We start from the raw sequence: 57211 nt of genomic DNA, 5'->3' as shown, positions 1-57211 counted from the left end.
CAGGTCGGACTTGAGGAACCGTGTGTTGCGCACCTCCAGCCGGGCCTCGTTCTCGGCTGCCAGCGTCAGCGCCTCGTCGCTGAGGTCGACGCCGTCGACATGCCAATCGGGGTTGTGGTGGGCCATCGCGATCGCGATGCAGCCCGAGCCGGTGCACAGATCCAGCGCGCGGCGCACCTCGCGGCCGCCCAGCCACGGCTCGAAGCCGGACAGGATCAGCTCGGCGATCGGCGAACGCGGCACCAGCGCACGGCGGTCGGACTTGAAGCTCAGCCCGGCGAACCACGCCTCGCCGGTCAGGTAGGCCGCCGGGACCCGCTCCTCGATACGACGCAGGAACAGGCCCAGCACGTCTTCCTTCTCGGCCAGCGTGACCCGCGACTGCCCGTAGACCGGGCTCAGGTCGTGCGGCAGGTGCAGCGCGTGGAGGGTCAGTTGGGTGGCCTCGTCGATCGCGTTGTCGTAGCTGTGGCCGAAGGTCAGCCCGGCGGCGTTGAAGCGGCTGGCGCCGTAGCGGATCAGGTCGACGATCGTCTGCAGTTCTTCGGTCATGGCGCGCGCGGCTCGGGGGACGGCTTGATGGCCGGCGATTATAGGTCAGCGGCCGCCGCGCTCCCGCGTGCCGCCAGGCGCGCACGTGCGGCGAGCTATGATGCCCGGTCCCTCGACTCGGTGGCCCCAGACGGATGTTCAACCGCACCACCCTCGTGATCCTGTGCATCGCGCTCGCTGGCGGGCTCGGCCTGCTCGCAGCGCAGCGCTACTTCACCGGCGGCGCCGACGCCGATCGCCCACCGCTGCAGGTCGTGCAGCTCTACCCCCAGCCGCGTGCACTGCCGGAGATCGAACTGCAGCAGGCCGATGGCACCCCGCTGTCGACCCGCGCCCTGGCCGGGCACTGGACCTTGGTGTTCATCGGGTTCACCCAATGCCCCGACGTGTGCCCGATGACGCTGACCCAGTTGGCGCAGGCCCAGCGGCGCTGGGAAGCGCTGCCGGAGGCGACCCGGCCGCGGGTGCTGTTCGTGTCGGTGGACCCCGAGCGCGACACGCCGCAGCGGCTCGGCGACTACGCGCATGCCTTCCACCGCGACACGCTCGCCGCGACCGCCGACCTGCCGACGCTCGAGCGCTTCACGCGCGCGCTGTCGATGGTGTTCGCCAAGGTGCCATTGCGCGGCGACGCGCCGGCCGGCGCCTACACGATCGACCACAGCGCCTCGATGGCGGTGCTCGACGCCCAGGGCCGCATGGCCGGCGTGGTCTCGGGCAGCGTGCTCAACGGCGAGGCGCCACGGCCCGACGCCATCGCCGACGACCTGTTGCGCCTGACCGCGGACACCCGCCCATGAGCCTGACCACCACGCTGACCTATGCGCTGCCGCACCGCCTGCTGTCGTCGATGGCGCGCCGACTGGCCTACTCGACCCATCCGGGCACGCGACGCTGGCTGATCGACACGGTCGTGCGCCGCTTCGGCGTCGACCTGTCGGAGGCGGCCAATCCCGATCCGGCGTCCTACGCCAGCTTCAATGCGTTCTTCACCCGCGCGTTGCGCGAAGGCGCGCGCACTGCCGATCCGGACCCACGCGCGCTGCTGATGCCGGCCGATGGCCACATCAGCCAGTGTGGCGCGATCGACGGCGACCGCATCTTCCAGGCCAAGGGCCAGTCGTTCACGGTCGCCGAACTGCTCGGCGATGCCGACGACGCGGCGCCCTATCTCGAAGGTCGCTACGCCACCGTGTACCTGTCGCCGCGCGACTACCACCGCGTGCACATGGCCTGGACCGGCACACTGCGCGAGACCGTCCACGTTCCGGGCCGGTTGTTCAGCGTCGGCACCGACGCGGTCGCCAACGTGCCGCGGTTGTTCGCGCGCAACGAGCGGCTGGTGTGCCACTTCGACACCGACTTCGGGCCGATGGTCCAGGTGATGGTCGGCGCGCTGCTGGTCTCGGGCGTGGAGACGGTCTGGGCCGGCGAGGAGATTCCCGCCTACGGCGACCGCATCCAGCGCAAGGACTACCGCGGGCGCGGCATCGTGCTCGAGCGTTTCGCCGAGATGGCCCGCTTCAACTACGGCTCGACGGTGATCGTGTTGTTGCCGCCTGGCGTGGCCGAACTGGCACCGGCGCTGCACGCCGAGTCGCCGGTGCGCCTGGGCGAACGGCTGGCCACGCGCCTGGGCGCGTGACCGTGACCGCGCCCGGCCCGCACGCGCGCGCCCGGGCGCCGCACGCAAGGTTCAGCGCGCGCAGCCCTGCAGCGTCAGCGTCTGTCCCGGCTTGAGTGCGTACGCAGGCGCGCGCAGGCCGTTGGCGCGCGCGAGCGTCGAGATATTGCAGCCGTAACGCTGGGCGATCTTGCCCAGGGTGTCGCCGCGAGCGACGCGGTGGCTGCGCGCGGGCGCCGGAGCAGCCTGCGGCGGACGCGGGACGGCGGGCGCGGCCGGCAGGGCCGCCGGGGCGTCGGCGCTGACGTCGGGCAGCACCTCGATCGCGCCGGTCCGCACGATCGCCGCGCGCGGGTCGCTGTTCACCAGTTCGGCCGCCAGATCGGCGCGTGCACCGCGCACGCACCACTGGCGATACAGCCCGGCCATGCGCACGGTGCCGTTGAGCACGGTGCCGACCGGCAGCAGGCTCTCGGCCTCGTAGCTGGGATTGAGATTACGCAGCGCGCGCATGTAACCGTCGCGGGTGTTGCCGTTGCCCAGACAGATCGTCAGCTCGTAGATCGACGCCGGCCGCTCGAGACGGAACGTCGCCGGCCGCGCATCGACCTTGGGGAAGCTCAGCCCATACTCCTGCGGGTGCAGGTACAGCCACGCCGCGGCGATCACCATCGGCACATAATCGCGGGTCTCGGGCGGGAACTGGTTGTAGACATCCGGGTCCCAGAAGCGCCGACCGGCGGCCTCGCGGTAGACGCGCAGCGCGCGCCCCTCGCCGCCGTTGTAGGCGGCCAGCCAGTACTCGATCTCGTTGCCGTGCTGGGCGAACCGCTCATTGAGATAGACCGCCGCCGCATCGGCCGCCTGACGCGGGTCGTAGCGCGTGTCGAAGCCACTGCCGTCGGGACCCAGGCCGAACCGGCGCCCGGTCGCCGGCATGAACTGCAAAGGCCCGGCGGCGCCGGCGCGCGAACGCGCGTGCACCCGGCCATTGGATTCCTTGGCCATGATGCCGAACAGCAGCGCCTCGGGCAGCCCGCTGCGCTTGAAGGCCGGGGACATCAGATGCCGCATGTACTGGTAGTTCTCGTGACTGGTGATCAGCGACACGCGCATGTCGGTGAGCCAGCGGCGGATGCCGGCCTGGACGGCGGGGTTGAGCTCGACCATGCGCTTGAACCGCTCGTCCTCGCTCAGCAGCGCCGACGCGCTGGCGCCCGCCGGCACATCGGCGGTCGGCAGCGCGACGTCCAGCGCATCGGACGGGGCGTCGTCCTCGCCCTGCCCGGCCTGCGCGTCGGCGTCGGCCTTGAGCAGGCGCTTGTAGCTGGTCAACAGCTGCGGAACGCTGCAGCCGCGCTGCTTCTCGCAGGCCACCATCACGTCTTCCATATCCTCGAGCGCCGCGTTGCTCGCCTCGACCCCGGCCGGGTCGTCGTTGGCGATGCGCACCAGGGCTTCGCGGTAGCGCCCCTCGGCATCGAGCATGCGTTGATTCAGCGCCTCGGCGGCCTCGCGGTCGCGGCGCGACTGCGCCTTTGCATCGGTCGCATGGCAGGACAGCACCAACGCCAGCGCCAGCGCGCCCAGGTGCGCGAACGGGCGCGGGAAAGAGAACCGGGAATCGGGCATGCGGGGCTTCGCTCTGAGGGGCCGGCAGGGTAGCCCCCGCCGTCGCGCCGGGGCAAGGCGATCGACAACCGCCGGGACTCAGCCGCCCGGTTGCCCGGTCCGGGCCCGCGAGCGGGCCCAGTCGCGCGTCTGCGCCGGGTCATGGCGCGCGAAGCCGGCCACCTCGATCGCCGCATCGAGGTCGGCGGCCGGCGTGGCGTCGAGATGGTGAGCCAGAAACGCGTGCGTCACCGCGGCGATGCCGCGCGCGGTCGCCGCGGCATCCGCATCGCCGAAATGCGCCTCGTGCGCCGGCCCCGTCATCAGCAGCGGCAAGTCGCTGAAGGCCATGTGCCGGGTCCCGGGCACGCGCAGCCGGATCACGTCAGGCGCCAGCCCAACCTGGGTCCAGCGCTCGTAGGCGTAGTCGTTGTGGTGGAATGCGGGGTCGGCCGGCGTGCCGTCGTAGAGCGGAAACCGCACCCAGTCGCTGGCCAGCGCCAGCAGCGGCCGACCGAGGTCGGCATCGTAGAGCCCCGGGTCGAAGTTCAACCCGTCCAGGCTCACCGCCGCGCGGCAGCTCGGCAGGCGCTGGCAGGCGGTCGCCGCGGTCGACCCGCCGAAGGACATGCCGGCGATCGCCAGCCGCTGCGGGTCGGTCGTGGCAAGCACCGGCGCGAACGCCGGTGGCACGTGCCCGGCCTGCAGCGCGTGCACCGCGAACAGCACATCCTCGCGCCAGGTGGCCTGGCTGGCGCCCAGCCGGCTGCCGGCCAGCGCCTGGGCGTAGCCGCCGATCAGCGTGATGCGCGTGGCGTGATCGTCGGCGGCATGGAAACGTCGGCGCCATTCCAACAGGGCCGGCGCCTCGGCGGTCATGTCGGTGGGCACCACCCGACCATCGGCCAGCGCGAGATCCACCGCGTCACCGGGATGCCCCAGCGCCACCACGACGTAGCCGTGGCTGGCCAGCGACTGGGCCAACGCGGTGTTCTGCGCCGGATACAGGAAGAAGCCGTGGCTCAGGACCACCAGCGAGAAGCCGCCGTCGGGGCGCGGGGCCACCCCCGTTCCGGCGCCTGCGGCGGTGCAAACGGCGATAGCGTGGGTGTCGTCGACGGCGTAGCCCAGATTGCGTGCCAGCGCCGGCAACAGCCGCACCGCCTCGTCCTGCGGCAGATACGGGCGCGGCGGCGCGGCCTGCGCGGCGGGGTACCAGACGACGACAGGCAAGGTCCGCACCGCGTCGGGGGCCTCGCCTGCCACCCCGCGCCGCGTCGTGTCAGCCAGTTCGAAGCGCTGCTGGCCCACGGGTAGCGGTCCGTCCGGCGCGGGCAGCGCGCAGGCCCAGACCAGCGCGGGCAGCGCCGCAACGATCAGGCAGACCAGACGCGACGGGAGTCGAGAGGGCATGGCGACATTCCTTGAGAACACCCGCCCATTGTGCGCGCGCCGTGGACCGCAACGGCCGCCCGGCACCGGCGGCGGCCACGTCCTAGAATCACCACTTCCTCCAAGCGCTCTGAATCCATGGATCCGATCCTCATCGGCAAGGCCATCACCACGCCCGACGGCGGCCCCGTCCACCTGCTGCCCGCGCTGGGCAACCGTCACGGCCTGGTCGCCGGCGCGACCGGTACCGGCAAGACGGTCACGCTGACCACATTGGCCGAGGGCTTCTCGCGCCTGGGCGTGCCGGTGTTCATGGCCGACGTGAAGGGCGACGTGGCAGGCCTGGCGATGCCGGGCGAGATCGGCGAGGCGCTGCGCGAGCGCGCCGCGCGCATCGGCGTGCCCGACTATGCCGGCGAGGCCAGCCCGGTGGTGTTCTGGGACCTGTTCGGGGTGTCGGGCCACCCGGTGCGCACGACGGTCAGCGAGATGGGACCGACGCTGCTGGCGCGCATCCTCGAGCTCAACGATACCCAGGCCGGCGTGCTCGACATCGTGTTCAAGCTCGCCGATGACCGAGGCCTGCTGCTGCTCGACCTCGACGATCTGCGCGCGCTGCTGGGTCTGGTCGCCGAGGAGCGCAAGGCGGTGTCGTCCGAGTACGGACTGGTCTCGGCACCGTCGGTCGCGGCGATCCAGCGCGCGGTGCTGCGGCTGGAACAGGACGGCGGCGCGCCGTTCTTCGGTGAGCCGGCGCTGGCGCTCGACGACCTGATGCGCACGCGCACCGACGGCCGCGGCGTGATCGGCATCCTGGCCGCCGATCGGCTGATCCTCAAGCCCCGGTTGTACGCCACCTTCCTGCTGTGGCTGCTGTCGCAATTGTTCGAGACGCTGCCCGAGGTCGGCGACCTGGACAAGCCGCGGCTGGTATTCGTCTTCGACGAGGCGCACCTGCTGTTCGGCGACGCGCCGGCCGCGCTGCAACAGCGGATCGAACAGGTGGTGCGGCTGGTGCGCTCCAAGGGCGTGGGCGTCTACTTCTGTTCGCAGTTCCCCGACGACGTGCCGCAGGCCGTGCTCGGCCAACTCGGCAACCGCGTGCAGCACGCGCTGCGTGCGTACACGCCGCGCGACCAGAAGGCCGTGCGTACCGCCGCGCAGACCTTCGTGCCCAACCCGGCACTCGATGTCGCCGCCGCGATCTCCACGCTCAAGACCGGCGAGGCGTTGGTCTCGATGCTGCAGGCCGGCGGCGCACCGGCGCCGGTCGAGCGCACGCTGATCGCGCCGCCGCGCTGTCGGATGGGCGCGATCACCGAGGCCGAACGTGCGCGCGTGCGCGCCGGCAGTCCGGTCGGCGCCAAGTACGACACGCCGGTCAATCGCGAATCGGCCGCCGAACGACTGGCGCAGCGTGCGCAGGCCGCGACCACCGCCGGCGACGCGCCACCGGCGAAGTCCCGCGACGCCGACGAGGCCGAGGGCGGCCTGGAACAGAAGCTCAACGAGTTCCTGTTCGGCACCAAACGGCGCCAGGGCGCGGTGCAGGCCGCCGGCAAGCAGGCGGTGCGCTCGATCACCAACCGGATCGTGCGCAACCTGCTGGGCGGGATCGGGCGCCGATGAGCCGCTGGCGCCCGCCACCGGAAAAAAGCACCGCGCTGATCACCCCGAGCGGCCACGCAAGACTCAAGGCCGAGCTCGACGATCTGTGGCGGGTGCGCAGGCCCGAGGTCGTGCGCGCACTGTCGGCGGCGGCGGCCGAAGGCGATCGCTCGGAGAATGCCGAGTACACCTATCGCAAGAAGCAGTTGGGCGAAATCGACCGCCGCGTGCGCTACCTCGGCAAGCGGCTCGAAGCGCTGCGGGTGGTCGACACCGTGCCGGCCGATCCCGAGGCGGTGTTCTTCGGCGCCTGGATCGAACTCGAAGACCTCGACAGCGGACAATGCAACCGCTACCGCATCGTCGGTCCCGACGAGACCGACGCGCGCGAAGGCTGGATCAGCATCGATTCGCCGCTGGCGCGCGCATTGCTCAAGAAGCGCATCGACGACGAGGTCGCGGTCGAACTGCCGGGCGGCCCGCGCACGTTCGCGATCGTCTCGGTCGACTACGCCGCCGACTGAGATGGGCCGCAATCGCCGACACGTTGGCCGGGCGATCGCGGCTGCGAACAGAGGGATCCCCGCGCGCGGGACCTGCGCCGGCCTCATCTTGCTGGCGACCGCGCTCGCCGCCTGCAGCCCCGGCGCCGCCCCCACATTGCCGGCGGCCGCAACCGCCCCGACGCCTGCTGATACAACGCTCGACGCCCATGCGGCGCTCGCCATGCGGCTGCGGCCATTCCTGATCGAACGTGGCACGGGTCCATCGGGGCGCAACGCGCGCGCGGCCGATGACGAGCGGTTCCGGCTCGGCGCGTTCTGGAAGGCCCGGACCGACACCCACCACTTCGACGCCGCGTTCCGCGCGCGGGCGCAGGCCGCGCTGTCGGTGCACGAGGATGGCACGGCGGACGCGGCGCTGCGGCGGTTGCTTGCGACCGTCGAGGCGCGCTTGCCGGCCTGGCAGGCCCTGGTCGACTACAACGCCTCAGGGCAGATGCGCGACGATGGCGGCGACGGCGGACGGGCCTTGCTGCCCGACGCGATCGAGGCGGCGGCCTGGGCTTATGTCGAAACGGTCACTCAGACCGAGCCCGCACCGTAGATCCGCCGAGGGCACGCGCGCCGGACCTGCACCCGGCCGGGCGCTCAGTCGATGCGCTGCAGCTCGTGGATCTGCGTGTCCGAGAACGCGCTGAAGTACCCGGTCGTCGAGGTGAACTTCTGCTCCGGGAACACGGTGCCCGGTGCGACGCGGCACATCAGGAACGCGCTCGATGACGCGCACTGCAGCCCGGCCTCGGGCGGAACACCGGGAAACAGCTCGGCCTGCTCGCGCGCGCTGAGCGGCAGCATGGCCAGCCCCTCGCCCCGGAACATCGCCAGCCAGCCGCGGCCCTCGGCCCGCAATGTCAGCTGCGCGTCGGCCGGCACCGTCGCCGGATCCTCGTCCACCGGCCGGTAGGTCCCGCTCAGCCCGTCTGCTGCGGCTGCGACGCCGGCCACGAGCGCCAGCACCAGCCCCATCGCCATCTCCCTCGACCATCGCCTCATGCGTCCGTCTCCACGACTTCGCCGTAGAGATCATGCTCGTCGCTGCCCATGATCGCCACCTCGACGAAATCGCCAGGGCGCAGACCGGCCTCGCGGCCGTCCTGGATCTGCACCACGCCGTCGATCTCGGGCGCATCGCCCATCGTCCGCGCGATCGCCAGGTCGCCGTCGACGACGTCGACCAGGCAGGACTGCACAGTGCCGACCTTGGCCTCCAGGCGCGCTGCGGAAATCTCCGCCTGCTTGTCCATGAACCGCGCCAGCCGCTCCTGCTTCACCGCTTCTGGCACCGCATCGGGCAAGAGGTTCGCGGTTGCGCCCTCGACCGGCGAATAGGCGAACGCGCCGACGCGGTCGAGCTGGGCCTCGTCGAGGAAGTCCAGCAATTGCTGGAAATCGTCCTCGGTCTCGCCGGGGAAGCCGACGATGAAGGTGCTGCGGATCGTCAGGTCCGGGCAGATCTCGCGCCACCGCGCGATGCGCTCGCGGGTGCGGTCGATCGCGCCGGGCCGCTTCATCAGCTTGAGGATGCGCGGGCTCGCATGCTGCAGCGGCACGTCGAGATACGGCAGCAGCTTGCGGCTGCCGTCGGCATGGCGCTCGGTCATCAGCGGGATGATGTCGTCGACATGCGGGTACGGATACACATAGTGCAGCCGCGTCCACACGCCCAGTTCCGACAGTCCCTCGCACAGGGCCTTCATCCGCGTCTGGTACGCGCGATCGCGCCATGTCCGCTCGGCGTAGCGCACGTCCACGCCGTAGGCCGAGGTGTCCTGGGAAATCACCAGCAGTTCGCGCACGCCGCCGCGCACCAGCCGCTCGGCCTCGCGCAGTACGTCGTCGACCGGGCGCGACACCAGGTCGCCACGCATCGACGGAATGATGCAGAAGCTGCAGCGGTGGTTGCAGCCCTCGGAGATCTTCAGATACGCATAGTGCCGCGGTGTCAGCTTGACCCCAGTGTCGGGCACCAAGTCGATGAACGGATCGTGCCGCGGCGGCAAGGCCGCATGCACCGCGCCCATCACCGAGCCGTAGTCCTGCGGCCCGCTGATCGACAGCACGCCCGGATGCGCGCCGCGGATCATCTCCTCGCGCTTGCCCAGGCACCCGGTCACGATCACCTTGCCGTTCTCGGCCATCGCCTCGCCGATCGCGTCGAGCGATTCGGCGACCGCCGAATCGATGAACCCGCAGGTGTTGACGACCACCACGTCGGCATCGTCGTAGGTCTGCACGATGTCGTAGCCCTCGACCCGCAACTGGGTGAGGATGCGTTCGGAATCGACGAGGGCCTTCGGACAGCCGAGACTGACGAAACCGACCTTGGGACTGGCTGCGGACATGGGAACCGTGGCGGGTGCAGGAGGGAGGAGCCCACGCGCGCCGCCAGGCGACCGGATTGGGCCGGTCCGCGGCTGCGGGCACGAGGGGCCGCGCAGTATAGCGGCGGCGGCCGAGGCGGTCCTGCGGCCGCCGGCCTGGGGTAGACTCGGACCGTTCACGTGAACAGGACGCTGCCATGGGCCGGGACATCGTCGTCGCCACCGCGTCGGGGGCGGTCAACGCCTGGCGGGCCGACCCGCCCCATGGCGCCGCCGCGAAGGGCGCGATCGTGGTGCTGCAGGAGATCTTTGGCGTCAACGCCCACATCCGCAGCGTCGCCGACGGCTACGCCGCCGCTGGCTACGTCGCGATCGCCCCGGCCCTGTTCGACCCGGTCGCGCGTCATGTCGAACTGACCTACGAGGCCGCCGACTTCGAGCGCGGCCGCGCCCTCGCCGCAGAACTGGGTTTCGAGCGCGCGGTCGGCATCGTTCGCGCCACCCGCGACCTGTTGCGCAGTGAAGGCCATCGCCAGATCGCGGTGGTCGGGTTCTGCTGGGGCGGCAGCCTCGCCTTCCTCGCCAACACCCGTCTGGGCCTGCCCGCGGTCAGCTACTACGGCGCGCGTACCGTGCCGTTCCTGGATGAGCCTTTGCTGGCGCCGATGCTGTTCCACTTCGGCGTCGACGACGCCAGCATTCCCGAAGCCGACATCGCCGCCCACCGCGCGCGGCAGCCGGACGCCGAGATCCACGTCCACCCGGGCGGCCACGCCTTCAACCGCGACGTCGACCCCGCCCACTACCACCCCGACAGCGCCGCCGAGGCCCGCCGGCAGACGATGAAGTTCATCGCCGCGGCGCTGCTGCGCTGACCGGATGCCGACCATGCCGCACGCCACCACCCCTGCCCACTACGCCCTGCACCCGCAATTGGCCGACGACACCCACCCTGTCGTCACGCTCGCGCTGAGCGAGGTGCGGTTGATGGATGATGCCAACTATCCGTGGCTGATCCTGGTCCCCCGTCTGCCCGACGCCCGCGAACTGATCGACCTGAGCCGCGAACAACGCAGCCGGCTGACCGAGGAGATCGACATCGTGGCCCGCGCGATCCGCGACGCGTTCCGGCCGTTCAAGCTCAACATCGCGGCGCTGGGCAACCAGGTGCCACAACTGCACGTGCACGTGATCGGACGCAACCAGGGTGATCCGGCATGGCCGGCCCCGGTCTGGGGCCGCGTCGCGGCCCGCCCCTACTCGCCCGAACTGTTGGTCGAGCGCATCACCCGCCTGCAGGCCGTATTGCCCGACTGATCGCGCGTCAACGCACGCGGACCACGCGCGTGCCGGCCACGAAATCGTGCCCGCAGCGGCGGTCATTGCGGAAGATCATGCAAACGCTGCCCAGGACCGCGAGCGCCCCCAGGCACGGGATCCCGCCCACCGCCTGCAACGGCAGATAGCGCGCGAACAGCGCACGCACCACCGTCACCGGCCGGCCATCGAGCGTCACGATGCGGATCCCCAGCCACCGCTTGCCCCAGGTCTGGCCACCGACATGCAGCGGCCAGGCATGGATCGCCGCGAACACCAGCAGGCCGATCCCCATCCACAGCAGTTGCAGGCCGAACCCGACCTGCTCGCCGCGCTGGGCCGCCGCCATCACCGCAGACCAATAGCCGCCAAGCCACATCACCGGCGTCATGACCGCCAGACCGATCAGCCCATCGACGACCACCGCGCCCAGCCGGGTGCCGCGCTCGGCCAGCACCTGACCTGCATCGGCCTGCAACTCGGCCACCGGGGCCTGGTAGGGATTGGACTCTTGCATCGCACGTCCTTGTTGGAGAGGAAAAGACAGACCGCTCAGGTGCGCGGCAGCGTCACCCCGGTCTGACCCTGATACTTGCCACCGCGATCCTTGTACGACGTCTCGCAGACGTCGTCCGCATCGGACTGGAAGAACAGCATCTGCGCGACGCCCTCGTTGGCATAGATGCGGGCCGGCAGCGGCGTGGTATTGCTGAACTCCAGCGTCACGTGGCCTTCCCACTCCGGCTCGAGCGGCGTCACGTTGACGATGATGCCGCAGCGCGCATAGGTGCTCTTGCCCAGGCACACCACCAGTACATCGCGCGGAATGCGGAAGTACTCGACCGTACGCGCCAGCGCGAACGAATTGGGCGGAATGATGCACTCGTCGCCGACCACGTCGACGAAGCTCTTGGGGTCGAACCGCTTGGGATCGACGATCGTCGAGTTGATGTTGGTGAACACCTTGAACTCGCGCGAGCAGCGCACGTCGTAGCCGTAGCTCGAGGTGCCATAGCTGACGATGCGCTGGCCGTCGACGTGCTTGACCTGCCCGGCCTCGAACGGCTCGATCATGCCCCCCGGCTGCTCGGACATGCGGCGGATCCAGCGGTCGCTCTTGATGCTCATAGGGTGTTCCCGGGGGCAAATGCGGCAGTGAATACGCATTGTAGGGCCGGCACCGGCCCGCCGCACCCCGCCGCGATCACACCAGAGACGCGGAGATCGACATCGGCGCGCGCGGGCGCTTCTCGAGTTCGGCGACCATGGCCCGTGCGACCGCACGGTAGGCCGCAGCCGCCGCCGAGTCGGGGGCGGAGGCGACGATCGGCGCACCGGCATCGCCCTGCTCGCGGATCCCGATCTCCAGTGGCAGCGCGCCGAGCAGCGGCACGCCATAGCGCTCAGCCATGCGCTCGCCGCCGCCCGAACCGAACAGATGCTCGACGTGCCCGCAGTTCGAGCACACGTGCTGGGCCATGTTCTCGACCAGACCGAGCACCGCAACCTCCACCTTTTCGAACATCTTCAGCGCCTTGCGCGCATCGAGCGTCGCGACTTCCTGCGGCGTGGTCACGATGACCGCACCGGCGACCGGGATCTTCTGCGCCAGGGTGAGCTGGATGTCGCCGGTGCCGGGCGGCAGATCGACCAACAGGTAGTCCAGGCCGTCCTCGCCGCCCCAGCGTGTGTCGTTGAGCAGCTGCTGCAGGGCCGACGTCGCCATCGGTCCACGCCAGATCATCGGCGTGTCCTGGTCGACCAGCAGGCCGATCGACATCGCCTCGATGCCGTGGGCCTGCAGCGGCAGGATCGACTTGCCGTCGGGGCTGTCCGGCTTGACCGACAGCCCCAGCATCGTCGGGATGCTGGGCCCGTAGACGTCGGCATCCAGTACTCCGACCCGGGCGCCATCGGCCGCCAGCGCAAGCGCCAGGTTCACCGACGTCGTCGACTTGCCGACACCGCCCTTGCCCGAGCCGACGGCGATGATGTTGCGGATGCGGGGGTGCGGATGGAGGGCGCCCTGGACGGCGCGTGCTGCCTTGGGGAGTTGCATGGGCTGACGAATGCTCGAGCTGGGGCCGCCATTGTCCCATGCCACGCGACGACGCCTGACGACCAAGATGTCGCACCTGCCGCTCGAACGCCGCGGACGCACGACGAGAACACGCGCGCGGCCAACAGATCGGCTATAACGTCGCCAACTGCGTCGGCATCGCGCCGACACCGAGGGAGGGAGCGCAATGAAGATGAACAAGAAGGCCATACTGCTCGCACTCGCGGCACTGCCGCTGGTCGTCGTATCGTTCTCGGCCTCGGCACAGTCGCCGGCCGGCCGCTGGAAAACCATCGATGACGAGACCGGCCGGGTGAAGTCGATCGTCGAGATCAGCCAGGCCGCGAACGGCACGCTGAGCGGCAAGGTCCTGGAGGTGCTGCATTCCGATCGAGGGCCGAACCCGACCTGCGACAAGTGCGGCGGCGAACGTCGCAACCAGCCGATCGCCGGCATGACCATCCTGTGGGATCTCAAGCCGGACGGAAACGAGTGGTCGGGTGGCACGATCCTCGACCCCGCCAATGGCAAGACTTATCGGTCGAAGGCCAAGCTGATCGATGCGAACCGCCTCGGTGTGTCGGGGTGTATTGCCTTCATCTGCCGCGAACAGGTCTGGCAGCGGGAATAAGCTGCGACGCAAGGCGTCCGTCATCACTGCATCAAGAGCCCGGCCTTGGCCGGGCTCTTTTTATGACAAGGACCGGGCGCCGGAACGGCATGCGATAATCCGGTCCCGTTCCTGCCGTCGCCATCGCCATGTCGCGCAAGCTGCTCGTCACCGCCGCCCTGCCCTACGCCAACGGCCCGCTGCACCTGGGCCACCTGGTCGGGTACATCCAGGCCGACACCTGGGTCCGGGCCCAGCGTATGGCCGGCGATGTGGCTCATTTCGTCTGCGCCGACGACACCCACGGCACGCCGATCATGCTGGCGGCCGAAAAGGCGGGAACGACGCCCGAGGCGTTCATCGCCGAGATCCACGCCGGTCACGTGCGCGATTTCGCCGCGTTCGGCGTCGCATTCGACCATTACGATTCGACCCACTCGGCGGCCAACCGCGCCATGGTGGAGACGATCTACGCGCGTCTGGAGCACGGCGGACACATTGCACGTCGCGCCGTTGCACAACTCTACGATCCGGTGCGCGGCATGTTCCTGCCCGACCGCTACGTCAAGGGCACCTGCCCGAAGTGCGGCACGCCCGACCAGTACGGCGACAACTGCGAGCACTGCGGCGCGACCTATGCGCCCAGCGACCTGATCGAACCGAAGTCGGTGGTCAGCGGTGCGACGCCCGAGGTGCGCGAGTCCGAGCATTTCTTCTTCGAACTCGGTCATTTCCAGGACGTCCTGCGCGACTGGCTCGCCGGCGATGTCGCGGTGCCCGGCGTCAAGGCCAAGCTCGCGGAATGGCTCGACGGCGACGGCGGCCTGCGTGCCTGGGACATCTCGCGCGACGCGCCCTACTTCGGCTTCGAGATCCCCGGCCACCCGGGCAAGTTCTTCTACGTCTGGCTCGACGCGCCGATCGGCTACCTGAGCAGCTTCAAGACGCTGTGCGTGCGCGAAGGCATCGATTTCGACGCCTGGTTGTCGCCCGATGGCGATGTCGAGTTGCACCATTTCCTGGGCAAGGACATCGTCAACTTCCACGGCCTGTTCTGGCCGGCGATGCTGCACGGCGCAGGCCTGCGCGCGCCGACGCGGCTGCACGTCAACGGCTATCTGATGGTCGACGGCGCGAAGATGTCCAAGTCGCGCGGCACGTTCGTCATGGCGCGCACGTATCTCGACCAGGGCCTGGACCCCGAGGCGCTGCGCTACTACTTCGCGGCGAAGTCGTCGGGCGGCGTCGACGATCTCGACCTCAACCTCGACGACTTCGTTGCACGCGTCAATGCCGACCTGGTCGGCAAGTTCGTCAACCTGGCCAGCCGCTGTGCCGGTTTCATCCACAAGCGCTTCGACGCGCGCCTGGCCGACGCACTGCCCGACCCGGCGCAGTACGCGCGTTTCGTCGCGGCGCTGTCCGGCGTGCGCGAGGCCTATGCGCGCAACGACCCGGCCAGCGCGATCCGCCAGGTGATGGCGCTTGCCGATGAGGCCAACCGCTACATCGACGATCGCAAGCCCTGGGTGATCGCCAAACAGGCCGGCGCGGACGCCGAACTGCAGGCCGTCTGCACCCAGGGCCTGAACCTGTTCCGCATCCTCGCCGGCGCCCTGCAACCGATCCTGCCGCGCACCAGCACACAGGCCGCGGCGTTCCTCGCCGCGCCCGTCACTCATTGGCACGATCTCGACCAACCGCTGACCGGCCGAACGATCCAGGCCTATGCCCCGCTGTTCACCCGTATCGACCCGACCCTGCTCACCGCCATGACCGAAGCCTCCAAGGACACGCTCGCCGCCGTTGCCCCCGCCGCCCCGACGAAGACCGAGGCGAAAGCGCCCGCAACATCCGCACCCGCGGCCGCCGATACCGCCTACATCGGCATCGACGATTTCGCCAAGCTCGACCTGCGGATCGGCAAGGTCCTGGTCTGCGAGGCCGTCGAGGGCTCGGACAAGCTGCTGCGCTTCGAGCTCGACGCGGGCGAACTGGGCAAGCGCCAGATCTTCTCCGGGATCCGCGCCAGCTACGGCGCGCCCGAAGCGCTGGTCGGCCGCAACGTGGTGTTCATCGCCAATCTCGCGCCGCGCAAGATGCGTTTCGGCCTGAGCGAAGGCATGATCCTGTCGGCCGGATTCGACAGCGGCGCACTCGCGCTGCTCTCGGCCGATGACGGTGCGCAGCCCGGCATGCCGGTGCGCTGATCGTGCGATCGGGCGGCGCATAGCGCCGCCCAGGCGAGATCCGCGTTACTTGCGGCCGCTGCGCCAGATCGACAGCAGGATCCACACACCGCTCAGGCCCGCGCCGACGAAACCGAGCACGCCCAGCGCCATCAGCCAGCGGTGCGTCGCGCCGCCGCTGACGCTGTTCATGACGATCGACGAGCCGATGATCAGTGCGGCGGTGACGACGCCGACCGTGAGCCGGTTGGCCGCAGCGTTGACCTGATCGCCGAACGACTTGAGCGAGGTCACCTCGATCTGCGCGCGCAGGCGGCCACGACGCGCGGTCTGCAGCAGACGGCGCAGATCGCGCGGCAGATCGGCCAGAAGATCGATCGTGCTCGACAGCGTACGTTGCCCGCGCCGCGCCAGCGCGCGTGGCGAGTAGCGCTGCAGCATCACCCGCTCTAGCCACGGCTGCGCGGTGCTGGTCATGTCGAACCCGGGATCGAGCTGGCAGCCCAGGCCTTCCAGCGTCAGAAAGGCCTTGATCAGCAGCGCGAGGTCCGGCGGCAGCATCAGGCCGTGCCGACGCAGCAGCCCAGTGATGTCGGCGAGCATCGCGCCCATCCGCAGATCGCGCAGCGGCAGACCGCGATACTGATCGACAAAGCCGTCGATCTCGCTCTGCAATCGGCCCTCGTCGACCTCGACATCGCTCGTCGTCCAGTCCAGCAGCACGTCGCACACGCTCTGCGGTTGCTGGGACACCAGCCCGTGGAGCAACCGCGCGACCTGGTAGCGCAGTTCCGGCGGCACGCGGCCGACCATGCCGAAGTCGATCAGAGCGATGCGGCCGTCGGGCAGGAAGAACAGGTTGCCCGGATGCGGGTCGGCGTGGAACAGGCCGTCCTCGAACACCATCTTCATGACGATCGCGCTACCCGCGAGCGCGAGCGCGTGGCGGTCGAGGCCCGCGGCCTCGATGCCAGCCAGGTCGCCGCCGGCAATGCCGACCACCCGATCCTGTACGTTGAGCCGTTCGCAGGTCCATTGCCAGTGCACCCGGGGCACGAGCACGGCCGGATCGTCGGCGAAGTTCGCCGCGATGCGCTCGGCGTTCCGGCACTCGGCAGCGAAGTCGAGCTCGCGCCGCAGCGACGCATCGAACTGGCGCACGACCTCCACCGGCCGGTAGCGACGCAGGTCCGGCGCCTGCGACTCGACGATCTCGGCCAAGCGCGCGAGCAGGCGCAGGTCGGCTTCGACGATCTCACGGATCCCGGGGCGCCGCACCTTCAGCACCACCGGCGTGCCGTCGTGCAACCACGCCAAATGCGCCTGCGCGAGCGAGGCGGCGGCGATCGGCTCGGGCTCGAACCTTGCGAACGCAGTGTCCGGCGCCTCGCCGAGGTCTTCGACCAACTGGGCGTGGATCGCCGCGTACGGCACCGGCGGCACGCGGCTCTGCAGCCGGCCGAGTTCTTCGATCCAGTCCGGCGGCAGCAGGTCGACGCGCGTGGCGAGGATCTGCCCGAGCTTGACGAACGTCGGGCCCAGGTCCTGCAGCGCATGGCGCACGCGCTCGGGTTGGGTCATGCGCGCGGTGTCAGCCGCGTGGAGATGCAGCAAGCGACCAGCACGTTCGAGCGCCCCGGCCATGCCGATGCGCTGCACGACGTCGCCGAAGCCGTAACGCACCAGGACTGATGCGATCTCCTGGATGCGGCCCAGATCCCGGACCGTGGCGAGCGTCTCCCACATCAGTCCACGTCCAGGGTCGCCTCGAGTCCGCGTAACGCCGCCGCGACCGTCTGCCGCCGCACCGCTTCGCGGTCGCCGTCGAAGTGATGGATCTGCGCGCGCGCATAGTCGCCGCGCCGCTTCCACGCGATCCACACCGTGCCGACAGGCTTGTCGTCGCTGCCGCCGCCGGGCCCGGCGATGCCGGTCACCGCGACCGCGATGCTGGCTCCGGAGTTGACCAGCGCGCCGGACACCATCTCGATTGCGGTCTCACGGCTGACCGCGCCATGCGTCTCCAGCGTCTGCAGGCTGACGCCCAGCAGCGCCTGCTTCGCTTCGTAGCTGTACGCCGCCAAGCCGCAATCGAACCAGTCCGAGCAGCCGGCGATGTCGGTCATCGCCTTGGCGATCCAGCCGCCGGTGCAGCTTTCGGCGGTCACCAGGCGATGGTGGCGGTCGCGCAGCAGGCTACCCAGCCGGGCGGCCATCGCCTGCAAGGTCGCGTCATCGGGAGTTGCGCTCATCGTCCTGCGTGCCTGTTCAAAGGCCTGTTTTACCGCATTCGCACGCGCGCGTCGCGCATTCAGGGAATTGACCCGTCGCCGCCATCGCGCGATCATGCCGCGCCGCCAGCATCAGGGCCGTTCCAGGTTTCCTCGCCAGCACATGGGCATCCCCGCCCGTCTCTTCGCTGACAGGAACCTTGCATGCACCGCCTCGCCCTGGCCGTTTCGATCGGCCTGCTCGCCATGTCCGCCCATGCCGCCGGACAGTCCCCCGCCACCGCCACCGCCACCGCCACCGCCCCCGCTCCGTCCGATCACCGCGCCACCGCGCCGATCGCGACAGGCGAAGACGTGCCATCCGCGACCTCGCTGCGCTTCGGCCCGCTGCGCGTGCCCGGCCAGCGGATGCTTCGCTATCAGGAAGGCATGACCCTGGACGAGGCCGATATCCAGCAACAGCCAAAGGGAAATGGCGACATCGGCACACTGCTACGGATCAACCCGGCCGTGCAGTTCGACGATGCGCGCATTGGTTCGTCGCGACAGATGGGCGAGATCCGGCCGGCCGACATCAGCATCCATGGCGGTCTGTTCCACCAGAACCTGCTGCTGGTCGACGGCGTCTCGTTCAACAACGACCTCGACCCGGGGGGCGGCTCTCCATCGAACCCTCACCTCGTTGACAGTGTGCCCAGCCCCGCCCAGGGCATCGCGTTGGACACCGACCTGCTCGAACGCCTGACGGTCTACGACAGCAACGTTCCGGCCGCCTTCGGCGGCTTCACTGGCGGCGTGGTCGACGCCAAAACGCGGCGTGCCAACTCGGCGTTCGGTGGCAAGACCTGGTTCCGTATGTCGCGCTCGGTGTGGAACGAGCTCATCGTCCCGGAGGGCAACGAGCAGGCCTTCGTCGAATCGGACACGTGGACCAACCAGCCGGTATACGACAAGTACAAGCTGGGCGCGATGCTCGAGGGGCGTACGACACGGGGCATCGGCCTGATCGGCACCGTCAGCCGTACGCGTTCGGATATTCCCCTGCGCGCCTACAGCAACGGCGAGATGAGCTCGAGCGATGCCAACGTCAAGGAACAGCGGCGAGAAAATACCAGTGTGAGCCTGCGCGCCAATTACGCACCGACCGATCGACTGGAGATCGGCGCAGGCATCACCTATGCCCCGAGCAACGACCTCTACTTCACCAAGAACGCGAAGGACTCCTGGTTCGAACTCCAGCAGGGCGGGCCGGTCGCCAATCTCACTGGGTCGTGGCGTGGCGATGCCTGGACCTTCGATGGCCGCCTCGGCTACAGCGACATCGACAGTTCGCGTCGCGTCGACGCGGCGATCGATTACTGGAAGACCTGGGCGCGTTCGGAAGACAAGAACTGGACTCCCGAAGGGAACACAAACGCCATTGAGGGCAACTGGGGCAATATCGATCAGAGCACGCGCAACATCACGGCGTCGTTCGGCGCACAACGCGCGCCCCTCCGGTGGGGGCGAACCGAACACCGCCTACAGGCCGGTGTCGACCTTCGCGACCGCCATGCGCAGTATCACCGCCTCAACGATCATCACAGCTACATCAGTCCGAGACCCACGACCTCCTGCACCGGTCCGGATGGCACAGAGGACACCGTGTCGTGCTCACTGGCACCGGTCTATCGTACGCAGACAAATCGCGTGATTGCCGGCCAGGGCCAGTTCCAGAGTACGCACAACCTCTATCGGGCCGGTCGCTTCGATGTGCGGGTACGCGAGTTCAGCGCCTATGTGCAGGACGATATCCAACTCGGCCGCGTGAGCCTGCGGCCAGGCCTGCGCTTCGACATGGACGACCTGATGGACCGCAACACCCTGGCGCCGCGCCTGGCGGCGAGCTGGGATGTGTTCGGCAGCGGAGACACCCTGGTCACAAGTGGCGTCAATCGCTACTACGGCCGCAGCCTGTTTGGCATGAAGCTGCGTGAAGGACGCGAAAATCTGCAGACCGAGTACGCGCGCACGACGGTTGCCGATGGCTGGCGGACGAAAAAGGCCTTCACTGCGAACAATCGCTTCGAGACGCTCCACGTGCCCTACAGCGACGAGGTCAATCTCGGTGTCCGCCAACGCTTGCAAGGTTACGTCGCCGACCTCAAGTACGTCAGGCGCCAGGGGCGGGACGAGATCATGCGCGAGCGCGTCGCGTCAGACGACGACACCGGATTCTTCTCGTCCTATGTCTACCGCTACGTCAACACCGGCCGCAGCGACAGCGAAACCGTCACGCTGGCGGTCGAGATGCCGACCTGGCACTGGCGCGATACGCACACCACGGCGCGCCTGGCCGCCGACCATACCGATATTCGCCGCAACTACGCCAACTACGACGTCAGCTTCAAAGACGGGACCTATAACCGCCGGGTCCGCTACAACGGCACGCTGATGCATGCCTATGAACTGCCCCAGGACGGCTTCAACCGGCCGTGGACCGCACGTCTGTCCACACAGACCCGCTTCGAGGCGCTGCGTCTGTCGTGGAGCAACTTCCTGCGCTATCGCGCCGGCCACCTGAACTTCGTCACCGTGGGCGAGGACGTGCTGGAGGAGAACGGGCAGACAGTCTCGGTCGACGTCATCGAGGAACGACACAACCCGAGCACCTGGACCTTGGACTCGACGCTCGAGTACACCCAGCCCCTGCGAGACGGGCAGGAAGCCTATATCCGGGTGGAAGCACAGAACGTCTTCAATCAGCGCAATCGCATGACCAGTGTGACCACCACGATCAATACCCTGTACGAACCGGGACGCACCTATTGGCTCGAAGCCGGGTACCGCTTCTGAACCTGACCATGCGACCGTGCCCCCGCCCGCATCGTCATCGCACGCTGCCGGCATTGCTTTGTTTCCTGGTCTTTGCGACGTGGACGGACGCGGCGTCGCCGACGATGCCTTCGGCGGCGGCAAGCGCCCCTGACGCCTGCGCAAACCGCCAGCGGACGGGCGGGCCGCCTGTCGACTTCGCCTGCCTGCGCCGTGTCTACACGCAACCTCGCGAACGCTGGCCGGCGCCGCACGTCGATCCGGGCGTGGCCTGGCAAGAACTTGCACCCCTGCCACGCACGCCCCCGACACCGGCCAACAACCCGCCCACGCCCGAGCGCATCGCGCTCGGCAAGCGTCTGTTCGAGGACCCGCGGCTGTCGCGCTCGGGCCAGATCGCCTGCGCGAACTGCCATGACCCCCAGTTGGGCTGGGCCGACGGGCGCAGTGTATCGTTCGGGCACGACCGCCAGGCCGGGCGCCGCAATGCCATCTCGGTGGCGACCAGCGCCTGGATGCGTACGCTGTTCTGGGACGGCCGGGCGGCCTCGCTCGAAGACCAGGCGCTGCACCCGCTGGTCGACGGGCGCGAGATGGCGAACCGGTCGCTGGCCCCGGCCATCCGGCGCGTGCGGCGCGATCCGGCCTACCGCGCTGCCTTCGCGGACGCCTACGGCAGCGATCGCATCGACGCGCAGTTGATCGCCAGATCCCTGGCGACCTTCCAGCGCAGCCTCGCACCGCGTACCGGGCGGCTGGATCGGTTCCTCGCCGGCCGTAACGACCAGCTCGACGATCGCCAGCTGTGGGGCCTGCACCTGTTCCGCACGAAGGCGCGCTGCATGAACTGCCACAGCGGCCCCGAGATGACTGACCACGCGTTCCACAATCTCGGGCTGCACTTCCACGGCCGCCGCAGGCAGGACCTGGGCCGCTACGAAGTTACCGGCGATCCGGCGGACGCGGGGAAGTTCCGCACGCCGTCGCTGCGCGGCGTCGCCCGGACCGCGCCGTACATGCACAACGGTCTGTTCCCCCATCTGCTCGGCGTGGTGCGCGCGTACGACGCCGGCATGCCGGCGCCGCGGCCAACGGCCGCCCAGCGCGACGATCCGACGTTTCCGCGTCCCGATCCGCTGCTGCGACCCCTCGGGTTGCAGCGCGAAGAGATCGAGGCGATCGTCGATTTCCTCGAGCAGCTCTAGCGGCCGGCGGCGGGGAGCCGGGCGTTGAGGCAAAATGGCCGGCCGGCTGGCCCTCCCGAGACGCAATGACCGCCCCCCAGCACACGCCCCTGATGCAGCAGTTCTTCGCCGCCAAGGCGGAGCACCCGGACGTGCTGTTGTTCTTCCGCATGGGCGATTTCTACGAGCTGTTCTACGACGACGCCCGCAAGGCGGCGCGGCTGCTCGACATCACGCTGACCCAGCGCGGCAATTCGGCCGGCGCGCCGATCCCGATGGCCGGGGTGCCGCACCACTCGGCCGAAGGCTATCTGGCGCGGCTGGTCGCGCTCGGCGAGTCGGTGGCGATCTGCGAGCAGATCGGCGACCCGGCCGCGAGCAAGGGGCTGGTCGAACGCAAGGTGGTGCGCATCGTGACGCCGGGCACGGTGACCGACGAGGCGCTGCTGCAGGAGCGTCGCGACACGCTGCTGATGGCGGTCGCGCGCAATCGCGCCGGCCATTACGGGCTGGCCTGGGCGGATCTGGCCGGCGGGCGCTTCCTGGTCTGCGAATGCGCCAACGAGGACACGCTGGAGGCCGAGCTGGCGCGGCTCGACCCGGCCGAGCTGCTGGTGCCCGACGAAGACGGCTGGCCTGCGTTCCTGGCCGAGCGCAGCGGCATGCGCCGGCGGCCGCCGTGGCTGTTCGACGCCGATTCGGGCCGCCGCCAGTTGCTGCAGTTCTTCGGCCTGCACGACCTCACCGGCTTCGGCATCGACGACCGGCCGCTGGCGATCGCCGCAGCCGGCGCGTTGCTGGGCTACGTCGAGGAGACCCAGAAGCAGCGGCTGCCGCACCTGACCTCGATCGCGGTGGAAAGCGGCGACGGCGCGATCGCGATGAACGCCGCCACGCGGCGGCACCTCGAACTCGACACCCGCGTCGACGGCGACACCCGTAACACCCTGCTCGGCGTGCTCGACAGCACGGTCACGCCAATGGGCGGGCGCCTGCTGCGCCGCTGGCTGCACCGGCCGCTGCGCGATCGCGGTGTGCTCGGCGAGCGCCTGCACGCGGTCGAGGCGCTGATCGAAGACGGCGCCGATATCGCGCTGCGCGAGCGCTTCCGTGCGCTCGGCGATCTGGAACGCGTGCTCACACGCATCGCGCTGCGCTCGGCGCGGCCGCGCGACCTGTCCACGCTGCGCGACGGCCTGGCGCTGCTGCCCGACCTGCGCACGACCCTGCAGGCGATCGACTCGCCGCGCCTGCGCGCCTTGCACGACGCCCTCGGCGAGCACGGCGAGCAGGCCCACCTGCTGGCCACGGCCCTGGTCGAGCAGCCGCCGGTGCTCGCGCGCGACGGTGGCGTGTTCGCCGACGACTACGATGCCGAACTGGCCGAGCTGCGCCGGTTGAGTACCAACGCCGACCAGTTCCTCGTCGATCTGGAAGCGCGCGAGCGCGAGGCCAGCGGCATCGCCACGCTCAAAGTCGGCTACAACCGGGTGCACGGTTACTTCATCGAGATCGGCAAAGCGCACTCGGCCAAAGCGCCGGCGCACTACACACGGCGGCAGACGCTGACCAATGCCGAGCGCTACATCACCGAGGAACTCAAGCAGTTCGAGGACAAGGTGCTGTCGGCACGCGAGCGTGCGCTGGCCCGCGAACGCCTGCTCTACGAGCAATTGCTCGACGCGCTCAACGCCAGCCTCGACACGCTCAAGCAATGCGCGGGCGCGCTCAGCGAACTCGACGTGCTCGCCTGTTTCGCCGAACGCGCGCAGGCGCTGGACTGGTCGCGCCCGCAGCTCGACGCGCATCCGGGCGTGCGCATCGAGCGCGGCCGCCATCCGGTGGTCGAGGCGGTGCGGCGCGCCCCCTTCGAGCCCAACGACCTGGTGCTCGGCGACGGCCCCGAGTTCGGCGACCGCCGCATGCTGGTCATCACCGGCCCGAACATGGGCGGCAAGAGCACCTACATGCGCCAGAACGCGCTGATCGTGCTGCTCGCGCACATCGGCAGCTTCGTGCCGGCAGCCCGCGCGACGATCGGCCCGATCGACCGCATCCTCACCCGCATCGGCGCTGGCGACGATCTCGCCAAGGGCCAGTCGACCTTCATGGTCGAGATGGCCGAGACCAGCTACATCCTCCACCACGCCACCGACGCGTCGCTGGTGCTGATGGACGAGATCGGCCGCGGCACCTCGACCTACGACGGACTCGCGCTGGCCGACGCCTGCGCGCGCCACCTCGCCGGCCGCAACCGCAGCTACACGCTGTTCGCAACGCACTACTTCGAACTCACCGCGCTGGCGCAACCCGGCAGCGGCATCGCCAACGTGCACCTGGACGCGGTCGAACATCGCGACCAGCAGGGCAACGAGACGCTGGTGTTCATGCACGCCGTCAAGGACGGGCCGGCCGACCGCAGCTTCGGTCTGCAGGTCGCAGCACTGGCCGGCCTGCCCAAACAGGTCGTGCGCGACGCCCGGGCGCGGCTGGCCGAGCTCGAACAGCGGCGCCACGATGCGCCTGCACCGCCGATGTCGGCCGATGCACTCGGCGCGCCGCAGCAGATCGGTCTGTTCGCGCCGCCGTCGGCCGCGGTCGAGGCGCTGGCCGGGATCGATCCCGACGCGCTGACGCCGCGCGAAGCCCTTGAGGCGTTGTACCGGCTCAAGACCTTGTTGTAAGCGGCAGCCTCCCGCGCGATCGATCGGGATCGCTGTCGCGCGTCATCGGCGCGGCATGCCGCGTCCCGGTCCCGCTGTCGCATGTGCCCCCGGCGCTCGTCGGACGCGGCGACTTCCCGCTGCGTTCGGGTCGCGATGGCCGCGGTGCCCAGCGGGCGCTCAAGCGGATGCCGTGCCTTGACGCGCCTACCCGCGTGCAACCGTCCGCGGCGAGATTGCCGTCACGCGAGGGGCCGGGGACCCTATTCGATAGCTTCAACCTATCGAACTCAGGAAAACAATCGATTTCAACTTCCTGATCGACGCGTCTAATCTGCGGGCTCTCCCATACAGATCGGCCCGCCCACCATGCACCTTGCGCCCTCGCCCGTTACCGGTGCCACCGCGTCGCCAGCGCCGCACGCCGGCGACTGAGTTCCCGCCCCGGCTTGCCTGCCTGGCGCCGCCCGACCCTTTCCGAACTTCCGCGCGCGCGTCCCGCAATCGCGCCGCGCGCCACCGACCGACAAGGTAGCCCCATGTCCACCGAAGCCAAATGCCCCTTCCATCACGACGCCGCGGTCCAGGGCACGAGCAACCGAGACTGGTGGCCGAACCAGTTGCGGGTCGATCTGCTCAGCCAGCATTCGTCGAAGTCCGATCCCATGGACGCGGATTTCGATTACGCCGCCGAGTTCGAGACGCTCGACTACCACGGCCTCAAGCGCGACCTGCGTGCGCTGATGACCGACTCCCAGGACTGGTGGCCGGCCGACTTCGGCCACTACGGCCCCTTGTTCATCCGCATGGCCTGGCATGCGGCCGGCACCTACCGCACCGGCGATGGCCGCGGCGGCGGCGGCCGGGGCCAGCAGCGCTTCGCCCCGCTCAACAGCTGGCCCGACAACGTCAATCTCGACAAGGCCCGGCGACTGCTGTGGCCGATCAAGCGCAAGTACGGCCGACGGATCTCCTGGGCGGACCTGCTGATCCTGACCGGCAACGTGGCGCTGGAAACGATGGGCTTTCGCACCTTCGGCTTCGCGGCCGGGCGCGAGGACACCTGGGAGCCCGACCAGGACGTGTACTGGGGCCGTGAGACGACCTGGCTCGCCGGCGACGTGCGCTATGCACACGGCTCGGAGGGTGTCGAGAAACCCGGCGACGCGGCGGTGCTGGTGTCCGACGACGATGCCGACGGCGATGTCCACACGCGCCGGCTCGAACGTCCGCTGGCCGCGGTGCAGATGGGGCTGATCTACGTGAACCCGGAAGGCCCCGACGGCAACCCCGACCCATTGCTCGCCGCGCACGACATCCGCGATACCTTCGGCCGCATGGCGATGGACGACGAGGAAACGGTCGCGCTGATTGCCGGCGGCCACACTTTCGGCAAGACCCACGGTGCCGGTCCAGCCGAGCATGTCGGTGCAGAAACCGAAGCCGCCGACCTGGAGGAACAGGGGCTGGGCTGGCGCAGCAGCTTCGGCTCGGGCAAGGGCGGCGACACGATCACCAGCGGCCTGGAAGTGACCTGGACCACGACACCGGCGCTGTGGAGCAACAACTTCTTCGAGAATCTGTTCGGCTTCGAGTGGGAACTGGAGAAGTCCCCCGCCGGTGCGCACCAGTGGGTCGCCCGCGAGGCCGGCGACATCGTGCCCGACGCGCATGACCCGGCCAAGAAGCATCGGCCGCGAATGCTGACCACCGACCTGGCCCTGCGCTTCGACCCTGCGTACGGCAAGATCTCGCGGCGCTTTCTCGAGAACCCACAGGCCTTCGCCGATGCCTTCGCCCGCGCTTGGTTCAAGCTGACCCACCGCGACATGGGCCCACGTGCGCGCTACCTCGGCCCCGAAGTCCCGAAGGAGGCGTTGATCTGGCAGGACCCGGTGCCCGAGGCCGAGCACCCGTTGATCGACGAGGCCGACGTGGCAACGCTCAAGGCACAGGTGCTGGCATCGGGCCTGACGGTGCCCGAGCTGGTCGGCACAGCGTGGGCGTCGGCGTCGACCTTCCGCGGCAGCGACAAGCGCGGCGGCGCCAACGGTGCACGCATCCGCCTGGCGCCGCAGAAAGACTGGGCGGTCAACCGCCCCGAGCGACTGGCCCGCGTACTCGACGTACTGCAGCGCATCCAGCGCGCGTTCAACCTCGGCGCGCCGGGCGGCAAGCAGGTGTCGCTGGCCGACCTGATCGTGCTTGCGGGCAATGCCGGCATCGAGCAGGCGGCGAAGGCGGCCGGCCGCGAGATTGCCGTGCCGTTTTCGCCCGGCCGCACCGATGCGAGCCAGGCGCAGACCGATGTCGCATCGTTCGCGGTCCTCGAACCCGTCGCCGACGGCTTCCGCAACTACCTGGCCGGGCCCTCGGCGATTCCCGCCGAAGCGCTGCTGATCGACCGGGCGCAGCTGCTGACACTGACCGCCCCCGAACTGACCGTGCTCGTCGGCGGCCTGCGCGTGCTCGACATCGGCGTCGACGACGCCCGGCATGGCGTGTTCACGGACCGACCGGGCGTGCTGAGCAACGACTTCTTCGTCCACTTGCTCGACATGGACACCGCCTGGTCGCCCCGCTCCAAGGCGCGCGACGTGTTCGAGGGTCGCGATCGTCTAAGCGGTGCAGTGAAGTGGACCGGCACCCGCGTCGACTTGGTGTTCGGATCCAACGCCGTGCTGCGTGCGCTCGCCGAGGTCTATGCCAGCGACGACGCCCAGGACAAGTTCGTCGACGACTTCGTCGCGGCGTGGGCGAAGGTGATGCAGCTCGACCGGTTCGACCTGCGCTGATCTGCTTCGGCGCAGGCAACGCGGACGGCCGCACAATGCGGCCGTCCGCGGCCCGGCGTCAGCTCGCTGCCGGCACCTGCGCCGCCAGGGCATCGTCACGCTTCGCAGCCGCCTGGGCCGCCGGACGTGCGGCGTGGACGCGCGCGAACTCGACGAAGGCCGGCCGCGATGGCAGCGCGCCGATCTGCATGTAGTAGCCCATCATCGCGGCCATGTACAGATCCGCCGCACTGAACCGCTCGCCGGCCGGGAACGTCCTGCCGGTCACCGCCTGCTCCAAGGTCCGCATCACGTCGTCCGGATTCCCGTAGCCGGCCGCGCGCGCCGATGCGAGTGCGCCGGTTTCCTGCGCGGTGAGCAGCGATTCGAGCGGCCCGGCGAGGAAGAACAGCCAGCGGTAGTAGCTCCCCCGCTCGGGCGAACCGGGCGGTGGCGCCAGTTGCGTATCGGGGACGAGTTCGGCGAGATAGGCACACACCGCCGCGTTCTCGGTCACGACCGTCTCGCCATGGCGAATCGCCGGCACCTTGCCCATCGGGTTGATCGCCAGGTAGGCCGGCGACTTCATGCTGGTGTCGTACTCCAGCAGCACCTCTTCATAGGGCAGCCCCGTTTCCTCCAGCATCCAGCGGGCCACGCGGCCCCGGGACATCGGATGGGTGTAGAAGGTCAGTGTGTCGGTCATCGGGCCTGCTCGGTCTGGAAGGAACCGCCAGTCTCCGCGGCCCCGCTGTCAGCGGCTGTCAGCAGTGTCGCCGCCGGCCGGCGCCGTGTGCTGCACGGCACGCCGCTGGGCATGCCATCTGCGCAGCAGCTCGTGGCGGCGCACGGCGTAACGAACGCCGGTGTCCTCCAACGACACGACCCGGTCGGCGCGGAAGTGGCGGAAATCGCCGCGCGCCTCGCACCAGGCGGCGAGCAGGCGGGTCTCGGACAGGAAGGCCATCGCGAACGGCCAGATCGTGCGCACGCTGCCACGCCCGGCGACATCGGCGTAGTGCATGCGCAATGCGCGCTCGCCGCGGATCGCGCGCCGCAGGATCGGCAGCCAGGATTCGGGCTGCGATGGCGCCCAGTGCGGCGCGAACAGGCCGCTGGTTTCCACCTGCAAGCGCAACGCTTCAGGCAACACGCCGACCAGGCGATCGAGTGCACGCGTGGCTGCGTCCGCCAACTCCGGATCGGCGTGGCTGCCGACCCAGCGCGCACCCAGCACCAGCGCTTCGAGCTCCTCGTCGGAGAACATCATCGCGGGCAGCAGGAATCCGGGGCGCAGCTGATAGCCCACGCCGGGATCGCCATGGATCTCGGCGCCCTGCCCGCGCAAGGCCTCGATGTCGCGATACAGGGTGCGCAGGCTGATGCCCAACGCGTCGGCCAGTTCGCGTCCGGGGACCGGCAGGAGCCGACGGCGCAGGTCATCGAGCAGACGCAGCAGCCGTGTCGCGCGTTCGGACATGATTCCCGCCTCCAACCCGTGCCGATGCTACAGCGCGTCGATATCGCCCAGGGCCCGGATCAATCGCCGGGCGCGCTTGTCGGGCTTGTGCTCCGGCGCGCGATAGCCGGCGCGCTGTGCGCGCTGCTCGGCGACACGCGCCAGGCGTGCAGCGCGCGAGTCCTCCGATTCGGTGTACAGGCCCTGCGCCACGCTGGCCGGTCCGCGCGTGTCCGACAGGCCAGACACGACGACCTCGAACACTTCCTCGCCCCGGACCACACGCAGCGCATCGCCGATGCGGACCGCACGCGCGGGCTTGGCCCGCTGGCCACCGACATCGACCTTGCCGGTCTCGATCGCCTGCTTGGCCAATGCGCGCGTCTTGAAGAAACGCGCCGCCCACAGCCAGAGATCCAGACGGACGCTGTCGACGGCATGGGAGCCCGGGGCTTCGTTCATCGGTCCGATATCGGTGCGTCGCCCGCCAAATCAAGCCGCGATGCTCGGTCGACGGGCGGCATGTCGGAGATCCAGGTCCGAGGCCACAAACGCAGACGGCCGCCTTGCGGCGGCCGTCGTGCGACATCGAAACCGGGCCGGAGTTACTCGGCAGCCGGCGCCGGTGCAGCGGCAGCAGCGGCCTTGTCGGCGCGGGCCTTCTCGTTCTTGGCCTTCGCCGATGCCGACAGGTCTTCCTTGATGCGCGCCTTCTTGCCTTCCAGGCCGCGCAGGTAGTACAGCTTGCCGGCGCGGACCTTGCCGCGGCGCTTGACCTCGACCGACTCGATCTGCGCGCTGTGGCTCTGGAACACGCGCTCGACGCCGTAGCCGTGCGAGATCTTGCGCACGGTGAACGCGGAGTTCAGACCGGCGTTCTTCTTGCCGATGACCACGCCTTCGTAGGCCTGCACGCGCTCGCGGTTGCCTTCCTTGACCTTGACGTTGACGACGACGGTGTCGCCGGGGCCGAAGTCGGGAAGCTCGCGCGCGGTCTGGGCGCTTTCGAATTCCTGCAGCAGGGTGTTCAGAGAGGGCTTGGTGGTCATGGTCTTGGCCTGTTGGAGTCGTTGTAGGCGTGGTGCACGTGGACGCACGCTCTGGCATGGCGGGCACGATGGCCCGTTGTTTCGGTTAGCCGCGCATTATAAGCCCAGGCGCTCGGCGAATGCCACTGCCGTCGCCGCAGCGCTCAGGCGTCCGGATCCCGCTCCCGCTCGGCCCGCCAAGCCGCGAGCAGCCGTCGGTCGGCCTTGTCCAGCGCGGACTCGTCGAGCAGGTCCGGGCGCCGCTCGGCGGTGCGCCCCAGCGACTGCTGCCGACGCCAGGCGGCGATCTGGGCATGATTGCCCGACAGCAGCACGTCGGGCACCCGACCCAGCGCATGGTCGACCGGCCGGGTGTAGTGCGGGCAGTCGAGCAAGCCGTCGCCCTCGAAGCTGTCCTGCACCGCCGAATCGGCATCGTTCAACGCGCCGTCCTGCAACCGGGCCACCGCATCGACGACGACCGCCGCGGCCAGTTCCCCGCCCGAGAGCACGTAGTCGCCGATCGACAGCTCCTCGTCCACCTCGGCCTCGAGCAGCCGCTCATCGACCCCCTCGTAACGGCCGCACAGCAGGATCAGCCGCGGCAACGCCGCCAGTTCGCGCACCTTGGCCTGGGTCAACGGCCGCCCCTGCGGACTCATGTAGATCGTCCGCGCCGACGCCGGGTCGGCCGCACGCGCGGCAGCGAGCGCGGCCCGCAACGGCTCGATCAGCATCACCATGCCCGGACCACCACCGAACGGCCGGTCGTCGACCCGCCGGTAATTGCCCTGCGCGTAATCGCGCGGGTTCCAGCCCTGCAGCGTGACCAGCCCGCGCTCACGCGCACGTCCGACCACGCCGACTGCGGCCGCCTGGTCGATGAACTCGGGAAACAGGCTGACGACATCGATGCGGATGCCGCCGTGCGCGGCGGCTCGGGAGGCGGGATGCGTTTGCGCTTCGGACGACATGACGTTCCCTCCCGATCACGAACGACGAGACGGCTGCGACTGCCGATCCTGGGTGTGGCGCGGCTTCGCAGGCCACGACCTGGATCGTCCGCTCACCAATCGCGTCGCGCGGCGTTCAAAAATCCGCGTCCCAATCGACCGTCACCAGGCCGGCGTCGAAGTCGATCGAGACGACATAGTCGGGCACGACGAACGGGATCATGCGCTCGCGTTCGCCCTGGGCGACCAGCACATCGTTGGCACCGGTCGAAAACAGATGGGACACCGTTCCCAGGTCCACCCCCTCGAGATTGCGCACGCGCAGGCCCTCGAGGTCGACCCAGTAGTACTCGCCCGGCGCAGGCGGCGGCAGCGCCTCGCGCGGCACCCAGACTTCCAGCCCGCGCGCCGCCTCGGCGGCATCGCGGTCGGCGATGTCGGGCAGCGTGGCGACCACGCCCTTGGGCGTCTCGCGACCGCGCGCGCCCGACAGCGTGCGCTCCCCGCCGCGGCCGTCGCGCAGCACCCAGGGCTGGTAGCGGAAGATCGCGCTGCGCGGCTCGGTGAACGATTCGAGTTTCACCTCGCCACGCACGCCGAACGCGCCATGGACCTTGCCCAGCTGGATCATCCGCTGGGGAGGCTGGCGCGTCGGATCGTTCATCTCGGCATGGCCGCGCCCGTAGGCGCGGCCCATGGATCAGGCAGCGGCGACCGCAGCCTTGCCCGCTTCCTTGTACAGGGCGCGGACCTTGTCGCTCATCTGGGCGCCGTTCTTGACCCAGTGGTCGACGCGCTCGGTGTCGAGGACGACACGCTGCTCACCACCGGTCGCGACCGGGTTGTAGTAACCCACGCGCTCGATGTTGCGGCCGTCGCGCGCGCTGCGCGAGTCGGTCACGATGATGTGGTAGAACGGACGCTTCTTGGCGCCGCCGCGCGTCAGACGGATCTTGACCATTGCTTTGCTTCCTGTGTTGCCCAGTCGCCAGGGTGGCGAGGTAAGCCGGCGATTATAGCGGAAGCGGCCGCCGCCGGCGCAAGCACCGGTCAACGCGCGCCGCCCAGCGGCATCCAGGGCTGCGCGGCGAGCAGCGCGCGCAGGCGTCCGAGCATCGCCGCGTCGGCATCGAAGCGCCAGCCGTCGATCGACGCCACCGCACGCACCCCACCGCTGTTGCAGGCGAACGCGGCATCGAAGCCCGCGCAATCGTCCAGGCCGACACAGGCGTGGCGCTGCGCGATGCCCGCAGCCTCGAGCGCGCGCTGCAGCAGACCCTCGCTGGTGCCCCGCAACGCCGGCGCGACCGGCCAGACCACCGCATCGCCGGCGACGAAGCCGACGTTCCACAGTGCCCCCTCGCCGATGGTGCCGTCGGCATCGACCAGCAGCGCATCGTCGTAGCCGGCCAGCGCCGCCTGCCGGCGTGCATGCAGCAGCGGCAACGTGGCGGCGTGCTTGAGATGGGCCAGCGCACGCACATGGACGTGCGAGGCCAGCCGTAGCGGCGCGGCCGGCGGCGCGCGCGGCGGCGACAACGCGACCAGCAGCACCGTCGGCACCGCCTCGCCGCGCTCGACGGCCGGCATATCGCGCGAGAACGCCGCGATACGCAAGGTCGCATCGTCGACGCCAGCGGCCGCGACGGCCGAGGTCATCGCGTCCAACAGGGCGTCCCGGGCCAGCGGGCTGCCGAACAGTTCGAGGTTGGCCCCTTGCAACCGCTCCAGGTGCAGATCCAGACCCTGCACCGCGCGTCCGCGCACCTGCAGGGTCGAGAAATGCCCGTAGTTGACCAGGGCGGCGGCGAGGTCCGCCGCCTCGGCCGGCCGGCCGTCGATCCAGTGACTGACCGCGAGCGCAGCGCGCGTCACAGCAGCCCCCGGGCCTCGTCCCACCAGGCGCGCACGAGCTCGCCGGCCGGCCGCGCCTGCGCCAGCCAGGCCGATTGCCCTGCCCAGGCCTGCATCGCGTCGAGCCGGCCATCGCGGACCGCGGCCGCGCGCATCGGCGCGGTGAGCCCGCGCTGGACCGGGTACGGCCGGGGCGGTGGCGCATCGTCGGCAACCGCCGCGCGCACGTAGCCGGTCGCCAGCGCACGGCCGAGCCGGCCGCTGAACGCCCGGGTCGGCCAGCAGGCCTCCGGCTCGGCCGTGGCCAGCGCGTCCGCCCAGGCCGGTGCGATGGCCGCCTCGGGCGTGCGCAACAGGCCGGTGCCGATCTGCACCGCGCTCGCGCCGAGTAACAATGCGGCGGCGACACCGCGCCCATCGGCGATGCCGCCAGCGGCGATGACCGGCACCTCGAGGGCATCGGCCAGCCGCGGCAACAACGAGAACAACCCGACGATGCGGTGCTCGGCTTCGGCGGCCTCGAACGCACCGCGGTGCCCGCCGGCCTCGGCGCCCTGCGCGACCACCGCATCGGCGCCCGCGGCCTGCGCCTGCCGCGCCTCGTCGAGCGTGGTGACGGTCGCGAACCAGGCGATCCCGGCCGCCTTCAGACGTTCGACCTGCGCCGGAGAAAACACCCCCATGATGCTCGAGGCGACCGCCGGTCGCGCGGCCAGCAAGGCGTCGAACTGGGCATCGAAGTCGGCCGGCGAGGCGTCGCCGGCGGAGGCCGGCACCGCCGGCCCCCAGCGTTCGAGAAACGCCCGGGTCGCCGCTTCGGCGCCCGCGTCGCGCGCTGGCGGCGGGTCGGGAATCCACAGATTGACCTGCGCCGGGCCCGTGGTGCGATCGCGAAATGCGCGCATCCACGTGTCGATGTCGGCGGGCTGCGACAGCACCGCGCCCATCGCGCCCAGGCCACCGGCGTCGGCCACCGCCGCCGCCAACGCCGGCGGACAGGCGCCGGCCATCGGCCCCATCAGGACCGGAATCCGCAGGCCGAAGCGCGCGCAGAACGCATCGGCCCGCTGGCGCGCAGGGTGCGCGCCAGCGCTCACCGGAACGGCATGCGGCCCATGCCGCCCATCATGCCCTGCAGCCCGCGCATCATGCCTTTCATGCCGCCGCGGGCCATCTTGCCCATCATCTTTTCCATCTGCATGTACTGCTTCATCAGCTTGTTGACGTCGGCCGGGGTCGTGCCCGAACCGGCCGCGATACGCGCGCGGCGCGAGCCGTTGAGCAGAGCCGGATTGCGCCGCTCCTTCTTGGTCATCGAATCGATGATCGCGATCATCCGCGGCACTTCCTTGTTCTGCTGGACCTGCTGCTTGAGGTGCTCGGGCACCTGGCCCAGGCCCGGCAGCTTCTCCATCAGGCTGCCGATGCCGCCCATGTTCTGCATCTGCTCGAGCTGGTCCTTCATGTCGTTGAGGTCGAACTTCTTGCCCTTGGCGACCTTCTGCGCCAGCTTGGCCGCCTTGTCCTTGTCGACCTGGTGCTCGACCTGCTCGACCAGCGACAGCACGTCGCCCATGTCGAGAATGCGGCTGGCGACGCGCTCGGGATGGAAGACATCGAGGCCATCGACCTTCTCGCCGGTGCCGACGAACTTGATCGGCTTGCCAGTGATGTAGCGCACCGACAGCGCCGCGCCGCCGCGGGCATCGCCGTCGGTCTTGGTCAGCACCACGCCGGTCAACGGCAGCGCCTCGCCGAAGGCCTTGGCGGTGTTGGCCGCATCCTGACCGGTCATCGAGTCGACGACGAACAGCGTCTCGACCGGATTGACCGCGGCATGCAGCGCCTTGATCTCGGCCATCATGGCCTCGTCGATCGCCAGGCGGCCGGCGGTGTCGACCAGCAGCACGTCGATGAACGACTTGCGCGCATCGGCGATCGCCGCGCGCACGATGTCGACCGGCTGCTGCGAGGCCTCGGACGGGAAGAAGCGCACATCGACCTGTTCGGCCAGCGTGCGCAGCTGCTCGATCGCGGCCGGACGGTAGACGTCGGCGCTGACGACCATGACCTTCTTCTTGCGCTTTTCCTTCAGCAGCTTGGCCAGCTTGCCGACCGTGGTCGTCTTGCCCGCGCCCTGCAGGCCGGCCATCAGCACGACCGCGGGCGCCGGCACGGCGAGATTGAGTTCGGTCGCCTGCGCGCCCATGACCGCGGTCAGCTCGTCGCGCACGACCTTGATCAGCGCCTGGCCCGGGGTCAGCGACTTGAGCACTTCCTGCCCGACCGCGCGGACCTTGATCCGCTCGATCAGCGCCTGCACCACCGGCAGCGCGACATCGGCCTCGAGCAACGCGATGCGCACCTCGCGGGTCGCCTCGCGGATGTTCTCCTCGGTCAGGCGGCCGCGCCCGCGCAGGCGCTCGATGGTGCCGGACAGGCGCTGGGTCAGGGACTCGAACATGCGGGACTCGGGCTGGGTCAAAACGGTCGGCGATTATAGCCCGCGCGCCCGGTCGCCCCGGGGCGCGTCGATCGGCGGCAGGCGCGTTCGGGACGTTCCTGTGCGACACTTCCGCGATGACAATGGTTCTCATCGCAGCCCTGCTCTACCTGGCCGCGGCCATGGCGCTCGTGCACGGCGTCGGGCGCGACCCTGCGCCCGGCAACGCGTGGTGGGCGGTGCCGGCCGGTGCGGCCGTCGCGCTGCATGCCGCCGCGCACATGCTGGTGTGGCGCGATGTGGGCACCGAGCTGCACTTCTACGCCGCGCTGTCGCTGGTCGGCCTGGGCATGGCGGTGCTGACGATGCTCTACGACATCCGCGGGCGCGTCGCCGCGCTGGGTGTGATCGTGTTCCCGATCGCCGCTGCGGCGCTGATCTCCTACGGCCGGGGCGCACATGTCGCGTCCAACGTACCGGACTGGCGGCTGCAACTGCATGCCTGGTGCGCCTTGCTGTCCTACGCCACGCTCGCGATCGCCGCGCTGCTCGCGATGCTGTTGTGGGCGCAGGAACGCGCACTGCGCCGACGCGAATTCCATCGCTGGCTGCGCGCGCTGCCGCCGCTGACCGAACTCGAATCGCTGCTGTTTCGCACGATCGGCGTCGGGTTCGCGCTGCTGACCGCGACCCTGATCACCGGCGTGCTGTTCGTCGACGACTTCTTCGCCCAACACCTGATCCACAAGACCGTGCTCAGCGTGCTCTCGTGGCTGGCCTTCGGCGCCCTGCTGCTGGGTCGCTGGCGCCACGGCTGGCGCGGCCCGCGCGCGGTCGGCTGGACGCTGGCGGCGATGGCGCTGCTGGTGCTGGCGTTCTTCGGCAGCAAGTTCGTGCTGGAGCTGGTGCTCAGGCGCCCGGGCTGATCTCACCCATTGATCTGGAAGATCCGCATGCGCGCATGGATGGCCGCCCTGTTACTCGCCGCTGCAATGTCGACCGCTGAGGCGGCCGACGAATCGCCCTCGCCGATCTTCGGCCACATCGAGTTTCTCTGGACCGCGCCGATCGCGGGGTCCGGGGCTCGCCCGGTCGCTCAAGGCCTGTTGCGCCATCCGGAGGCACCCCATCTGGCCTGCTGGAAGACGCAGGACTTTCCGCAGCGCGCGGTCGATGTTCGGCTGGAGATCGACGACGGCGCAGGCCGCCACACGCTGTGGTCAGGCACCGAACCTGGCACGGAATCGAAGTTCGTCCGCTGCGGCACGATCGATCTCGCCGCGCTGGGCGTGACACCCGGCCTGCGTCGCATCGTCCTGCGTTTCGACGGGCAGATCGCGGCGCAGACCACAATCGAGGTGGCCGAGTCCCTGGCCTCCGCTGCGTTCGCGCAAGGCGACCGCATGTTCGTCCACGGACGTACTAATTATCCAGACGGTCTTGCACCTGCCGACTATGTGGGCCGATTCGTCTGGGTTCTGGGCTTCGGGCCGGACGGCCAGGTCGTGGACGTCCAGACTGAAGTCGCCGAAGGGCTGGCCGCGACGCGGTTGCGGACCGCGGGCCAAGCGGCCGCTCGGCTTTACCGGATCGGCCCTGACCCGACCAAGCCGCTGCGCCAATTCCGGCAGCCTTACGACATCCGGCCCGTTCCATGAACGACAGGCCCAGCGCGTGAACCGATCCCGACGGCTTGCCTGAACAGCGCTTGTTGCGGCAATACTTGCCTTGACAACAATTGCAGAGGCGAGGACCATGCGCCACCATGTCGTCTCCTCCCCGCCCTTGCGCCTCCGCCAGCGGTTCGTCGCTGGGCCTGCTGTTCCGGCAGGTCCGCGATGCCATGTGGGCGCGCATGGCCGACGAGCTCGCCCAGGCCGGGCATGAGCTGAGCTTCAGCCAGTACATCACGCTCAAGAAACTGGCGCTGGGCACCAGCAACGCGACCGATCTTGCGCGTGCAGCCGAGCTCAACCCTGGCGCGATGACGCGCCTGATCGACAGGCTGATCGACCGCGGCCTGGTCGAGCGCCATGCCGATCCCGACGACCGCCGCGTGGTGCGGATCCGGCTCAGCGCGCAGGGCGAGGCGATCTGGCGCGACATCGACCAATGCGGCAACCGCGTGCGCGAGCGTGCGATGTCGGGCATCGACGATGCCCAGCGGCAGCAGTTGATCCAGCTTCTCGAACAGGTTCGCGACAACCTCTCCTTCCCGGGACAGTGACCATGCCTTCTCCCACGACACGCGCCCGGCGACGGGCGCCGGCTGCGGTGTTGCCGATCGTCGCCGCACTGCTGCTCGCAGGCTGTGCCAGCAGTCGCGGCCTGGCGCCGCAGCTGACCCCCAGCGATGCCGACACGCTCGCCACCGGCCGCAGCCTGGCCGGTGCCCCGCTCAGCGCTGCCGATTTTCCGCGCAGCGACTGGTGGACTGCGTTCGGCGACCCGCAGCTCGACGCATTGATCGATGAGGCCTTGCGCGACAGCCCGTCCCTGGCTGCCGCCGATGCCCGCACCCGCAGCGCACAGGCGCAGGCCGGGCTCGCCGATGCGCAGCGTCGGCCGACCCTCGGTGCCAGCGCGCGTGTGAGCGGCGTGCAATTGCCCGAAACCCTCGCGCCTGCCCCCATCGGCGGCGACTTCAAGGCCAGCGGCGTGCTGATGCTCGACTTCGCATGGACGCCCGACCTATGGGGTGGCCAGCGCGCGGCCTTCGAGGCGGCCGCCGGGCAGGCACGGGCCGCCGAGGTCGATGCGCAGGCTGCGCGCCTGACGCTATCGTCCAACGTCGCCCGCGGCTACATCGCGCTGGCGCAGGCCTTCGACGCGCAGGACGTGGCGCAGCGCGAGATCGACCGCGCCACCCGGCTGCGCGACCTTGCGCGGCAGCGCGTGGAGGCCGGTCTCGACAACCAGTTGCAACTGCGCAATGCCGACACCGCGATCGGCATCGCACGCCAGCAGGCGCAGGCTGCGCAGCAGCAGATCGATGCCGCGCGTAATGCGCTGGCCGCGTTGCTGGGCAAGGGCCCCGACCGCGGCCTCGACATCGCCCGCCCGCATCTGCTGCAGGCGCCGCCGCCGGCGGTGCCCGCGGTACTGCCCAGCGAGCTGCTGGGCCATCGCGCCGACGTCGTCGCCGCGCGTTGGCGCGTCGAGGCCGCCGCACGCGGTGTCGACGCTGGCAAGGCCGCCTTCAAGCCCAGCATCAACCTCAGCGCCCTGGTCGGCCTGGCGGCGGGCAACCTCTCGGACCTGTTCGGCAGCGATGCGGTGCTCGGCTTCGGCGGACCCGCACTGAGCCTGCCGATCTTCGACGGCGGCCGGCTGCGCGCGGGCCTGGCCCAGCGCGACGCCGACTACGACACCGCGGTCGCGAGCTACGACCAGACGTTGGTCGTCGCACTGCGCGAGGTCACCGACGCCCTGCAGGCTGCACGTGCGCTCGATGCGCAGATCGACACCGTCGCCGACGCGACCGAAGCCGCACGCCAAGCGTTCGCGCTCGCCGACACCCGCTACCGCGCCGGCATCGGCAACCAGCTCGACGTCCTTGCCGCGCAGCGGCCGCTGTTCCAGCTCGAGCAACAGCTCGCCACGCTGCGCGCGCAGCGCTTCGGCGCCGCTGTCGATCTCGACCGCGCGCTCGGCGGCGGCCTGACGCTCGCCGCGCCCTCCCCTTCCACGCAGACCCAAGCCGGGGCGACCACGCCATGACCTCCGAATCCAAATCCGCCACCCCGCCGCCCAAGCCCGGCAAGCGCCGTCGCGCGCTCGTGATCCTCGCCACCGTCGCGATCCTGGCCGGCCTCGGCTGGGCGGGCTGGTACCTGCTTGTCGGACGCTGGCACCAGGACACCGACGATGCCTATGTGCAGGGCAACGTCGTGAGCATCGTCCCGCAGACGATGGGCACGGTGGTCTCGATCGACGCCGACGAAGGTATGCGCGTCGAGGCCGGGCAGGCGCTGGTGCACCTCGACCCCAACGATGCGCAGGTCGCCTACGATCAGGCGGTCGCGAACTTGGCCGGTACCGTCCGTCAGGTGCGTGGCCTCTACAGCAGCGTCGAATCCGGCCAGGCCGAACTGGCGGCGCGGCAGGTCGCCGTGCGCCAGGCCCGCGAAGACGTGCGGCGCCGCGAAGGCCTGGTCGCCAGCGGTGCGGTCTCGCGCGAGGAACTGGCCCACGCCCGCGATGTGCTGGCCGGTGCCGAAGCTGCGCTGTCGGCCTCGCAAGGCCAGCTCTCGCGCAGCCGCGCGCTGGTCGACGCGACCGAGGTCGCGAGCCAGCCGCAGGTCCAGGCCGCCGCCGCGCAGTTGCGCCGCGCCTGGCTCGACCTGCAACGCATGGCCATCGTCGCGCCGGTGTCGGGCTACATCGCTCGCCGCGAGGTGCAACTGGGCCAGCGGGTGCAGCCGGGCAACACCCTGATGACGATCGTGCCGCTGGAACAGGTCTGGGTGGAGGCCAACTTCAAGGAGACCCAGCTCACCGGCATGCGCATCGGCCAGCCGGTCGAGGTGCGCGCCGACCTGTACGGCAGCAAGGTGCGCTACACCGGCAAGGTCGCCAGCCTCGGCATGGGCACCGGCAGTGCGTTCTCGCTGCTGCCGGCGCAGAACGCCAGCGGCAACTGGATCAAGATCGTCCAGCGCGTGCCAGTGCGCATCGAGCTCGATCCCGCGCAGTTGGCCGAACATCCACTGCGCCTGGGCCTGAGCATGCACGTCGATGTCGCCGTGCGCGACCAGGACGGCCCGGTGCTGGCCACCTCCCAGGCCAAGCGCGCCGCGCCCCTGCTGTCCACCGATGCCTACGCCGAGCAGCAGGCCCAGGCCGATGCGCTGATCACGCGCACGATCGAGGCCAACCTGCCCCAGCTCGCCACCCGCCGCTGAGCCGGTTCCTAGCATCGAGCCCGCCATGTCCACGACCACTGCCGACGCGCCGGGCGCTCCTGCCCCGGCGGCTGCATCCGCCTTCCGTCCGCCGAACCTGGCGCTGACGACGATCGGCCTTGCGCTGGCGTCGTTCATGCAAGTGCTCGACATCACGATCGCCAATGTCTCGTTGCCGACGATCGCCGGCAACCTCGGCGCAAGCTCGAACCAGGCGACCTGGGTCATCACCTCGTTCGCGGTCAGCAATGCGATCGCATTGCCGCTGACCGGCTTCATGACCCGCCGTTTCGGCGAGCGCAAGCTGTTCGTGTGGGCGACGTTCGCGTTCGTGATCGCCTCGCTGCTGTGCGGCCTGGCGTCGAGCATGGGATTCCTGGTCGCCGCCCGCGCGCTGCAGGGCTTCGTCGCCGGCCCGATGTATCCGGTGACCCAGGCCCTGCTGATCTCGATCTATCCCCCGGCCAAACGCGGACAGGCGATCGCGTTGCTGGCGATGGTCACCGTGGTCGCGCCGATCTGCGGCCCGATCCTCGGCGGCTGGATCACCGACAACTACAGCTGGGAATGGATTTTCTTCATCAACGTGCCGATCGGCATCTTCGCCAGTCTCGTCGTCGCCAGCCAGTTGCGCGGGCGCCCGGAGAAACTCGAGACGCCGAAGATGGACTACGTCGGCCTGATCACGCTGATCATCGGCGTCGGCGCGCTGCAGACGCTGCTCGACCTGGGCAACGAGGAAGACTGGTTCGAGTCGACCAAGATCGTATGGCTGGCGATCACCTCGGTGCTGGGCTTGGCGGTGTTCCTGATCTGGGAACTCACCGAGAAGGACCCGATCGTCAACCTGCGGCTGTTCCGGCATCGCAACTTCGCCTTCGGCACGCTGGCGATGGTGCTCGGCTACTCGGCGTTCTTCGCCGTGGGCCTATTGGTGCCGCTGTGGCTGCAGCGCAACTTGGGCTACACGCCGATCTGGGCAGGGTTTGCGACCGCGCCAATCGGTATTTTGCCGGTGCTGCTCACCCCGCTGGTGGGCAAGTACGCCACCCGATTCGACCTGCGCATCCTGGCGACGTTCGCGTTCATGGTGATGGCCTTCACCAGTTTCATCCGCTCGGGCTTCAATCTCGACGTCGACTTCCAGCATGTCGCGATGGTGCAGCTGTGGCAGGGCCTGGGCGTGGCGCTGTTCTTCATGCCGGTGCTGACCATCCTGCTGTCGGACCTCGAACCGCACGAGATCGCCGCCGGCTCAGGCCTGGCGACTTTCGTACGCACGCTCGGCGGCAGCTTCGCCGCATCCTTGACCACCTGGGCGTGGAACCAGCGCAGCACCATCCACCATGCGCAGCTGACCGAGCACATCCCCGCGCACGATCCAGCGATCCAGCAGACGGTCGCAGCGCTGGGCCAGGGCGATGTGCAACGCGGCGCGATGATGCTCGATCAGATGATCGCCCAGCAGGCGACGCAGATCGGCTTCAACGAGATCTTCCATCTGCTGGGCATCCTGTTCCTGCTGGTGATCGCGTTCGTCTGGATGGCGCGGCCACCGTTCGCGGCGAAGATCGGCGGCGCGGCCTCGGGCGGCCACTGAGCGGCGACGCGCGCGAGGTCGTGCGCGTCGTCAGCCGAGGGCCAGCAGCACCAGGCCCGTGACCACCCCAAGCGCGGTGCCGCCGATCGTCTCGGGCCACGTATGCCGTGCCAAACGCAGCCGCGACCACCCCAACATCGGCAGGGCCAGTAGCCCTGCGACCGAGACCGTGGGCAACAGCGGCCAGAGCGCCACTGCCGCAAACGCCAGGCTCGCCATATGCAGCGACAGCTTGATCCAGCGGTTGGCGAGCCCAGCTACGCACAGCATCAACACCGCCGCGAGCACGCCGGCCGAGGTTGATGCGCCGCGACCGCCCATCCACAGCCAATAGCCGCCGGCGACGACCAGCAGCAGCGCATAGAGCAGCGGCCGCTCCTGCCGCCGCGAGGCATCGACCGTTTCCCAATGCCCGCCCCGTCGCCGCTGCCAGATGAAGGCCGCGACGATCGCCACCCCGGCCACGAGCCCCAGCGCGGTCCGCCCGAGCGAGGCGGGATCGGCGCGCCAGGCCGCCAGCAACGCGAGCGCCGCGAACACGACGAACGGATGCAGTGCAATCGAGACGAGCCGGGCGAGCGGCCGCGACAAGCCGGCACCTGTCATCGCTCGCCCCGGACCGAATGCCCGCATCGCATACATATCGGCGCGCGATGCGCGTCTGCCCGGGCAATCATGATGCGCGCCACCAGCCGGTGATCGACAGCCGGGCCGCATCGACGAATGGCGAGACCGCCGTCACCAGGTGCGGACGCGGCACCCGGAACAGCGCAAGCGCATTGAAGCGCGGCACAACGACATCGGTGACGTGCCCGTCTCCGTCGAGAAGCTGCAATTGCCCGCCGTCGTCGGCGCGCCAGCCCGGCGAGAGGCCCAGCACGTAGGCCAGCCGTCGCTGCTTCCCAGGCTGGTCGTCGTCGTGGTGGGTCAGGAAATGCCCTGCACGATAGCGAGTCGCCTGGGCATCGCCGAAGTCGATGTCGTCGACGCCCGTAACCGATCGCACCAAGGCGCGCAGCGGGCCGCCGCCCAGCAGCATACGGAACCGGTCCAGTGCCGGCGGCAGCGGGCCAGGGTCGTAGCCGACGTCATGAACGGGAAATCGTTCGTAAAGATACTGCATGCCGCGACGCGTTTCCTGGAAGATCAGCGCCTGCAACGGCCGCAACGAAGCGGCATCCATCTGCGCGATCGCGGCGGCGTCGAAGTCGCGATGCCGACCTTCGATCCGGGTCACCAGCGCCCAGCGCGACCAATCGAGGAGACAGGCACGCAGCGCCTGCGCAAAGCCATCGGTCAACACCTGGGGCACGACGACATGGCCATCGCGCGCGAAGTCACCCCGCAACTGGTCGAGATCGTGCCGGGCAGCAAGCGGCATGCCATCGCACGGCGTCCCGGCCTGCACCGCATCGACTGGACCGACTCGGCTCATCGGCGCAGTGCCCGCCCGGCCCGGCACTCAGACATGCTCGAGCGCCTCGGCCAGCCGTTCGACCGCGATGACCTCCATGCCCTTGTAGGCGCCGGCCTTAGGCGCGTTCGCGCGCGGCACGATCGCGCGCACGAAGCCGTGCGTGGCGGCCTCCTTCAGGCGCTCCTCGCCGTTGGGCACCGGCCGGATCTCGCCGGCCAGGCCGACCTCGCCGAAGGCGATGGTCTTGTCCGGCAGCGGGATGTCGCGCAGCGACGACAGCACCGACAGCAGCACCGGCAGGTCGGCCGCGGTCTCCTGCACGCGAATACCACCGACGACGTTGACGAACACGTCCTGGTCGCCGGTCATGATGCCGCCGTGCCGGTGCAGCACCGCCAGCAGCATCGCCAGCCGGTTGCCTTCCATGCCGACCGCGACGCGCCGGGGATTGGACAGCGGCGAGGCATCGACCAGCGCCTGTACTTCGACCAGCAACGGCCGGGTCCCCTCGCGCGTGACCATGATGCAACTGCCCGGCTGCTGCGTGCCCGCGCCCGACAGGAAGATCGCCGACGGGTTGGCGACTTCCTTGAGGCCCTTCTCCCCCATCGCGAACACGCCCAGTTCGTTGACCGCGCCGAAGCGGTTCTTGAATGCGCGCATCACCCGGAAGCGACTGCCGCTGTCGCCCTCGAAATACAGCACCGCGTCGACCATGTGCTCGAGCACGCGCGGGCCGGCGATGCCGCCCTCCTTGGTGACGTGACCCACCAGGAACACCGCCGTGCCGGTCTCCTTGGCATAGCGCACCAGGCGCGCGGCCGACTCGCGGACCTGGCTCACCGAGCCGGGGGCTGCGGTCAGCGATTCGGTCCACAAGGTCTGGATCGAGTCGGCGATGATCAGCCCAGGCTTGAGCCTGGAGGCGTGCTCGAGAATGCGCTCGATGCCGGTCTCGGCCAGCGCGTGCAGGCCGTCGAGCGACAGCCCCAGCCGGACCGCGCGCCCGGCGACCTGGGCCAGCGATTCCTCGCCGGTGACGTACAGCCCCGGCAGCGTATGCGCCATCCGCGCCAGCGCCTGCAGCAGCAACGTCGACTTGCCGATGCCAGGATCGCCGCCGACCAGCACCACCGCGCCCTCGACCAGGCCGCCGCCCAGCACCCGGTCGAATTCGCCGATGCCGGTCGATACCCGCACGTCCTCGCCCTGCTGCACATCCTTGAGCGCCATGACCTTGGGCGCGTCGACCTTGCCGGCCCAGCCCGAACGGCGTGCCGCCGGCGAGCGGGCCGAGGCCGCGCTCTCGAGCACGATCTCGGCGATCGTGTCCCAGGCGCCGCAGGCACTGCACTGCCCCTGCCACTTGCTGTAGTCGGCGCCGCATTCGCTGCACACGAAGGCGGTTCGGGCTTTGGCGGCGGGCTTGGCCATCGGCGATCGGTCCGTTGCGGGGGACCGGCAGAATAGCCGAGGGCGGTCGCACCCAAGGAGACGCGGACGCGTGCGCGGCGTCCGGGCATCTGCGTGCCACCAGGCACCGCTACAATCGCTTCGGACAGACCGGCCCGGAGGCCCGCCCCGATGCTTGACCGCGACGACCTCCACGACCGGGCACGTCCTGCCGCCCTGCAGTTCCCATCCCGGATCCGCCGCATGCGGATGCTCGGCGCCGCACTGTGTGCCTTGCCGATCGCCTCGGTGCTGGCCGAACGCGGGGCCCCGGCCTGGCTCTGGGCCGCACTCGCGGTCAACGCGATGGTGTGGCCGCAGGTGGCATGGATGGTGTCGCGCCGCGCACGCGATCCGGTCGCCACCGAGTACCGCAACCTGCTCGTCGATGCAGTGGCAGGTGGCCTGTGGGTCGCGGCGATGGCGGTCAACCTGCTGCCGACGGCGGCCATCGCGTCGGTGCTGGCCTCCGACCGCTTGGCTGCCGGCGGATGGCGCCTGTTCTGGCGGGCCGCCCTGGTGTTCGCGCTCGCCTTCACGGCCGGCTGGGCGCTCGCCGGCTTTCCGTTCGCGCCTTCGACCTCGCCCCGCACCCTCCTCGCGTGCGTTCCGCTGATGGTCGGCTACCCCATCGCGTTGAGCCTGGTGACCTACCGGCTGGGCAGGACGATCGCCCGACAGAACCGCGAACTCGAACGCAGCAGCCGGACCGACTCGGGCAGCGACCTGCCCAACCGGCGGCACTTCGACATCCGGGTGCGCGATGCCTTGTCGCGCTTCGATCGCTACGGCGATCCGGCCACGCTGCTGCTGATCGACATCGACGCCTTCAAGTCGATCAACGACCGCTATGGCCACGGGGTCGGCGATCTCGTCCTGCGACGGGTGGCTGACGTGCTGCGTAGCGCCGCCGGCGCCACCGACACACCGGCCCGGATCGGCGGCGACGAGTTCGCGATCCTGCTCGCGCCCGCCGGGCCGGCGCGCGCGGCCGCAGTCGCCGAGTACGTCCGCGCCGGCATCGCCGCGCTGTCTTTCGACGGCCATCCGACGCTGGCGTGCACGGCCAGCATCGGGGTATCGACGACCCGCCCTGAGTTCGGCTCGCCGGCCGAATGGTTGCGCGATGCAGATAGCGCCCTCTACCGCGCCAAGGCGGCCGGACGCAATCGCGTGGCGATGGCCTGAGCCGGCGCCTTCGCCTAGGCCGCGCCTGCGACCTCGCCCTGACGGCCGGGCACGCGTGACGCCCCCACCGGCATGCGCGGCGTCTCGCCTTGGCGCGCCAACTGCGCCAACGCCATCGCCGCATCGCCGACCACCAGCGGCGCCGGCACCGACAGCATCAGGTTCAGCGGCAGCCCGAATTCTTCGATGCTCCAGCCGTGCGCGTCGAGCACGCCGTCCGGGCCGACCGCCTGCGGATGCCGCTGGCGGATGCGCTGGGCCAGGGTGCCGCCCTCGGAGATGTAGCCGTACACCGGCTTGCCGCGTGCGACCGCATAGCCGACCTCGAAACAAGTGCCACTGTCGGGCTCCGGTCCGCGAAAGAAATCCAGATTGGCGAGTACCGCGTCGGCGCGCTCGATCAAGCCGATATTGGCGCGGTAGATCCATCGCGCCTGCTCGCCCGGATCGACGAGTGTCGCCGGTACGTCCTGGTCGAGCGGGTACAAGCCCTCGATCCCGAAGCGCGCACACAGCGCCTTGAGCTCGGCCCCGTGTGCGCGGGCATCGGGCCGGAACACATCGGGTCCGGCGAGGTATAGGGAGCGGATCATCGCGATCAAGTCAACGGCAGGAGCGCGTATTGTCTCCTCGCCTGATAACACAGGACATGCGACCCGACGCCGCTGACGTTGCGCTGCGTTGGCTGACGGCGCGATGCCTGCAGTTGCAGCGCTGCACGGACATGTTCGGGACGTGGCGACGCGGGCCCAGGCGCCCTGCCACGTGCCCGAGATGCCGGAACTACTCGTCGTTGCGAAACGACAGCTGCCGGCGAAAGGTCGAGGTCGACTCGGGTCCAGAGCGCGGCGGAAACAGCGAAATCTCGCCGGCGGAAATGGCGCGGTCCTGGATCTTCAGGCCAATGCCTTCGGCGCGCTCGATCTCCACCCGGTCGACGCTGCCGTCAGGCGCGATGTGCATGACCCAGGACAACTCACCCACGAACGCCTCGGGCGCGATCGTCGCATCGTAGTTGGGACGCCCCAGGACATAGGGCATGTCCTGCGGTGTGGCGGCGATCAGCGCATCGAGCGTCGCGTAGACCTCGACCTCGCGGCTGCCAGCCGGCGCCGCTGCACCATCCAGGTAGACGACCACGCGCCACGTCCCCGGCGTCGCATCCGGGGGCAATTGCGCGGGAAAGCAGCGCTTGCTGCCGTCGAAGTCCGGATGCGCCTGTTGCGCGACCACCCGCCCCGATGCATCCCGGGTCTCGATCGTCAGCCCCGATGTCGTGGCGTCGGCATCGAGCACCGCGACGCAGACCTGGTGCCCGAAGCGCTCGCCAAGCACGAACGAGCGCGTCTCCTGTCTGGCCAGCGCGCCCTCGGGCGTCTTGGACCACAGGAACTCGATATAAGGATCGGACGGGGATGAGCCCGCCGTACCGGCCAATGCGACATCGCAGGCCAGCAACAGCAGTGCCCCCGCAAGACGCGCCTGCATGCGATTACTCCAGGTCATAAAACCCCGGCGGCGATTGGGTCGCCGCCAGGATAGGCGCCCGCGAAATCGTCAGACGCGCACGCACGATGGACTCACAGATGCGGATCCGACACGAGCGGCGGATCGCTCTTGGGCGTGCAGGTGCCATTGTCGACCCACGAATCGGTCGGTTCGGCCAACGGGCCAGCCCCGCCACTGACGTGCGCAATTTCCTCGCGGGACAGCACGCGCGCCAACACCCTGCCTTCCACGGCCGCGGCCGTACGCTATTCGGACTTCCTGGACGTCACCACTCCTCATGATTGGATGGGACACATCACATCATTGCCACGACGTACGCCGCGACATCGAAAGAGGCCGCGCTGAGCGGCTCCTGCGATCCTTGGACTGCGAAAGTCATTTCGAGATTAGCCCGTGCGCGTGGGCCGAAACCGTGGCCTGCGTCAAAGTTGTCGGCTTCCCGGGTGCCAAGTACCTGAAATCCGCACGCGCGGTTTCGATGAATTGGCAGAACGCATCGAGCACCGGCAGCTCCGGGCACCAGGACTCGATGAAGAAAAACTGGCCCGCCTCATTGACCTCCAGGAACTGCCAGTCGCCCGCCGGCGTGACGATGAAATCGAATCCGCCGCTCACGATGCCCAGCCGCGCCATCAGCGCGATGCAGGCCGCTTCGACCTGGGCCGGCAACGGCGCCGGCTCGCAACGCCGGATCGATCTCTGATCGAGTCGCCAATCCAGATCGCCGCCTTCGAGCGTGTTGGAGTCGATCCTGATCGCAAAGCAGCTATGCCCGAAGAACTGCGCGCGGACCTCATAGGCCTTCGCGACCTTCTTCTAGAAGATGCCCGGCGTCGCCCGCAACAGCGCATCGGGTGGAAGATCGTCCACCTCGACCTTGGCGGTATAGGTCTTCAGGCTCGCCCCGTTCTCCTTCCAGATGTAGCCGCCCAGCGGCTTGTAGATGCAGTCCCGGACCCCGAGGATGAAGTCCCGGATCGTCGCCGGGTCATTGCTGATCAAGGTCCGCGGCACCGTGAGCCCGGCCGCCAGCGCATAACGGAACTGGTGCGCCTTGACCTCGCACAGCAAGGACGCGGCCGGCGGATTGATCCAGAAGGCATCGGCGAACGCTTCGGGATGCGAGCGCTCCGCCATTCGCAGCTCTTCGGTGCAGAACGCCTGGTCGCGCGGATCGACATAAGCCGGCGACGACACCAGACGCCGCCGGCGATACCAGACCACATCGACCGCATCCGACGACACCGTCCGCCCGTCGCAGACAAGCGTTCCGCGCATGCCGTCGCCCCCGAAGTGCACCGTACTGGCGCTGAACTCGGGATAGTGATCGCCGCGCCAGCGCACGACCTCGTGTCCTCGCAACCGCAGCGCATGCCCGGCCACGGCCGCATGGAAATCGCCTTCCACAGTGTGGATCAGCACGCGGCGCGTGTCCGCGGCGGCATCGTCACGGTGCGCACCGCGCCAATCGTCTGTCTCCAAGCCCGCCCTCCTGCAAGCCAAGTCCGCCCTTGCATCTTATGCATGCGGCAAACCCGATGCCGCTGCGGAAAGATGCGCCTGCGATGGCTGTTCGCCGACCAGCCGAAGCCGCCAGACACTAGCACCGCAGGCCAGTGGTGTCGAAAGCCGAGCGGTTCAAGCACGCGTGTGCGCACGCATGCGTATCCTCTGTATCGTCTGCCGCCATCCGGGCCGAAAGACGGGCTGATGAGGCGTAGACAAAAGCACCAGGTCAAGAGGAGTACAACAAAAAGCCCCGACCAAGGCCGGGGCTTTCGATGACGCTGGTGCCGGAAATAGGAATCGAACCTACGACCTACGCATTACGAATGCGCCGCTCTACCAACTGAGCTATTCCGGCTTGGGACGCGAATTCTAGGGAGCGGGGGGCCGGCCGTCAATCGACGAGGCGCAGGCGCAGTTCCTTGGGCAGGGCGAAGACCATGCTCTCGGGCTCGCCGGCAAGCTCGCGCATGCCGTTGGCGCCCAGCTCGCGCAGGCGGTCGAGCACGCCCTGCACCAGCACGTCCGGGGCCGAGGCGCCGGCGGTGACACCGATGTGGTGGCGGCCTTCGACCCAGCGCGGGTCGATCTCGTCGGCGCCGTCGATCAGGTAGGCCTCCACCCCGTCGCGCTCGGCGAGTTCGCGCAGGCGGTTGGAGTTCGAGCTGTTGGGCGAGCCGACCACCAGCACCAGGTCGCATTCCTTCGCCAGATCGCGCACGGCGTCCTGGCGGTTCTGCGTGGCGTAGCAGATATCGTCGTTCTTCGGGCCCTGGATCGCCGGGAACTTCTCACGCAGCGCGGCGATGACGCCGCGGGTGTCGTCGACCGACAGCGTGGTCTGGGTCGTGTAGGCCAGGTTCTCGGGCTGACCGACGTCCAGCGCGGCCACGTCGCCCTCGTCCTCGACGAGGTAGATGCTGCCGGCGCCGGCCTCGGCGCGCCATTGGCCCATCGTGCCTTCGACTTCGGGATGGCCCTGATGGCCGATCAGCACTACGTCGCGTCCAGCGCGGCAGTGGCGCGCGACCTCGAAGTGCACCTTGGTCACCAGCGGGCAAGTCGCGTCGAAGACCTTGAGCTGGCGTCGGGCGGCTTCCTCGCGCACGGCCTGCGAGACGCCGTGGGCGCTGAAGATCACAGTCACGCCGTCGGGCACTTCGTCGAGTTCTTCGACAAAGATCGCGCCGCGGCGCTTGAGGTCCTCGACCACGAATCGGTTGTGGACGACTTCGTGGCGCACGTAGATCGGCGCGCCGAGCGTCTCGATCGCGCGCTTGACGATCTCGATCGCGCGGTCGACGCCGGCGCAGAAGCCGCGGGGGTTGGCGAGGACGATATCCATGAGATGCGCAGTCTACCGGAGGCGGCGGTTCGGAAGCGGAACGGCGGCAGGACGGCGTGTCCGGGATACATGGCACCGAAGCCCTCCCCCGCCCTGCGAAGAAGGGATGGGAGGGCCATGCGCGCGATCTCCCAGCTTTGAGCTGCTCAGATTGCACGCGAACGGATCGTTGCCCCCATCCCAGCCTTCCCCCGCAAGCGGGGGAAGGGGCGGAGCGCAGGCGGTCCTACTTCTTTTTCGCCGGGAAGAAGCCGAACAGGGCAATGCCGATCGCGCCGCCGACGATCGCCGCGTCAGCGAGGTTGAACGCCGGCCAGTAGTGGTCGCGCCAGTGCCACTGAATGAAATCGACGACGTGGCCGTGGATCTGGCGGTCGATGACATTGCCCAGTGCGCCGCCGATCACCAGCGCAAACGGCAGCGCGGTGCGCCAGTCGCGGCGCGGGGTCTTGGCCAGCCAGACGGCCAGTACGCCGCTGATGACGATCGCCAGGATCGTGAAGAACCACTTCTGCCAGCCGCCGGCGTCGGCCAGGAAGCTGAACGCCGCGCCGGTGTTGTAGGTGCGGTACCAGTTCCAGACGCCCTCGATCACCGGGATCGCGGTGTACTCGGGCAGCGAGGTCAACACCCACCATTTCGTCAGCTGGTCGAGCGCGATCACCACCACCGAGAGCGTCAGCCACGGCAGGGCGTTGGGGACGGGACGGGCCATCAGAACCACCTCCGGATCTCGCCGCCGCCATCGCGGCCATCGGTCGCAATGTTCTCCACACAGCGGCCGCACAGCCCCGCATGGTCGGCATGCGCGCCGACGTCGGCGCGACGCTGCCAGCAGCGCACGCACTTGGGCTTGTCGGTCACGCGTGCCGACACGCCGATCGCCGTCGCGCTGGGGTCGTCGACCAGCGTCACGTCGCCGCTGATCAGCAGGAAGCGCAGTTCGTCGACCACCGGCGAGAGCCAGTTGGCGTCGGCGACACCGCAGCGCAGTTCGATCTCGGCATCGAGCGCGGCACCGATCTCGCCGCTGGCGCGCATCGGCTCGAGCACCTTGGCCACGCGTTCGCGCAGTTCGAGCACGCGCTCGAAGTCCTGCGGTCCCCAGTCGGCGTCGCCGTCGAGTAGGGTCAGACCCGTGTACCAGGTCGCGAACTGCACATTGGCTTCGCGCGTGCCCTGCGCCGGCGCGGGCAGGTAGCCCCACATCTCGTCGGCGGTGAAGCTGAGCACCGGCGCGATCCAGCGCACGAAGGCCTCGGCGATGTGGTACATCGCGGTCTGCGCGCTGCGACGCCCGACCGCGTGCTCGGGCATCGTGTACAGGCGATCCTTGGTCACGTCGAGATACAGCGAGCCGAGGTCGACACTGCAGAAGTTCGACAGCGCCTGGACGATCTCGGCGAAGTCGTAGCGCGCGTAGGCGTCCTCGATGCGCGCCTGCAGCTGGGCGGCGCGATGCACGATCCAGCGGTCGAGCGCGACCATGTCCTGCGGCGCGACGAGGTCGCTCGTCGGCGTGAACCCGGCGAGATTGCCGAGCAGGAAACGCGCGGTGTTGCGGATACGGCGGTAGGCGTCGGCGGTGCGCTTGAGGATCTCCTGCGACAGCGACATCTCGTTGCTGTAGTCCGCCGAGGCGATCCACAGGCGCAGGATGTCCGCACCCAGCGTCTTCATGATGTCCTGGGGCTCGATGCCGTTGCCCAGCGACTTGGACATCTTGCGGCCGTGCTCGTCGACGGTGAAGCCGTGCGTGAGGCACTGCCGATACGGCGCCGCCTTGTCGATCGCCACGCCGGTCAGCAGCGAGGACTGGAACCAGCCGCGGTGCTGGTCGGAGCCCTCGAGGTAGAGATCGGCCGGCTTCGGGTACCCGCGCGCGCGCAGCACCGCTTCGTGGGTGACGCCCGAGTCGAACCAGACATCGAGGATGTCGGTGATCCTGTCGTAATCGGCCGCATCACTGCCGAGCAGTTCGGTCGCATCGAGCGTGTACCAGATGTCGACGCCGTGCTGCTCGACGCGCTCGGCGACCGCGCGCATCAGCTCGACGGTGCGCGGATGCGGCTCGCCGGTTTCGCGATGCACGAACAGCGCGATCGGCACGCCCCAGGTCCGCTGGCGCGAGATCGTCCAGTCCGGGCGGCCCTCGACCATGCCGGCGATGCGCGCCTGGCCCCAGGCCGGGTACCAGGTCACGCCTTCGATCGCTTTGAGCGCATCGGCGCGCAGCCCGCCCTGCTCCATCGAGATGAACCACTGCGGCGTGGCGCGGAACGCGATCGGCGTCTTGTGGCGCCAGCAGTGCGGGTAGCTGTGGGTGAGCTTGGAGAACGCCAGCAGGCTGCCCTGCGCGCGCAGGGCGTCGACGATGACGTCGTTGGCCTTCCAGATGTGCAGGCCGGCCAGGGCGGTGTCGCCGATCGGCGGCGTCGATGGCAGGTAGACGCCGCGGCCGTCGACCGGGTTGAGCTGCGCGGCGCTGTAGCGCTCGAGCAGGCCGTAGGCCTTGCCGACGACGTAGTCCTCCTGGCCGTGGCCGGGCGCGGTATGCACCGCGCCGGTGCCGTCCTCGGCCGACACGTGCTCGCCGAGGATCACCGGGATGTCGCGCTCGGCGTAGAAGGGATGGCCGAGCAATAGGTGCTCGAGGGCGCTGCCGGCCACGCGGCCGTGCACGACGATGTCGCCCTCGACGCCGTAGCGACGCAGCGCGTGCTCGGCCAGCGCATCGGCCAGCACCAGCCAGCGGCGACGGCCGTCCTGCGCCGGCGGGCCTTCGACCAGTGCGTACTCGAGATCGGCGCCCAGCGACAGCGCCAGCGACGCCGGCAGGGTCCACGGCGTCGTGGTCCAGATCGGCAGGGCGATCTCGACACCGGCCGGCACCGTCGCGCCGAAGGCGCGTGCGAACGCCGCCGCATCGCGTGCAACGTAGGCGACGTCGATCGCCGGCGAGACCTTGTCGGCGTACTCGATCTCGGCCTCGGCGAGCGCCGAGCCGCAGTCGAAACACCAGTGCACCGGCTTGACCCCGCGGGTCAGGTGGCCGTTGTCGACGATCTTCGCCAGCGCGCGGATTTCGTCGGCCTCGAAGCGGAAGTCCAGCGTGCGATAGGGATTGTCCCAGTCGCCGATCACGCCCAGACGCTTGAAGTCGCGGCGCTGGATGTCGATCTGCTCGTTGGCGTACTCGCGGCACTTGCGCCGGAACTCGACCGCATCGAGCTTGACCCCGACCTTGCCCCATTTCTTCTCGATCGCGATCTCGATCGGCAGGCCGTGGCAGTCCCAGCCCGGGATGTAGGGCGCATCGAAGCCGGCCATGCCCTTGGACTTGACGATGATGTCTTTGAGGATCTTGTTGACCGCATGGCCGAGGTGGATCGCGCCGTTCGCGTACGGCGGGCCGTCGTGCAGCACGAACAGCGGACGGCCGCGCGCATGCTCGCGCAGCTGCGCGTACAGGCCGGTCTCCTCCCAGCGCGCCAGCATCGCCGGCTCGCGCTTGGGCAGGTCGCCGCGCATCGGAAAGTCAGTCGCCGGCAGGTGGATCGTCGACTTGTAGGGATTGGGGGAAGTGTCGGCCTGGGCGCTCACGCGTCATCCTGTCGTTGCGGTTTTTGATCGTGGTGGGGCGCCGGCGGCCGCCTCGGCGAGCAGGGCCCGGGCGCGCACGGCGTCCAGGTCCATCTGCGCGACCAGGGCGGGCAGGTCGTCGAACTTTTCCTCATCGCGCAGTCGCGCGACGAACTCGACCTCGATCCTGCGACCGTACAGGTCGCCGTCGAAATCGAACAAGTGGGCCTCGAGCAGCGGTTCGACGCCGCCGACCGTGGGCCGGGTGCCGAAGCTGGACACCGATGGCCACGGGTCGTCGCCGACGCCATGCACGCGCGTGGCGTAGATGCCGCGCAGCGCAGGCACCTTGCCGCCGAAGCGCAGGTTCGCGGTCGGGTAGCCGAGGGTGCGGCCGAGTTGCTGGCCGCGCACCACACGTCCGGAGACCGCGTAGGGGCGTCCCAGCAAACGGGCGGCGTGGACGAAGTCGCCGGCCACGAGCGCGGCGCGGATATGCGTGCTCGACACCCGCTCGCCGTCGATCGCCAGCGGCGCGATCTCGCCGGCGACGAAGCCGGCCTCGCGTCCCAGCGCCTGCAGCGTCGCCAGGTCGCCGGCACGTCGGTGTCCGAACCGGAAGCCCGGCCCGACCCAGACCTCGCGTGCGCCCAGCCGCGCCAGCAGCACCTGCTCGACGAAGGCCTCGGGCGACATCGCCGCCATCCGCGCATCGAAGCGCAACAGCCCGATGACGTCGGCGCCGAGCGCGCGCAGGCCTTCGATCTTGGCCCGTACCGGCCCCAGCCGCGGCGGCGGCGCGGCGGCGGCGAAAAACTCGCGCGGCAATGGTTCGAAGCTCAGTGCCGCGGCCGCCACGCCCAGGGCCTGCGCGCGCGCGACCGCATGGCGCACCAGCGCTTGGTGGCCGAGGTGCAGGCCGTCGAACGCCCCGATGCAGACCACGCTGCCGTCGGCACACTCGGACCCGCCGGCGATGTCGCGGAACAGCCTGCTCATGGCGTCTCGTCGGGGCGGAAGCGGCGTCGGGCGCCGCCTTCCGGAAGGTGACCGGAGATTATAGCGGGCGCGGCCGCCGCGCCGCCGGCCGCAGGGTCGCGCCCATGGCGACAGTCAGTGCCGCAAGTGGCGCGGCCGCAACCCCAACGCCACCATCGCGAAGCCGTAGGCGGCCGCGCCGGCCCCGATCACCAACGCCAGCCAGGCGATCCGGTGCTGCCAGCCGCTGATCGCGGTCCACTCGCCGATCCAGCCGCGCAGCGCGAGCACCACCGCGGCCATCGCCACGCAGGCGCCAGCCAGCCGCAGCAGGTAACGCCCCCAACCCGGTTCGGGCACGAAGATCGCGCGCTGGCGCAAGTACCGCCACAGCAGCGCCGCATTCACCACACCCGCCAGCGCCGTCGCCAGCGCGATGCCACCGTGCGCGCCGGGCACCGCGTAGAACCACAACGGCGTGGTCAGCGCGATGGTCAATGCGACATTGGCGGCCACCGTCCAGATCGCCGCGCGCATCGGTGTCTTGGTGTCCTGGCGGGCGTAGAACGCAGGGGCCAGCACCTTGCTGAGCATGAAGGCCGGCACGCCCAGGCTCATCGCGGTCAGGCTCACCGCGGCCATCCGCGTGTCATGGGCGCCGAACGCGCCGTAGTTGTAGACGGTCGCGGTGATCGGCTCGGCCAGCAGCAACAGGCCAAGGCCAGCGGGCACGCCCGCCAGCAGCGCCATGCGCAGGCCCCAATCCAGCGACTGGCTGTAGCCCTGCGCGTCCTGGGCCGCGTGCCGGCGCGAGAGATGCGGCAGGATCACCGTGCCCAGCGCGACGCCGAACAGGCCGAGCGGGAACTCGATCAGCCGGTCAGAGTAGTACAGCCAGTCCACGCTGCCGCTGGCCAGCAGCGAGGCGAACGCGGTGCCCACGATCAGGTTGACCTGGGCGACCGACGAGGAGAACAGCGTCGGCAACATCAGCCGGCCGACCTTGCGTACCTCGGCATGGCCGAAGCCCGGCCGCAGCCGCGGCCGCAGGCCCAGCCGCCCCAGCGCCGGCCACAGCAGCGCCAATTGCAGGAAACCTGCGATCAGCACGCCCCAGGCCAGGCCCTGCGGCGGCAGCGCGAAGCGCGGCGCCAGCCACAGCATCGCGGCGATCATCGTCAGGTTGTGCAGCACCGGCGTGAACGCCGGCAGCCCGAAGCGGCCGTGGCTGTTGAGGATCGACGCGGCCAGCGACATCAGCGAGATGAACAATAGGTACGGGAACGTGATCCGCAGCATCTGTGCGGTCTGCGCCAGCAATTCCGGCTGATCCGCCCAGCCCGGCGCGAACAGCCGCGCGACCAGCGGCGCCAGCAGCATGCCCGCCGCGCAGGCCACCAGCACCACCGCGCACAGCGCACCGGCCATATGGTCGACGAAGGACTTGAGCGCCGCCCGGTCGCCGCGCTCCTTGATCTCGTTGAGCACCGGCACGAAGGCCATCGCCATCGAACCCTCGGCGAACACCCGGCGCAGGAAATTGGGAATGCGATAGGCGACAATGAAGGCGCTCATCGCCCCGCCGGTTCCGAACAGCGTCGCCTGCAGCATGTCGCGGGCGAAGCCGGCGATGCGCGACAGCAGGGTCATCGCACTGAACACCGCGCTCGAGCGCAGTAGGCCGCCTCGGGCCTTGGGCGCGGCGGCCGCCGGATCGGGCGCGGTCACCGTCGCAGTCCGTTCAGGCCGGGCCTGTTGACGCAAGTATATGAAAGCACCATAATTTCCTGCTCAAATTTCCATTGGTCCGGCCAAGCCGGATTTTCACACGTCCAGCTTCCAGGAATCCATCGTGGCAAACATCAAGTCCGCCAAGAAGCGCGCCAAGCAGACCGTCGTGCGCAACGCGCGCAACTCCGCCCAGCGCTCGCAGCTCCGCACCGCCGTCAAGAAGGTGCTCAAGGCGCTCGACGCCAACGACGCCGCCGGCGCGCAGGAGGCATTCAATGTCGCCCAGCCGATCCTCGACCGTTTCAGCTCGCGCGGCCTGATCCACAAGAACAAGGCAGCCCGCCACAAGAGCCGCCTGTCGGCCCGCATCAAGGCGCTCAAGGCCGCTGCCTGAGCCCTGCCCGGCCGCCTGCGCGGCCGATGCAAAAAGAACCCGGCTCTGGCCGGGTTTTTTTGTTGATCTTCGCTGAGACCAGGGACTCCCGGCTCCCGTTGGCTCGATTGCAGCGCTCTTCCCCGAAGCGCGCAACGACAGCGCGCGACGCCTCCCTGCGGGCAACTCCGCTTCGCCCCCAAAGCCGAGCGCAGCCAACGTCTGCGGCAGAGCACCGGCCGCGTGCAGCACGCCATGGGCGAACCCGCCCTGCTTGTTTGCTCGCAAAACCAAAACCGGGGTGCGGTTTGAATTTTTCCGTGGGAAAATTAAAACAGAACCCCGGTTTTGAGAGTTATTTGTGTAAACGCCCAGGA

Annotated in this window: 53 protein-coding genes and 1 tRNA gene (1 of these 54 cut by a window edge); 21 read left to right on the top strand and 33 right to left on the bottom strand. The window is 69.5% G+C overall.

Annotation, left to right across the window (positions count from 1 at the left end; genetic code table 11):
• Window positions 1-552, bottom strand: the 5' portion of a protein-coding gene (gene prmB, locus ABE487_RS08760; protein ID WP_346442294.1) for a 50S ribosomal protein L3 N(5)-glutamine methyltransferase. 420 nt of this gene lie to the left of the window's left edge; 552 of the gene's 972 nt are visible here — the first part of the coding sequence; the start codon lies at window positions 550-552; its stop codon lies off the left edge, out of view.
• A gap of 134 nt (window positions 553-686) precedes the next feature.
• On the opposite strand from prmB, the gene ABE487_RS08755 reads away from it, so the two are divergent.
• Both ABE487_RS08755 and asd read left to right on the top strand, forming a co-directional pair.
• Window positions 687-1352: an SCO family protein gene (locus ABE487_RS08755; protein WP_346447560.1), complete on the top strand. Its 666-nt coding sequence runs from the start codon at window positions 687-689 to the stop codon at window positions 1350-1352.
• Entirely contained in the window at window positions 1349-2197 is an 849-nt protein-coding gene (gene asd, locus ABE487_RS08750) for an archaetidylserine decarboxylase (protein WP_346452208.1), read from the top strand. The genes ABE487_RS08755 and asd overlap by 4 nt, the downstream gene beginning before the upstream one ends.
• 51 nt (window positions 2198-2248) lie before the next feature.
• Here the strand turns inward: asd and ABE487_RS08745 are convergent, their stop codons facing one another.
• Both ABE487_RS08745 and ABE487_RS08740 read right to left on the bottom strand, forming a co-directional pair.
• The gene (locus ABE487_RS08745) at window positions 2249-3808 is read right to left on the bottom strand and encodes a transglycosylase SLT domain-containing protein (protein WP_346452209.1); all 1560 of its coding nucleotides are present in this window, start codon (window positions 3806-3808) and stop codon (window positions 2249-2251) included.
• 78 nt (window positions 3809-3886) lie between these two features.
• Window positions 3887-5200 carry a hypothetical protein gene (locus tag ABE487_RS08740; RefSeq protein WP_346452210.1) on the bottom strand — a complete coding sequence of 438 codons (1314 nt, stop codon included), beginning with the start codon at window positions 5198-5200 and terminating at the stop codon, window positions 3887-3889.
• Window positions 5201-5317: 117 nt separating this feature from the next.
• Here ABE487_RS08740 and ABE487_RS08735 point away from each other — a divergent pair, with 117 nt between their 5' ends.
• From ABE487_RS08735 to ABE487_RS08725, 3 genes are all read left to right on the top strand, one after another.
• Window positions 5318-6808, top strand: coding sequence for a helicase HerA-like domain-containing protein (locus ABE487_RS08735; protein ID WP_346452211.1), 1491 nt, complete (start codon window positions 5318-5320; stop codon window positions 6806-6808).
• Window positions 6805-7311 carry a transcription elongation factor GreB gene (gene greB / locus ABE487_RS08730; protein ID WP_346452212.1) on the top strand — a complete coding sequence of 169 codons (507 nt, stop codon included), beginning with the start codon at window positions 6805-6807 and terminating at the stop codon, window positions 7309-7311. Before ABE487_RS08735 ends, greB begins: the two co-directional genes overlap by 4 nt.
• Window positions 7312-7513: 202 nt before the next feature.
• Window positions 7514-7894, top strand: a complete 381-nt coding sequence (locus tag ABE487_RS08725) for a hypothetical protein (protein WP_346452213.1) — start codon at window positions 7514-7516, stop codon at window positions 7892-7894.
• Between the two features lie 44 nt (window positions 7895-7938).
• On the opposite strand, the gene ABE487_RS08720 is transcribed toward ABE487_RS08725, so the two are convergent.
• Window positions 7939-8343, bottom strand: coding sequence for a hypothetical protein (locus ABE487_RS08720; protein ID WP_346452214.1), 405 nt, complete (start codon window positions 8341-8343; stop codon window positions 7939-7941).
• Window positions 8340-9692 carry a 30S ribosomal protein S12 methylthiotransferase RimO gene (rimO, locus tag ABE487_RS08715; protein WP_346452215.1) on the bottom strand — a complete coding sequence of 451 codons (1353 nt, stop codon included), beginning with the start codon at window positions 9690-9692 and terminating at the stop codon, window positions 8340-8342. Before rimO ends, ABE487_RS08720 begins: the two co-directional genes overlap by 4 nt.
• A gap of 176 nt (window positions 9693-9868) precedes the next feature.
• Here rimO and ABE487_RS08710 point away from each other — a divergent pair, with 176 nt between their 5' ends.
• Window positions 9869-10546: a dienelactone hydrolase family protein gene (locus tag ABE487_RS08710; protein WP_346442284.1), complete on the top strand. Its 678-nt coding sequence runs from the start codon at window positions 9869-9871 to the stop codon at window positions 10544-10546.
• Between the two features lie 13 nt (window positions 10547-10559).
• Entirely contained in the window at window positions 10560-10988 is a 429-nt protein-coding gene (locus ABE487_RS08705; protein ID WP_346452216.1) for an HIT family protein, read from the top strand.
• Between the two features lie 7 nt (window positions 10989-10995).
• On the opposite strand, the gene ABE487_RS08700 is transcribed toward ABE487_RS08705, so the two are convergent.
• From ABE487_RS08700 to apbC, 3 genes are all read right to left on the bottom strand, one after another.
• Complete coding sequence (locus ABE487_RS08700; protein ID WP_346452217.1) at window positions 10996-11505, bottom strand: RDD family protein; 510 nt, start codon at window positions 11503-11505, stop codon at window positions 10996-10998.
• 35 nt (window positions 11506-11540) lie between these two features.
• Entirely contained in the window at window positions 11541-12116 is a 576-nt protein-coding gene (gene dcd, locus ABE487_RS08695; RefSeq protein ID WP_183426014.1) for a dCTP deaminase, read from the bottom strand.
• A 76-nt stretch (window positions 12117-12192) separates the two neighbouring features.
• Window positions 12193-13047, bottom strand: coding sequence for an iron-sulfur cluster carrier protein ApbC (gene apbC / locus ABE487_RS08690; RefSeq protein WP_346447565.1), 855 nt, complete (start codon window positions 13045-13047; stop codon window positions 12193-12195).
• A gap of 187 nt (window positions 13048-13234) precedes the next feature.
• Between apbC and ABE487_RS08685 the strand changes: the two genes are divergently transcribed.
• Both ABE487_RS08685 and metG read left to right on the top strand, forming a co-directional pair.
• On the top strand, window positions 13235-13678 hold the full coding sequence (locus ABE487_RS08685; protein ID WP_346452218.1) for a DUF2147 domain-containing protein: 444 nt from the start codon (window positions 13235-13237) through the stop codon (window positions 13676-13678).
• Between the two features lie 128 nt (window positions 13679-13806).
• Window positions 13807-15867, top strand: a complete 2061-nt coding sequence (metG, locus tag ABE487_RS08680) for a methionine--tRNA ligase (protein WP_346452219.1) — start codon at window positions 13807-13809, stop codon at window positions 15865-15867.
• Between the two features lie 45 nt (window positions 15868-15912).
• On the opposite strand, the gene ABE487_RS08675 is transcribed toward metG, so the two are convergent.
• Window positions 15913-17592, bottom strand: a complete 1680-nt coding sequence (locus tag ABE487_RS08675) for an AarF/UbiB family protein (RefSeq protein WP_346452220.1) — start codon at window positions 17590-17592, stop codon at window positions 15913-15915.
• The gene (locus tag ABE487_RS08670) at window positions 17592-18098 is read right to left on the bottom strand and encodes a CinA family protein (protein ID WP_346442276.1); all 507 of its coding nucleotides are present in this window, start codon (window positions 18096-18098) and stop codon (window positions 17592-17594) included. The genes ABE487_RS08675 and ABE487_RS08670 overlap by 1 nt, the downstream gene beginning before the upstream one ends.
• A gap of 183 nt (window positions 18099-18281) precedes the next feature.
• Between ABE487_RS08670 and ABE487_RS08665 the strand changes: the two genes are divergently transcribed.
• The 4 genes from ABE487_RS08665 to katG all read left to right on the top strand — a co-directional run bounded on the left by ABE487_RS08665 (window position 18282) and on the right by katG (window position 27533).
• Window positions 18282-20912, top strand: a complete 2631-nt coding sequence (locus ABE487_RS08665) for a hypothetical protein (RefSeq protein WP_346452221.1) — start codon at window positions 18282-18284, stop codon at window positions 20910-20912.
• 245 nt (window positions 20913-21157) lie between these two features.
• A complete protein-coding gene (locus ABE487_RS08660) occupies window positions 21158-22096 on the top strand; it encodes a cytochrome c peroxidase (RefSeq protein ID WP_346447570.1) in 939 nt (312 codons plus the stop codon).
• A gap of 65 nt (window positions 22097-22161) precedes the next feature.
• Window positions 22162-24759 (top strand): DNA mismatch repair protein MutS, encoded by a 2598-nt coding sequence (gene mutS, locus ABE487_RS08655; RefSeq protein WP_346452222.1) that lies wholly within the window; start codon window positions 22162-22164, stop codon window positions 24757-24759.
• A gap of 518 nt (window positions 24760-25277) precedes the next feature.
• Window positions 25278-27533 (top strand): catalase/peroxidase HPI, encoded by a 2256-nt coding sequence (gene katG / locus ABE487_RS08650; protein WP_346452223.1) that lies wholly within the window; start codon window positions 25278-25280, stop codon window positions 27531-27533.
• Between the two features lie 58 nt (window positions 27534-27591).
• Here the strand turns inward: katG and ABE487_RS08645 are convergent, their stop codons facing one another.
• The 10 genes from ABE487_RS08645 to ffh all read right to left on the bottom strand — a co-directional run bounded on the left by ABE487_RS08645 (window position 27592) and on the right by ffh (window position 35270).
• Window positions 27592-28218 (bottom strand): glutathione S-transferase family protein, encoded by a 627-nt coding sequence (locus tag ABE487_RS08645; protein ID WP_346452224.1) that lies wholly within the window; start codon window positions 28216-28218, stop codon window positions 27592-27594.
• A gap of 48 nt (window positions 28219-28266) precedes the next feature.
• Window positions 28267-28992, bottom strand: coding sequence for a YafY family protein (locus ABE487_RS08640; protein ID WP_346452225.1), 726 nt, complete (start codon window positions 28990-28992; stop codon window positions 28267-28269).
• A gap of 27 nt (window positions 28993-29019) precedes the next feature.
• Window positions 29020-29433 (bottom strand): S4 domain-containing protein, encoded by a 414-nt coding sequence (locus tag ABE487_RS08635; RefSeq protein ID WP_346452226.1) that lies wholly within the window; start codon window positions 29431-29433, stop codon window positions 29020-29022.
• A gap of 143 nt (window positions 29434-29576) precedes the next feature.
• Window positions 29577-30020, bottom strand: a complete 444-nt coding sequence (gene rplS, locus ABE487_RS08630; protein ID WP_183426030.1) for a 50S ribosomal protein L19 — start codon at window positions 30018-30020, stop codon at window positions 29577-29579.
• Window positions 30021-30163: 143 nt separating this feature from the next.
• Window positions 30164-30919 (bottom strand): tRNA (guanosine(37)-N1)-methyltransferase TrmD, encoded by a 756-nt coding sequence (gene trmD / locus ABE487_RS08625; protein WP_346447595.1) that lies wholly within the window; start codon window positions 30917-30919, stop codon window positions 30164-30166.
• 169 nt (window positions 30920-31088) lie between these two features.
• Window positions 31089-31616, bottom strand: a complete 528-nt coding sequence (gene rimM / locus ABE487_RS08620; protein ID WP_346447596.1) for a ribosome maturation factor RimM — start codon at window positions 31614-31616, stop codon at window positions 31089-31091.
• 36 nt (window positions 31617-31652) lie between these two features.
• The gene (gene rpsP / locus ABE487_RS08615) at window positions 31653-31913 is read right to left on the bottom strand and encodes a 30S ribosomal protein S16 (RefSeq protein WP_047136289.1); all 261 of its coding nucleotides are present in this window, start codon (window positions 31911-31913) and stop codon (window positions 31653-31655) included.
• Between the two features lie 89 nt (window positions 31914-32002).
• Complete coding sequence (locus tag ABE487_RS08610) at window positions 32003-32827, bottom strand: aminotransferase class IV (RefSeq protein ID WP_346452227.1); 825 nt, start codon at window positions 32825-32827, stop codon at window positions 32003-32005.
• Window positions 32824-33903 (bottom strand): nitronate monooxygenase, encoded by a 1080-nt coding sequence (locus ABE487_RS08605; RefSeq protein ID WP_346452228.1) that lies wholly within the window; start codon window positions 33901-33903, stop codon window positions 32824-32826. The genes ABE487_RS08610 and ABE487_RS08605 overlap by 4 nt, the downstream gene beginning before the upstream one ends.
• Window positions 33900-35270 (bottom strand): signal recognition particle protein, encoded by a 1371-nt coding sequence (gene ffh, locus ABE487_RS08600; protein WP_346442265.1) that lies wholly within the window; start codon window positions 35268-35270, stop codon window positions 33900-33902. Before ffh ends, ABE487_RS08605 begins: the two co-directional genes overlap by 4 nt.
• Before the next feature lie 116 nt (window positions 35271-35386).
• Here ffh and ccsA point away from each other — a divergent pair, with 116 nt between their 5' ends.
• The 6 genes from ccsA (at window position 35387) to ABE487_RS08570 (ending at window position 41753) form a co-directional block, all read left to right on the top strand.
• Window positions 35387-36175 carry a cytochrome c biogenesis protein CcsA gene (gene ccsA, locus ABE487_RS08595; RefSeq protein WP_346452229.1) on the top strand — a complete coding sequence of 263 codons (789 nt, stop codon included), beginning with the start codon at window positions 35387-35389 and terminating at the stop codon, window positions 36173-36175.
• Window positions 36176-36202: 27 nt separating this feature from the next.
• Complete coding sequence (locus tag ABE487_RS08590; RefSeq protein ID WP_346452889.1) at window positions 36203-36907, top strand: hypothetical protein; 705 nt, start codon at window positions 36203-36205, stop codon at window positions 36905-36907.
• A gap of 107 nt (window positions 36908-37014) precedes the next feature.
• Window positions 37015-37476: a MarR family transcriptional regulator gene (locus tag ABE487_RS08585; protein WP_346442263.1), complete on the top strand. Its 462-nt coding sequence runs from the start codon at window positions 37015-37017 to the stop codon at window positions 37474-37476.
• Window positions 37477-37478: 2 nt separating this feature from the next.
• Complete coding sequence (locus ABE487_RS08580) at window positions 37479-38969, top strand: efflux transporter outer membrane subunit (protein ID WP_346452231.1); 1491 nt, start codon at window positions 37479-37481, stop codon at window positions 38967-38969.
• Window positions 38966-40153 (top strand): efflux RND transporter periplasmic adaptor subunit, encoded by a 1188-nt coding sequence (locus ABE487_RS08575; RefSeq protein ID WP_346447580.1) that lies wholly within the window; start codon window positions 38966-38968, stop codon window positions 40151-40153. Before ABE487_RS08580 ends, ABE487_RS08575 begins: the two co-directional genes overlap by 4 nt.
• A gap of 25 nt (window positions 40154-40178) precedes the next feature.
• A complete protein-coding gene (locus ABE487_RS08570) occupies window positions 40179-41753 on the top strand; it encodes a DHA2 family efflux MFS transporter permease subunit (protein ID WP_346447581.1) in 1575 nt (524 codons plus the stop codon).
• A gap of 30 nt (window positions 41754-41783) precedes the next feature.
• On the opposite strand, the gene ABE487_RS08565 is transcribed toward ABE487_RS08570, so the two are convergent.
• From ABE487_RS08565 to radA, 3 genes are all read right to left on the bottom strand, one after another.
• Window positions 41784-42344, bottom strand: a complete 561-nt coding sequence (locus ABE487_RS08565; protein WP_346452232.1) for a hypothetical protein — start codon at window positions 42342-42344, stop codon at window positions 41784-41786.
• Between the two features lie 82 nt (window positions 42345-42426).
• Complete coding sequence (locus tag ABE487_RS08560) at window positions 42427-43188, bottom strand: 2OG-Fe(II) oxygenase family protein (RefSeq protein WP_346452233.1); 762 nt, start codon at window positions 43186-43188, stop codon at window positions 42427-42429.
• A 27-nt stretch (window positions 43189-43215) separates the two neighbouring features.
• Complete coding sequence (gene radA / locus ABE487_RS08555; RefSeq protein ID WP_346452234.1) at window positions 43216-44604, bottom strand: DNA repair protein RadA; 1389 nt, start codon at window positions 44602-44604, stop codon at window positions 43216-43218.
• 150 nt (window positions 44605-44754) lie between these two features.
• On the opposite strand from radA, the gene ABE487_RS08550 reads away from it, so the two are divergent.
• Window positions 44755-45810, top strand: coding sequence for a diguanylate cyclase (locus tag ABE487_RS08550; protein ID WP_346452235.1), 1056 nt, complete (start codon window positions 44755-44757; stop codon window positions 45808-45810).
• Window positions 45811-45824: 14 nt separating this feature from the next.
• On the opposite strand, the gene ABE487_RS08545 is transcribed toward ABE487_RS08550, so the two are convergent.
• The 10 genes from ABE487_RS08545 to murJ form a co-directional block, all read right to left on the bottom strand.
• Window positions 45825-46403, bottom strand: coding sequence for a nucleoside 2-deoxyribosyltransferase (locus ABE487_RS08545; RefSeq protein WP_346452236.1), 579 nt, complete (start codon window positions 46401-46403; stop codon window positions 45825-45827).
• 190 nt (window positions 46404-46593) lie between these two features.
• On the bottom strand, window positions 46594-47298 hold the full coding sequence (locus ABE487_RS08540) for a hypothetical protein (RefSeq protein ID WP_346452237.1): 705 nt from the start codon (window positions 47296-47298) through the stop codon (window positions 46594-46596).
• A gap of 396 nt (window positions 47299-47694) precedes the next feature.
• Entirely contained in the window at window positions 47695-47988 is a 294-nt protein-coding gene (locus tag ABE487_RS08535) for a hypothetical protein (protein WP_346452238.1), read from the bottom strand.
• A gap of 147 nt (window positions 47989-48135) precedes the next feature.
• Entirely contained in the window at window positions 48136-48801 is a 666-nt protein-coding gene (locus tag ABE487_RS08530; protein WP_346452239.1) for an MvdC/MvdD family ATP grasp protein, read from the bottom strand.
• A 306-nt stretch (window positions 48802-49107) separates the two neighbouring features.
• Window positions 49108-49183: transfer RNA gene (locus tag ABE487_RS08525), tRNA-Thr, on the bottom strand.
• Between the two features lie 36 nt (window positions 49184-49219).
• A complete protein-coding gene (gene ispH / locus ABE487_RS08520; RefSeq protein ID WP_346442251.1) occupies window positions 49220-50170 on the bottom strand; it encodes a 4-hydroxy-3-methylbut-2-enyl diphosphate reductase in 951 nt (316 codons plus the stop codon).
• Window positions 50171-50396: 226 nt separating this feature from the next.
• The gene (gene lspA, locus ABE487_RS08515; protein WP_183426261.1) at window positions 50397-50888 is read right to left on the bottom strand and encodes a signal peptidase II; all 492 of its coding nucleotides are present in this window, start codon (window positions 50886-50888) and stop codon (window positions 50397-50399) included.
• Window positions 50885-53701: an isoleucine--tRNA ligase gene (gene ileS / locus ABE487_RS08510; protein ID WP_346452247.1), complete on the bottom strand. Its 2817-nt coding sequence runs from the start codon at window positions 53699-53701 to the stop codon at window positions 50885-50887. The genes lspA and ileS overlap by 4 nt, the downstream gene beginning before the upstream one ends.
• 75 nt (window positions 53702-53776) lie before the next feature.
• Window positions 53777-54751, bottom strand: coding sequence for a bifunctional riboflavin kinase/FAD synthetase (locus tag ABE487_RS08505; protein WP_346452240.1), 975 nt, complete (start codon window positions 54749-54751; stop codon window positions 53777-53779).
• Window positions 54752-54865: 114 nt separating this feature from the next.
• Window positions 54866-56407: a murein biosynthesis integral membrane protein MurJ gene (gene murJ, locus ABE487_RS08500; RefSeq protein WP_346452248.1), complete on the bottom strand. Its 1542-nt coding sequence runs from the start codon at window positions 56405-56407 to the stop codon at window positions 54866-54868.
• 175 nt (window positions 56408-56582) lie between these two features.
• Between murJ and rpsT the strand changes: the two genes are divergently transcribed.
• Window positions 56583-56855 (top strand): 30S ribosomal protein S20, encoded by a 273-nt coding sequence (rpsT, locus tag ABE487_RS08495; RefSeq protein ID WP_047136305.1) that lies wholly within the window; start codon window positions 56583-56585, stop codon window positions 56853-56855.
• Window positions 56856-57211 lie beyond the last annotated feature (356 nt).

The organism is Luteimonas sp. TWI596 (assembly GCF_039674105.1).
Classification (GTDB): domain Bacteria; phylum Pseudomonadota; class Gammaproteobacteria; order Xanthomonadales; family Xanthomonadaceae; genus Luteimonas.
This window is presented reverse-complemented; position numbering and strand designations above follow the sequence as displayed.

Coding starts and splice junctions, on each gene's coding strand:
- metG (WP_346452219.1), top strand. CDS start 13,807: ATGTCGCGCAAGCTGCTCGTCACCGCCGCCCTGCCCTACGCCAACGGC.
- ABE487_RS08570 (WP_346447581.1), top strand. CDS start 40,179: ATGTCCACGACCACTGCCGACGCGCCGGGCGCTCCTGCCCCGGCGGCT.
- ABE487_RS08540 (WP_346452237.1), bottom strand. CDS start 47,298: ATGCAGGCGCGTCTTGCGGGGGCACTGCTGTTGCTGGCCTGCGATGTC.
- ffh (WP_346442265.1), bottom strand. CDS start 35,270: ATGTTCGAGTCCCTGACCCAGCGCCTGTCCGGCACCATCGAGCGCCTG.
- ABE487_RS08700 (WP_346452217.1), bottom strand. CDS start 11,505: ATGCAAGAGTCCAATCCCTACCAGGCCCCGGTGGCCGAGTTGCAGGCC.
- katG (WP_346452223.1), top strand. CDS start 25,278: ATGTCCACCGAAGCCAAATGCCCCTTCCATCACGACGCCGCGGTCCAG.
- ABE487_RS08590 (WP_346452889.1), top strand. CDS start 36,203: ATGCGCGCATGGATGGCCGCCCTGTTACTCGCCGCTGCAATGTCGACC.
- ABE487_RS08560 (WP_346452233.1), bottom strand. CDS start 43,188: ATGAGCCGAGTCGGTCCAGTCGATGCGGTGCAGGCCGGGACGCCGTGC.
- ispH (WP_346442251.1), bottom strand. CDS start 50,170: ATGGATATCGTCCTCGCCAACCCCCGCGGCTTCTGCGCCGGCGTCGAC.
- ABE487_RS08735 (WP_346452211.1), top strand. CDS start 5,318: ATGGATCCGATCCTCATCGGCAAGGCCATCACCACGCCCGACGGCGGC.
- ABE487_RS08575 (WP_346447580.1), top strand. CDS start 38,966: ATGACCTCCGAATCCAAATCCGCCACCCCGCCGCCCAAGCCCGGCAAG.
- ABE487_RS08545 (WP_346452236.1), bottom strand. CDS start 46,403: ATGATCCGCTCCCTATACCTCGCCGGACCCGATGTGTTCCGGCCCGAT.
- ABE487_RS08675 (WP_346452220.1), bottom strand. CDS start 17,592: ATGTGGGAGACGCTCGCCACGGTCCGGGATCTGGGCCGCATCCAGGAG.
- ABE487_RS08665 (WP_346452221.1), top strand. CDS start 18,282: ATGCACCGCCTCGCCCTGGCCGTTTCGATCGGCCTGCTCGCCATGTCC.
- ABE487_RS08720 (WP_346452214.1), bottom strand. CDS start 8,343: ATGAGGCGATGGTCGAGGGAGATGGCGATGGGGCTGGTGCTGGCGCTC.
- ccsA (WP_346452229.1), top strand. CDS start 35,387: ATGACAATGGTTCTCATCGCAGCCCTGCTCTACCTGGCCGCGGCCATG.
- ABE487_RS08705 (WP_346452216.1), top strand. CDS start 10,560: ATGCCGCACGCCACCACCCCTGCCCACTACGCCCTGCACCCGCAATTG.
- rimO (WP_346452215.1), bottom strand. CDS start 9,692: ATGTCCGCAGCCAGTCCCAAGGTCGGTTTCGTCAGTCTCGGCTGTCCG.
- ABE487_RS08740 (WP_346452210.1), bottom strand. CDS start 5,200: ATGCCCTCTCGACTCCCGTCGCGTCTGGTCTGCCTGATCGTTGCGGCG.
- asd (WP_346452208.1), top strand. CDS start 1,349: ATGAGCCTGACCACCACGCTGACCTATGCGCTGCCGCACCGCCTGCTG.
- ileS (WP_346452247.1), bottom strand. CDS start 53,701: ATGCGCGGCGACCTGCCCAAGCGCGAGCCGGCGATGCTGGCGCGCTGG.
- apbC (WP_346447565.1), bottom strand. CDS start 13,047: ATGCAACTCCCCAAGGCAGCACGCGCCGTCCAGGGCGCCCTCCATCCG.
- ABE487_RS08585 (WP_346442263.1), top strand. CDS start 37,015: ATGTCGTCTCCTCCCCGCCCTTGCGCCTCCGCCAGCGGTTCGTCGCTG.
- ABE487_RS08725 (WP_346452213.1), top strand. CDS start 7,514: ATGCGGCTGCGGCCATTCCTGATCGAACGTGGCACGGGTCCATCGGGG.
- rimM (WP_346447596.1), bottom strand. CDS start 31,616: ATGAACGATCCGACGCGCCAGCCTCCCCAGCGGATGATCCAGCTGGGC.
- ABE487_RS08710 (WP_346442284.1), top strand. CDS start 9,869: ATGGGCCGGGACATCGTCGTCGCCACCGCGTCGGGGGCGGTCAACGCC.
- ABE487_RS08755 (WP_346447560.1), top strand. CDS start 687: ATGTTCAACCGCACCACCCTCGTGATCCTGTGCATCGCGCTCGCTGGC.
- ABE487_RS08550 (WP_346452235.1), top strand. CDS start 44,755: ATGCTTGACCGCGACGACCTCCACGACCGGGCACGTCCTGCCGCCCTG.
- greB (WP_346452212.1), top strand. CDS start 6,805: ATGAGCCGCTGGCGCCCGCCACCGGAAAAAAGCACCGCGCTGATCACC.
- mutS (WP_346452222.1), top strand. CDS start 22,162: ATGACCGCCCCCCAGCACACGCCCCTGATGCAGCAGTTCTTCGCCGCC.
- ABE487_RS08505 (WP_346452240.1), bottom strand. CDS start 54,751: ATGAGCAGGCTGTTCCGCGACATCGCCGGCGGGTCCGAGTGTGCCGAC.
- ABE487_RS08645 (WP_346452224.1), bottom strand. CDS start 28,218: ATGACCGACACACTGACCTTCTACACCCATCCGATGTCCCGGGGCCGC.
- rpsP (WP_047136289.1), bottom strand. CDS start 31,913: ATGGTCAAGATCCGTCTGACGCGCGGCGGCGCCAAGAAGCGTCCGTTC.
- rplS (WP_183426030.1), bottom strand. CDS start 30,020: ATGACCACCAAGCCCTCTCTGAACACCCTGCTGCAGGAATTCGAAAGC.
- ABE487_RS08640 (WP_346452225.1), bottom strand. CDS start 28,992: ATGTCCGAACGCGCGACACGGCTGCTGCGTCTGCTCGATGACCTGCGC.
- ABE487_RS08635 (WP_346452226.1), bottom strand. CDS start 29,433: ATGAACGAAGCCCCGGGCTCCCATGCCGTCGACAGCGTCCGTCTGGAT.
- ABE487_RS08745 (WP_346452209.1), bottom strand. CDS start 3,808: ATGCCCGATTCCCGGTTCTCTTTCCCGCGCCCGTTCGCGCACCTGGGC.
- radA (WP_346452234.1), bottom strand. CDS start 44,604: ATGGCCAAGCCCGCCGCCAAAGCCCGAACCGCCTTCGTGTGCAGCGAA.
- dcd (WP_183426014.1), bottom strand. CDS start 12,116: ATGAGCATCAAGAGCGACCGCTGGATCCGCCGCATGTCCGAGCAGCCG.
- ABE487_RS08580 (WP_346452231.1), top strand. CDS start 37,479: ATGCCTTCTCCCACGACACGCGCCCGGCGACGGGCGCCGGCTGCGGTG.
- ABE487_RS08670 (WP_346442276.1), bottom strand. CDS start 18,098: ATGAGCGCAACTCCCGATGACGCGACCTTGCAGGCGATGGCCGCCCGG.
- ABE487_RS08685 (WP_346452218.1), top strand. CDS start 13,235: ATGAAGATGAACAAGAAGGCCATACTGCTCGCACTCGCGGCACTGCCG.